This is a genomic window from Caballeronia sp. NCF2 (assembly GCF_023631205.1).
Taxonomy (GTDB): domain Bacteria; phylum Pseudomonadota; class Gammaproteobacteria; order Burkholderiales; family Burkholderiaceae; genus Caballeronia; species Caballeronia zhejiangensis.
Map to the genome: position 1 here is coordinate 1 of NZ_JALQDN010000069.1, position 55,573 is coordinate 55,573.

At 62.6% G+C, this 55,573-nt stretch carries 57 protein-coding genes and 3 pseudogenes; 32 read left to right on the forward strand and 28 right to left on the reverse strand.

Annotation, left to right across the window (positions count from 1 at the left end; translation table 11 throughout):
- The first annotated feature begins 460 nt into the window (after positions 1-460).
- Positions 461-949 (forward strand): DUF2165 family protein, encoded by a 489-nt coding sequence (locus NCS02_RS27265; protein WP_250523380.1) that lies wholly within the window; start codon positions 461-463, stop codon positions 947-949.
- 7 nt (positions 950-956) lie between these two features.
- Here the strand turns inward: NCS02_RS27265 and NCS02_RS27270 are convergent, their stop codons facing one another.
- From NCS02_RS27270 to NCS02_RS27295, 6 genes are all read right to left on the reverse strand, one after another.
- Positions 957-1,904: a TauD/TfdA dioxygenase family protein gene (locus NCS02_RS27270; RefSeq protein ID WP_250520147.1), complete on the reverse strand. Its 948-nt coding sequence runs from the start codon at positions 1,902-1,904 to the stop codon at positions 957-959.
- 38 nt (positions 1,905-1,942) lie between these two features.
- On the reverse strand, positions 1,943-2,959 hold the full coding sequence (locus tag NCS02_RS27275; RefSeq protein WP_008345925.1) for an ABC transporter substrate-binding protein: 1,017 nt from the start codon (positions 2,957-2,959) through the stop codon (positions 1,943-1,945).
- Positions 2,960-3,128: 169 nt separating this feature from the next.
- Positions 3,129-5,324 (reverse strand): TonB-dependent siderophore receptor, encoded by a 2,196-nt coding sequence (locus NCS02_RS27280; RefSeq protein ID WP_239295451.1) that lies wholly within the window; start codon positions 5,322-5,324, stop codon positions 3,129-3,131.
- Positions 5,325-5,552: 228 nt separating this feature from the next.
- The gene (locus NCS02_RS27285; RefSeq protein WP_239295450.1) at positions 5,553-5,936 is read right to left on the reverse strand and encodes a DUF1801 domain-containing protein; all 384 of its coding nucleotides are present in this window, start codon (positions 5,934-5,936) and stop codon (positions 5,553-5,555) included.
- A 31-nt stretch (positions 5,937-5,967) separates the two neighbouring features.
- Positions 5,968-6,507 (reverse strand): DUF4142 domain-containing protein, encoded by a 540-nt coding sequence (locus NCS02_RS27290; protein ID WP_008345928.1) that lies wholly within the window; start codon positions 6,505-6,507, stop codon positions 5,968-5,970.
- Positions 6,504-6,848 carry a hypothetical protein gene (locus NCS02_RS27295; RefSeq protein ID WP_162483417.1) on the reverse strand — a complete coding sequence of 115 codons (345 nt, stop codon included), beginning with the start codon at positions 6,846-6,848 and terminating at the stop codon, positions 6,504-6,506. The genes NCS02_RS27290 and NCS02_RS27295 overlap by 4 nt, the downstream gene beginning before the upstream one ends.
- Between NCS02_RS27295 and NCS02_RS27300 the strand changes: the two genes are divergently transcribed.
- The gene (locus tag NCS02_RS27300) at positions 6,745-8,460 is read left to right on the forward strand and encodes an ATP-binding protein (RefSeq protein WP_372492626.1); all 1,716 of its coding nucleotides are present in this window, start codon (positions 6,745-6,747) and stop codon (positions 8,458-8,460) included. The two genes, NCS02_RS27295 and NCS02_RS27300, sit on opposite strands and share 104 nt — an antisense overlap.
- 3 nt (positions 8,461-8,463) lie before the next feature.
- Here the strand turns inward: NCS02_RS27300 and NCS02_RS27305 are convergent, their stop codons facing one another.
- Positions 8,464-9,372, reverse strand: a complete 909-nt coding sequence (locus tag NCS02_RS27305; RefSeq protein WP_250520148.1) for a LysR family transcriptional regulator — start codon at positions 9,370-9,372, stop codon at positions 8,464-8,466.
- 114 nt (positions 9,373-9,486) lie between these two features.
- Between NCS02_RS27305 and metE the strand changes: the two genes are divergently transcribed.
- The 3 genes from metE to NCS02_RS27320 all read left to right on the forward strand — a co-directional run bounded on the left by metE (position 9,487) and on the right by NCS02_RS27320 (position 12,910).
- Positions 9,487-11,778, forward strand: a complete 2,292-nt coding sequence (metE, locus tag NCS02_RS27310) for a 5-methyltetrahydropteroyltriglutamate--homocysteine S-methyltransferase (RefSeq protein ID WP_250520149.1) — start codon at positions 9,487-9,489, stop codon at positions 11,776-11,778.
- Positions 11,779-11,909: 131 nt separating this feature from the next.
- Complete coding sequence (locus NCS02_RS27315) at positions 11,910-12,494, forward strand: glutathione binding-like protein (RefSeq protein WP_250520150.1); 585 nt, start codon at positions 11,910-11,912, stop codon at positions 12,492-12,494.
- A 119-nt stretch (positions 12,495-12,613) separates the two neighbouring features.
- Positions 12,614-12,910, forward strand: a complete 297-nt coding sequence (locus NCS02_RS27320) for a hypothetical protein (RefSeq protein WP_250523370.1) — start codon at positions 12,614-12,616, stop codon at positions 12,908-12,910.
- Positions 12,911-12,914: 4 nt separating this feature from the next.
- Here the strand turns inward: NCS02_RS27320 and NCS02_RS27325 are convergent, their stop codons facing one another.
- A complete protein-coding gene (locus NCS02_RS27325) occupies positions 12,915-13,292 on the reverse strand; it encodes a DUF3022 domain-containing protein (protein ID WP_250520151.1) in 378 nt (125 codons plus the stop codon).
- Positions 13,293-13,431: 139 nt separating this feature from the next.
- Between NCS02_RS27325 and NCS02_RS27330 the strand changes: the two genes are divergently transcribed.
- Both NCS02_RS27330 and NCS02_RS27335 read left to right on the forward strand, forming a co-directional pair.
- Positions 13,432-13,611, forward strand: coding sequence for a hypothetical protein (locus NCS02_RS27330; RefSeq protein WP_250520152.1), 180 nt, complete (start codon positions 13,432-13,434; stop codon positions 13,609-13,611).
- 39 nt (positions 13,612-13,650) lie between these two features.
- Positions 13,651-13,872 (forward strand): hypothetical protein, encoded by a 222-nt coding sequence (locus tag NCS02_RS27335; RefSeq protein WP_008345935.1) that lies wholly within the window; start codon positions 13,651-13,653, stop codon positions 13,870-13,872.
- Positions 13,873-14,089: 217 nt separating this feature from the next.
- On the opposite strand, the gene NCS02_RS27340 is transcribed toward NCS02_RS27335, so the two are convergent.
- Entirely contained in the window at positions 14,090-15,361 is a 1,272-nt protein-coding gene (locus NCS02_RS27340; protein ID WP_250437469.1) for an MFS transporter, read from the reverse strand.
- Positions 15,362-15,370: 9 nt separating this feature from the next.
- Positions 15,371-15,577, reverse strand: a complete 207-nt coding sequence (locus tag NCS02_RS27345) for a hypothetical protein (RefSeq protein WP_033536882.1) — start codon at positions 15,575-15,577, stop codon at positions 15,371-15,373.
- Between the two features lie 131 nt (positions 15,578-15,708).
- Here NCS02_RS27345 and NCS02_RS27350 point away from each other — a divergent pair, with 131 nt between their 5' ends.
- The gene (locus NCS02_RS27350; protein WP_250479302.1) at positions 15,709-17,703 is read left to right on the forward strand and encodes a protein-L-isoaspartate(D-aspartate) O-methyltransferase; all 1,995 of its coding nucleotides are present in this window, start codon (positions 15,709-15,711) and stop codon (positions 17,701-17,703) included.
- 132 nt (positions 17,704-17,835) lie between these two features.
- Entirely contained in the window at positions 17,836-18,258 is a 423-nt protein-coding gene (locus NCS02_RS27355) for an RcnB family protein (RefSeq protein ID WP_239295448.1), read from the forward strand.
- A 480-nt stretch (positions 18,259-18,738) separates the two neighbouring features.
- Here NCS02_RS27355 and NCS02_RS27360 read toward each other — a convergent pair whose 3' ends face one another.
- The gene (locus NCS02_RS27360; RefSeq protein WP_008345940.1) at positions 18,739-19,443 is read right to left on the reverse strand and encodes an MgtC/SapB family protein; all 705 of its coding nucleotides are present in this window, start codon (positions 19,441-19,443) and stop codon (positions 18,739-18,741) included.
- A 178-nt stretch (positions 19,444-19,621) separates the two neighbouring features.
- On the opposite strand from NCS02_RS27360, the gene NCS02_RS27365 reads away from it, so the two are divergent.
- The 3 genes and pseudogenes from NCS02_RS27365 (at position 19,622) to NCS02_RS27375 (ending at position 22,551) form a co-directional block, all read left to right on the forward strand.
- Positions 19,622-21,418 (forward strand): thiamine pyrophosphate-requiring protein, encoded by a 1,797-nt coding sequence (locus NCS02_RS27365; protein ID WP_250520153.1) that lies wholly within the window; start codon positions 19,622-19,624, stop codon positions 21,416-21,418.
- Positions 21,419-21,427: 9 nt separating this feature from the next.
- A pseudogene (locus tag NCS02_RS27370) lies at positions 21,428-21,562 on the forward strand (GMC oxidoreductase); the annotation flags it as partial.
- On the forward strand, positions 21,559-22,551 hold the full coding sequence (locus tag NCS02_RS27375; RefSeq protein WP_250520154.1) for an SDR family oxidoreductase: 993 nt from the start codon (positions 21,559-21,561) through the stop codon (positions 22,549-22,551). The pseudogene NCS02_RS27370 and the gene NCS02_RS27375, both read left to right, overlap by 4 nt.
- A gap of 21 nt (positions 22,552-22,572) precedes the next feature.
- Here NCS02_RS27375 and NCS02_RS27380 read toward each other — a convergent pair whose 3' ends face one another.
- The 3 genes from NCS02_RS27380 to NCS02_RS27390 are packed head-to-tail and all read right to left on the reverse strand — an operon-like array spanning position 22,573 to position 26,062.
- Complete coding sequence (locus NCS02_RS27380; RefSeq protein ID WP_250520155.1) at positions 22,573-23,964, reverse strand: hypothetical protein; 1,392 nt, start codon at positions 23,962-23,964, stop codon at positions 22,573-22,575.
- The gene (locus tag NCS02_RS27385) at positions 23,961-24,887 is read right to left on the reverse strand and encodes an alpha/beta fold hydrolase (protein ID WP_250520156.1); all 927 of its coding nucleotides are present in this window, start codon (positions 24,885-24,887) and stop codon (positions 23,961-23,963) included. The genes NCS02_RS27380 and NCS02_RS27385 overlap by 4 nt, the downstream gene beginning before the upstream one ends.
- Positions 24,854-26,062: a zinc-dependent alcohol dehydrogenase gene (locus NCS02_RS27390; RefSeq protein ID WP_250523371.1), complete on the reverse strand. Its 1,209-nt coding sequence runs from the start codon at positions 26,060-26,062 to the stop codon at positions 24,854-24,856. Before NCS02_RS27390 ends, NCS02_RS27385 begins: the two co-directional genes overlap by 34 nt.
- 154 nt (positions 26,063-26,216) lie before the next feature.
- Between NCS02_RS27390 and NCS02_RS27395 the strand changes: the two genes are divergently transcribed.
- Entirely contained in the window at positions 26,217-26,801 is a 585-nt protein-coding gene (locus NCS02_RS27395) for a ParB-like protein (protein WP_250459959.1), read from the forward strand.
- A gap of 3 nt (positions 26,802-26,804) precedes the next feature.
- On the opposite strand, the gene NCS02_RS27400 is transcribed toward NCS02_RS27395, so the two are convergent.
- Together NCS02_RS27400 and NCS02_RS27405 are read right to left on the reverse strand one after the other, a co-directional pair.
- The gene (locus NCS02_RS27400) at positions 26,805-27,170 is read right to left on the reverse strand and encodes a hypothetical protein (RefSeq protein WP_250523372.1); all 366 of its coding nucleotides are present in this window, start codon (positions 27,168-27,170) and stop codon (positions 26,805-26,807) included.
- Positions 27,092-28,057, reverse strand: coding sequence for a hypothetical protein (locus NCS02_RS27405; RefSeq protein ID WP_250523373.1), 966 nt, complete (start codon positions 28,055-28,057; stop codon positions 27,092-27,094). The genes NCS02_RS27400 and NCS02_RS27405 overlap by 79 nt, the downstream gene beginning before the upstream one ends.
- Before the next feature lie 608 nt (positions 28,058-28,665).
- On the opposite strand from NCS02_RS27405, the gene coxB reads away from it, so the two are divergent.
- The 7 genes from coxB (at position 28,666) to NCS02_RS27440 (ending at position 35,427) form a co-directional block, all read left to right on the forward strand.
- A complete protein-coding gene (gene coxB / locus NCS02_RS27410) occupies positions 28,666-29,643 on the forward strand; it encodes a cytochrome c oxidase subunit II (protein ID WP_250520158.1) in 978 nt (325 codons plus the stop codon).
- Complete coding sequence (gene ctaD, locus NCS02_RS27415; protein ID WP_008345951.1) at positions 29,640-31,625, forward strand: cytochrome c oxidase subunit I; 1,986 nt, start codon at positions 29,640-29,642, stop codon at positions 31,623-31,625. Before coxB ends, ctaD begins: the two co-directional genes overlap by 4 nt.
- On the forward strand, positions 31,622-32,236 hold the full coding sequence (locus tag NCS02_RS27420; RefSeq protein WP_250520159.1) for a cytochrome c oxidase subunit 3: 615 nt from the start codon (positions 31,622-31,624) through the stop codon (positions 32,234-32,236). The genes ctaD and NCS02_RS27420 overlap by 4 nt, the downstream gene beginning before the upstream one ends.
- A gap of 1 nt (position 32,237) precedes the next feature.
- A complete protein-coding gene (locus NCS02_RS27425; RefSeq protein ID WP_250520160.1) occupies positions 32,238-32,675 on the forward strand; it encodes a hypothetical protein in 438 nt (145 codons plus the stop codon).
- Entirely contained in the window at positions 32,660-33,982 is a 1,323-nt protein-coding gene (locus tag NCS02_RS27430) for a c-type cytochrome (RefSeq protein ID WP_409014132.1), read from the forward strand. The genes NCS02_RS27425 and NCS02_RS27430 overlap by 16 nt, the downstream gene beginning before the upstream one ends.
- Before the next feature lie 104 nt (positions 33,983-34,086).
- Positions 34,087-34,311 (forward strand): hypothetical protein, encoded by a 225-nt coding sequence (locus NCS02_RS27435; protein ID WP_008345955.1) that lies wholly within the window; start codon positions 34,087-34,089, stop codon positions 34,309-34,311.
- Between the two features lie 240 nt (positions 34,312-34,551).
- Entirely contained in the window at positions 34,552-35,427 is an 876-nt protein-coding gene (locus tag NCS02_RS27440; protein ID WP_175981939.1) for a glucose 1-dehydrogenase, read from the forward strand.
- Positions 35,428-35,822: 395 nt separating this feature from the next.
- On the opposite strand, the gene NCS02_RS27445 is transcribed toward NCS02_RS27440, so the two are convergent.
- From NCS02_RS27445 to NCS02_RS27470, 6 genes are all read right to left on the reverse strand, one after another.
- On the reverse strand, positions 35,823-36,059 hold the full coding sequence (locus tag NCS02_RS27445; protein WP_008345957.1) for a hypothetical protein: 237 nt from the start codon (positions 36,057-36,059) through the stop codon (positions 35,823-35,825).
- Positions 36,060-36,085: 26 nt separating this feature from the next.
- Positions 36,086-37,090 (reverse strand): chemotaxis protein CheB, encoded by a 1,005-nt coding sequence (locus tag NCS02_RS27450; protein ID WP_250520161.1) that lies wholly within the window; start codon positions 37,088-37,090, stop codon positions 36,086-36,088.
- Between the two features lie 50 nt (positions 37,091-37,140).
- Positions 37,141-41,304, reverse strand: coding sequence for a CheR family methyltransferase (locus NCS02_RS27455; RefSeq protein WP_250523374.1), 4,164 nt, complete (start codon positions 41,302-41,304; stop codon positions 37,141-37,143).
- 276 nt (positions 41,305-41,580) lie between these two features.
- Entirely contained in the window at positions 41,581-42,240 is a 660-nt protein-coding gene (locus NCS02_RS27460; protein WP_051078960.1) for a recombinase family protein, read from the reverse strand.
- Positions 42,241-42,429: 189 nt separating this feature from the next.
- Positions 42,430-42,657 carry a hypothetical protein gene (locus NCS02_RS27465; protein ID WP_034470053.1) on the reverse strand — a complete coding sequence of 76 codons (228 nt, stop codon included), beginning with the start codon at positions 42,655-42,657 and terminating at the stop codon, positions 42,430-42,432.
- Between the two features lie 167 nt (positions 42,658-42,824).
- Positions 42,825-43,067 (reverse strand): DUF6723 family protein, encoded by a 243-nt coding sequence (locus tag NCS02_RS27470; RefSeq protein ID WP_033536913.1) that lies wholly within the window; start codon positions 43,065-43,067, stop codon positions 42,825-42,827.
- 268 nt (positions 43,068-43,335) lie between these two features.
- Here NCS02_RS27470 and NCS02_RS27475 point away from each other — a divergent pair, with 268 nt between their 5' ends.
- Positions 43,336-43,590, forward strand: a complete 255-nt coding sequence (locus NCS02_RS27475; protein WP_250520164.1) for a hypothetical protein — start codon at positions 43,336-43,338, stop codon at positions 43,588-43,590.
- 5 nt (positions 43,591-43,595) lie between these two features.
- Here NCS02_RS27475 and NCS02_RS27480 read toward each other — a convergent pair whose 3' ends face one another.
- Both NCS02_RS27480 and NCS02_RS27485 read right to left on the reverse strand, forming a co-directional pair.
- Positions 43,596-44,228, reverse strand: a complete 633-nt coding sequence (locus tag NCS02_RS27480; protein ID WP_250520165.1) for a LysE family translocator — start codon at positions 44,226-44,228, stop codon at positions 43,596-43,598.
- 98 nt (positions 44,229-44,326) lie between these two features.
- Positions 44,327-45,073, reverse strand: a complete 747-nt coding sequence (locus NCS02_RS27485; protein ID WP_008345970.1) for a glucose 1-dehydrogenase — start codon at positions 45,071-45,073, stop codon at positions 44,327-44,329.
- Positions 45,074-45,233: 160 nt separating this feature from the next.
- Here NCS02_RS27485 and NCS02_RS27490 point away from each other — a divergent pair, with 160 nt between their 5' ends.
- Positions 45,234-46,058, forward strand: a complete 825-nt coding sequence (locus tag NCS02_RS27490; protein WP_250520166.1) for a class I SAM-dependent methyltransferase — start codon at positions 45,234-45,236, stop codon at positions 46,056-46,058.
- On the opposite strand, the gene NCS02_RS27495 is transcribed toward NCS02_RS27490, so the two are convergent.
- The 3 genes from NCS02_RS27495 to NCS02_RS27505 form a co-directional block, all read right to left on the reverse strand.
- Positions 46,055-47,668, reverse strand: a complete 1,614-nt coding sequence (locus NCS02_RS27495; protein ID WP_250520167.1) for an FAD-dependent monooxygenase — start codon at positions 47,666-47,668, stop codon at positions 46,055-46,057. The genes NCS02_RS27490 and NCS02_RS27495 overlap by 4 nt on opposite strands.
- An 89-nt stretch (positions 47,669-47,757) precedes the next feature.
- Entirely contained in the window at positions 47,758-48,045 is a 288-nt protein-coding gene (locus NCS02_RS27500; protein ID WP_250520168.1) for a DUF1634 domain-containing protein, read from the reverse strand.
- Entirely contained in the window at positions 48,042-48,896 is an 855-nt protein-coding gene (locus NCS02_RS27505) for a sulfite exporter TauE/SafE family protein (RefSeq protein ID WP_250437487.1), read from the reverse strand. Before NCS02_RS27505 ends, NCS02_RS27500 begins: the two co-directional genes overlap by 4 nt.
- A 123-nt stretch (positions 48,897-49,019) precedes the next feature.
- On the opposite strand from NCS02_RS27505, the gene NCS02_RS27510 reads away from it, so the two are divergent.
- The 10 genes and pseudogenes from NCS02_RS27510 (at position 49,020) to NCS02_RS27545 (ending at position 54,867) form a co-directional block, all read left to right on the forward strand.
- Positions 49,020-49,910, forward strand: coding sequence for an IclR family transcriptional regulator (locus tag NCS02_RS27510; RefSeq protein ID WP_008345979.1), 891 nt, complete (start codon positions 49,020-49,022; stop codon positions 49,908-49,910).
- Between the two features lie 963 nt (positions 49,911-50,873).
- Positions 50,874-51,305, forward strand: a complete 432-nt coding sequence (locus tag NCS02_RS27515) for a contractile injection system protein, VgrG/Pvc8 family (protein WP_250520169.1) — start codon at positions 50,874-50,876, stop codon at positions 51,303-51,305.
- Between the two features lie 283 nt (positions 51,306-51,588).
- Positions 51,589-52,269: pseudogene (locus NCS02_RS36350) on the forward strand (RHS repeat-associated core domain-containing protein); the annotation flags it as partial.
- Positions 52,270-52,281: 12 nt separating this feature from the next.
- Positions 52,282-52,509 carry a hypothetical protein gene (locus NCS02_RS27525; RefSeq protein ID WP_250520170.1) on the forward strand — a complete coding sequence of 76 codons (228 nt, stop codon included), beginning with the start codon at positions 52,282-52,284 and terminating at the stop codon, positions 52,507-52,509.
- Positions 52,510-52,560: 51 nt separating this feature from the next.
- A pseudogene (locus NCS02_RS36625) lies at positions 52,561-52,696 on the forward strand (RHS repeat-associated core domain-containing protein); the annotation flags it as partial.
- A complete protein-coding gene (locus NCS02_RS27530; RefSeq protein WP_502800906.1) occupies positions 52,675-53,058 on the forward strand; it encodes a polymorphic toxin type 8 domain-containing protein in 384 nt (127 codons plus the stop codon). The pseudogene NCS02_RS36625 and the gene NCS02_RS27530, both read left to right, overlap by 22 nt.
- A 7-nt stretch (positions 53,059-53,065) precedes the next feature.
- The gene (locus tag NCS02_RS27535) at positions 53,066-53,497 is read left to right on the forward strand and encodes an SMI1/KNR4 family protein (RefSeq protein WP_250520172.1); all 432 of its coding nucleotides are present in this window, start codon (positions 53,066-53,068) and stop codon (positions 53,495-53,497) included.
- A gap of 368 nt (positions 53,498-53,865) precedes the next feature.
- Positions 53,866-54,204: a hypothetical protein gene (locus tag NCS02_RS36630; protein WP_488225988.1), complete on the forward strand. Its 339-nt coding sequence runs from the start codon at positions 53,866-53,868 to the stop codon at positions 54,202-54,204.
- Positions 54,201-54,572 carry a hypothetical protein gene (locus tag NCS02_RS27540; RefSeq protein WP_175980348.1) on the forward strand — a complete coding sequence of 124 codons (372 nt, stop codon included), beginning with the start codon at positions 54,201-54,203 and terminating at the stop codon, positions 54,570-54,572. Before NCS02_RS36630 ends, NCS02_RS27540 begins: the two co-directional genes overlap by 4 nt.
- Positions 54,573-54,606: 34 nt before the next feature.
- Complete coding sequence (locus NCS02_RS27545) at positions 54,607-54,867, forward strand: PAAR domain-containing protein (RefSeq protein ID WP_175980347.1); 261 nt, start codon at positions 54,607-54,609, stop codon at positions 54,865-54,867.
- A gap of 78 nt (positions 54,868-54,945) precedes the next feature.
- On the opposite strand, the gene NCS02_RS27550 is transcribed toward NCS02_RS27545, so the two are convergent.
- On the reverse strand, positions 54,946-55,092 hold the full coding sequence (locus tag NCS02_RS27550) for a hypothetical protein (RefSeq protein ID WP_175980346.1): 147 nt from the start codon (positions 55,090-55,092) through the stop codon (positions 54,946-54,948).
- Positions 55,093-55,573: the final 481 nt, after the last annotated feature.

Sequence of the window (55,573 nt, forward strand, 5' to 3'; positions counted from 1 at the left end):
ACAGCCCGGCGCTCCGTTTACAACCACTTCTCGCTCCACAAACAAAAATGCCGTTCAGCGCTAACTGAACGGCATTAGCCCGAGCACGGGGATTTGTGAATAAGCCTTGAAATTCGTGGGGAAATCCCACAAGAAATCCGAGACAGGCGCAATGCAGGCAAACAATGCATTCACGGATTGGAAGAGACTTTCCACGCTTGGGCGTTCCTTTCTTGCTTCGGCCTGTCTGAGACAGGGGTTCGGGATGTTGATAAACGAGTCGTCGCGCGTGCCGCAATGGACGCGCAAACGTGTGCGAGGCCGCGATTATACGGGTCGGCGTCGTACATTCATCCGACGATCGTTTCGTGCAGAAAGGCGCTGGCGCAACGAGACAGTTAGTTGCAGCGAGAAATCAAGCTCATCTCATTCTTCTCTCGCACAATCACGTTCCCAACGCTGCTGGAGAATGAAGATGAAGATGACCGAACGCCTCGCGAAACTTCTCGTCGTGGCTTCGATGGCCCTGCTCGCGTCGCTCGTCAGCTTTGGCAATCTGACGGACTACGGCAGCAACCTGCAGTTCGTCGAGCACGTCATGCGAATGGACACGACGTTTCCCGGCAACGCGAACATGTATCGCGCGATCACGTCGCCGGTGCTTCAGCATCTCGGCTATGACGCGATCATTTTTCTCGAAACGCTCACCGCGCTTCTTTTCTGGACAGGCGTCATCGCGATGGCCCGCGCACTGCGCCAGGAGAGCGCGGCCTTCGCGCGAGCCAAACGCTGGGCGATCGCGGGCCTCACGCTCGGCTATCTCACCTGGCAAGTCTGCTTCATGTCGATCGGCGGCGAATGGTTCGGCATGTGGCAATCGCAGCAATGGAACGGCACCGAAAGCGCGTTTCGCTTCTTCATCACGTTTCTTCTGATATTGATCTTCGTGACGCGTAGCGAATCAGGTTGAACGCCGATCAGTTCAACGCGACCGCAGCCGCCGCGCCAACGGGCGTGCCTTCGATCGCCACCGACTCCTGCCCGTCCGGCCCCACGGGCACATCGCCGACGAGCGTCGTGCGATACAACTGGCGATCGAAGTCGAGATCGAAGATATCCGTCGGCGCGAGATGCGCGGTCGTGCGGTTGTCCCAGAACGCGATGCTGCCCGGCTCCCACTTGAATCTCACCGTGAATTCCGGCCGCGTCACATGCTCCCATAGCAGTTCGAGCAACACCTGACTTTCGCGCGGCGCGAGCCCCGCGATGTGCTTGAGAAAACCCGGACTGACATACAGCGCGCGTTCGCCGGTCTCCGGATGCACGCGCACCAACGGATGCTCGGCGACGAGCGTGTGATCCGTCACGGCCTTCGTGAACGCATCGGTGCCGCTTGCGCCTTGCGGCGGCGCGAAACGATGCACGCCGCGCAGACCATCGACGAACGCGCGCAGCGGCGCCGACAGCTTCTCGTATGCGATCACGAGATTGGTCCATTGCGTATCGCCGCCATAGGGCGGAATCGTGACGCCGCGCAGGATCGATGCGAACGGCGGATTCACCGCGGCAGTCACATCCGTATGCCAGCCCGTCCACGGACGCAGCACCGATTGCCCTTCGAAGCGCGTGGCCTTGCGAAACTTCGAAATCGAGTAAATCTCCGGATGCCCGTCGACGTGGCCGAACACCGGATGCCCCACCGTGAGCTCGCCGAAGTGCGCCGAGAACGCGATGTGTTGTTCGTGACTCAGGAACTGCTCGCGGAAGAAGACCACGCGCCATTTGAGCAACGCGGCGCGAATTGCTTCGACCTGTGCGGAAGACAAGGGACGCGTAAGGTCGACGCCGCCGATCTCCGCGCCGATATGCGCCGACAGCGGGCTGACAGTCACTTCCGTTTCATTCCCGATGGCCACTGCATTCATTTCGGATTCCTTTCGATAATGGATAAATGAAAGACGTGTCAACTGCCTTGCGCGCTCGAATCGTCAGCGAAGAAATAGTCGCGCCATGATTTCGGCTCGTGACGAATCACGCCGACCTTATGCAGGAACGTGCCCAGTTGGAGCGTGTTTTGCGGCGTCGTCGCGAAGCTCGCTTCCTTGTCGCTGAGAATGCGCTCGACGAACGCAGGCGAGAGCTTCGACCCGTCCTGACGAATATAGATGGCCGCCGCTTGAGCCTTGTCCTTCTCGACGAGCTTCGCCGCATCGTCGAGCGCCGCGCGCACGGCGGCGTAGGTCTTCGGATTGTCCTTGCGCCATTTGTCGGAAGTCACGACAACACTGCCCGTCGACGGTCCGCCGAGGATTTCGGTGGAACTCGTGACCTTGTGGATCTTCGGATCTTCGAGTTCCTGATACTGATAGGGCGCGTTGGAGAAATGCAGATTGACGACCGAGTTGCCCGATAACATCGCGGTCGTCGCATCGGCGTGCGGCATGTTGACTTCGAAACGGTCGAGCCGCGCATACTCGGCATCGCCGAACGCCCTGGCCGACGCCATTTGCAGCAGACGTCCCTGCTGCGACACTGCGACGGACACCACCGCGATGCGATCCTTCTCGCCAATATCCCTGATGCTGCGAATGCGCGGATCGTTCGTCACGAGATACACCGGCACCGCGCTTTGCGCCGCAATGGCCCGAAAATCCTGATGCCCGCGCGTGCGATCCCAGATCGTCATCAACGGCCCGATGCCGATAGTCGCGATATCCGCCGCGCCCGAGAGCAGCGCTTCGTTCACGGCCGCGCCGCCGGAAAGCGTGTTCCACTGCACGTCGATATCGAGGCCCGCGCGCGCGCCGGCCTTCTCGATGAGCTTCTGGTCCTTCGCGACCTTGAGCAGCAACGAGCCGATGCCATATTGATCGACGATCTTCACCTTGCCTTCGGCGTGCGCGCGATGCATCGGTAAAGCACATGCCGCCATCAACGCGAGCATGGCGAAGAGGCGATGCAATGAAGTCGTCGGGATCATGCGGGGATATCGTGGATGAGCGGCGAGCGATCAATGTACTAGCCGCTTCCTCACACGCGAACGAAGAAATCCCGATACGGATAGCTTCGTTCGCGATAAGCGCCAGGGCGGCGCTCACGACGATTCGATGCACTGCGCCGTTCGAAAGACGCAGTGCGGTGCAACATGCTTACCAGTGATAGTTCATGCCGGCGAACACCTGACGTCCGTAACCGAACGCACACCAGCTGCCGTAGTAGCACGACGCGACGTATTCCTTGTTGAACAGGTTCTGCGCGTTCACATACAGCTCGACGCCCTTGAACTGCGGCATGGCGCGGCCGAGATCGTAGTTCAGCGTGGCATCGACGAGGAAGAAGCTCGACACCTTGAAGCTGTTGTCGCTGCTATACGTCGTGCCGGTGTAGCGTCCGCCCGCGCCCATCGAGAGACCGGCGAGCGGTCCGCGATTGACCGTGTAATACGCCCACAACGAAGCCTGATTCTGCGGAATCGCGGGCAGGAACTTGCCTTCGAGACCGCTGTTGTCCTTCGTGTACTTCGTGCTGAGATACGTGTAGCTCGCCGTGACGTTCAACGAATCCGTGAGGCTCGCCTTCGCTTCGAGTTCGACGCCGAGCGAGCGCGCTTCGCCGACCGCCGACTGGAAGTTCGGGTTGTCCGCATTGACCGTCAGCAGATTCTTGCGCGTCAGGTCGAACAGCGCGGCCGAGAAGAACGCGTTGTAGCCCTTCGGCTGGAACTTCACGCCGACTTCATACTGACGTCCCTTCTCCGGCGAAAACTGCTGACCGTTGATGTCCGTGCCCGCTTGCGGCGTGAACGATTCGGTGTAGCTGACATACGGCGCGATGCCGTTATCGAACACATACGTGAGGCCCGCGCGACCCGTGAACGCGCGATCGAACTGATGCGACACGACGCCGTACGTCGTGTTGTTCGAATCGCTGCTCGCCCAGTCCTCGCGTCCGCCGAGCGTGAGAATCACGTTGCCCCAGCGCGCCTGATCCTGCGCATACACGCCGTATTGTGTGCCGCTCAGGATCTGGTGATAGCGGTCCGGCGGCGTGATCGCCTGGTTGTAGTTCGGCGCGAACATGTCGAGCGACGGCGCGGTGCCGAAGCCCGCATCGAAGTTGCTCGCATAGTGCTGGTAATCGAAGCCGAACAGCAGTGTATGGTCGATCGGGCCGGTCGAGACGTTGCCTTCGAGCTGATTGTCGAGCTGAATCGTGTTCAGGTTGTCCTTCGATGCAGCCGTGCCGCGATCGAGCGTGCGCAAGTCGTCTTCGAGCGCGCTCGCATAGACGCTCTTGTAGTCCTGCGCGAGATGCAGCAGACGTCCGTTCGAGCGGAACGACCACGCGTTGTTGAGCTTGCGGTCGAACTTGTAGCCGATCGATTCCTGCACGCGATTGAAGCTCTCGAAGTTGTGATCGCCGTCGTAGAAGTCGCTCGGCAGCTTGCCGTTCGGGTTGTAGAGCACCGTGCCTTGCGGCGGCACGCTGCCGTAGGACGTGCTGTCCGGATCGTGCTGATAGAGGCCGTACAGCGTGAGCGAAGTCTTGTTGTCCGGACGCCACGTGAACGACGGCGCGATCGCGATGCGCTTGTTGTACGTCGATTGCACTTGCCCGTCTTCCGAACGCGCGATGCCGGTGATGCGGTACAGATAGCGATCGTCGCCCGCGATCGGCCCGGAGAAATCGAACTTGGCCGACTTGTGCGCGTAGTTGCCGAACTCGATGCCCACTTCATGCAGCGGCACGACCGTCGGCATCTTGCTTTCCTGATCCAGCAGGCCGCCCGCCGCCGCCTGACCGTACAGCACCGAGACCGGGCCCTTCAGCACTTCGACGCGCTCCATCAAATACGGATCGATCTGCGGCACCGCGTACCAGCCGTTGTCGAGCAGCTTGAGACCGTTCCAGTACTTGTCGGCGTCGAAGCCGCGCACTTTGAGCATGTCGTAACGCGTCGCGATGCCGCCGCGCGTTTCGGGCGTCACACCCGACACATAGCGCACGGCCGCATTGAGCGTCTGCGCGTTCTGCTGATCCATCTGCTCGCGCGTGACGACCGAGACGGACTGCGGCGTCTCGAGGAGCGACGTGCCCGTCTTGAGCGCCGTCGATTCTTTCGCGACGTAGCCTTTCGTCGGACCATACGGTTCATCGACGTTCTGCGCCGTGACCTTCACCGCGGGCAGCGTGCTTTCGGCCGGCGCGTTCGACGCCGCAGCCGCCGATGCACCCGACGGCGCATCCGCGGACTGTGCGTGGGCGAGCGGCGCTGCCGCGAACAGCAGCAAGGCGGCCAGTTTCAAAGGCCGCATCGCGACCGGGCTCGTCGTTCCTGTCTTCATGCTCATTTCTTTTGGAGGTCCATTGCGTGTGAATGCGAATCGTTATTATTTGCGTCCGCATTGTGACAAGATGTTTTGTCTTTGTAAAGAATCGATTGGAAATCTTTAGTCCAAAAACGACACTCTCGATCTGCCCGAGCCGCGCCAGGCACGCATGGCCTGGACTGGATTCGTTAATGCGGATGCGGCCGACATCGCCGCCTTCATCGGCGCATGGACGCGCGCAGGTCAACGAGCCGCTTTCTTCTTCGCTTTCGTCTGATTCAACGAGATCGCCGCGCGCACGAGATTCTTAAGCGCGTGTGCATCGATCTTGTCGCCTTCGAAAAAATCGATGGCACGCCGCGCATTGCCTTCGAGGCTCGCGTTGAAGAGCTTGTCGGGGTCCGGCAGGCTCGCCCCGTGCGCGAAGGTGAGCTTCACTTTGTCCTTGTGCGCGTTGCCCACCGCGATCATGCCGTCGCGATACCAGACCGGGCTGCCCATGTACTTCCACTCCTCGACGATCCCTTCGTCCGCCGCGAGGATGATCTTGCGCACATTGGCGAAGGTCTCGCCGCGCCAATCCGCGATGCCCGCGATCAGTTCGTCGATACGTTCCGATGCATTCATGCATTTCTCCTGTTTTTATTCGTGAGCGACATCAGCGGATGAGGCCCGGACTGCCTATGGTGATTTGCAGCCTTTGCGCCTGATCGAGATGAAAGATGAATGAAGGACGCGAGCGGATCAGCAAGGTTCGCGCGTCCGCGCTGCGCGCCGTGCGGATATAGCCTTCGACGGTACGCACCAGCTTCTGCAACGAGACGATCTCGTGTTCGAGATACGCTTCGTCGAAATCGTAGGTGCTGGTTTCATCGAGCTCGGCGATCTCGCTGTTGCTTTGCTTCGTCAATGCGTCGCTCGTCGCGCTGCGTTGCGGCTCCGTGCCGAAGCGCTGCGTCAGCGTCATGATCTCCTGATTGACCTGCGCGTGTTCCGACACGATCCGTTTCGCGTAGACCTGCAGGCTGTTGGAGCGCGTCTTGCGCAACGCGAGATTGGCCGCCGCGATCTCGGCCTGATTCGCGACGAAGACGACGCCGAGCATCTGTTCATCCGTAAGCGAAGGCTCTTGCGCGTACACACGAGCCGTCCAAAAGAGCAACACGAGCAACGCCGCGACGATGCGCTTGCCGTTCATGCGCGCCTCCCGATCATGTCGACGGCGATGACTTTACCTTGAAACATGTGCTTCACCTGTCCGAAACGGTGGCCTTTCGTGTTCGATATGCGAGCCTTCAGGTCGCCCACTCCTCGCAAAGCAGCGTCCAGTATGGAGTGCAGGCCGATGCGTGGACTAAGATGTAGCCTTTGATCCAAACCAAGCTCCTGCCGCTTTTTACGAAGACGGCGGCACATCAACTTTCCCTTCAACTCTATGAACGCCGAAACGGTTTGGCCCGAGCAATCCTTCGACTGTGAAGGCTGGCGCGGCGAGATGGCTTCGCGCATCGCCAGCTTCGACTGGTCGGACACGGCCATGGGCCCGATCGATCGATGGTCGAAGAGTCTGCGGGCAGCCGTGCAACTTCTGCTTGCTTCGCCTGTGCCGCTCGTCATGCTCTGGGGCCGGCGCGGCACGATGATCTACAACGACGCCTATGCGGGCTTCGCCGGTGGACGTCATCCGTTTCTGCTCGGCAAGCCTGTCGAAGACGGCTGGCCCGAGATCGCCGCGTTCAATCGCAATGTCGTGGACACCTGTTTGTCCGGCGCAACGCTGTCCTACGCCGACAAGCGTCTCACGCTGCATCGCAATGGCCGGCCCGAAGACGTGTGGATGGATCTGCACTACAGTCCTGTCGCAGAAGACGACGGTCATCCGGCAGGCGTGATTGCCGTCGTCGTCGAAACGACTCGCAAGGTGCTTGCCGAAGACAAGCTGCTCAAGCTCATGCAGACGCTGGAAGAACGCGTCGCGGAAGCGGTCACGGCGCGCGTCGAGGCCGAGGAGCGGTTTCGTCAGGTGCAGAAGCTGGAAGCCATCGGCAATCTGACGGGCGGCGTCGCGCACGACTTCAACAACGTCTTGCAGATCATCTCCGCGAACCTGCAGTTGATCGAACTCGCGACGCGCGACAAACCCGATCTCACACGCAGGCTGCGCGTGATGAGCGAAGCCGTCGCGCGCGGCGGCAAGCTCGCCTCGCAGATGCTCGCCTTCGCGCGACGTCAGCCGCTCAATCCCGCCGTCGTCGATCCGGCGAAGCTCGTCGCGGACATGTGCGAGTTCCTGCAACGCGCGCTGCCCGAATCGATCAAGCTGAAGACCACGGTATCGTGCGATGCCTGGAATCTCTTCGTCGATCGCCATCAACTGGAAAACGCGCTGCTCAATCTCGTCATCAATTCGCGGGACGCGATTCATGAAGGCGGCAACATTCAGCTCGAAGTCTCGAACGCGACTCTCGGCGATCAGATGACGACCGGTCTCGCGTTGCCCGCGGGCGATTACGTGAAGCTCGTTGTTACCGACGACGGCGATGGCATGCCCGACAGCGTAAAAGCACGCATGTTCGAGCCTTTCTATTCGACGAAAGCCGAAGGCCAAGGCACCGGTCTCGGCCTGAGCATGGTGTTCGGCTTCGTGTCGCAAAGCGCGGGCTGCGTGGATGTCGAAACGCAGGTGGGCGAAGGCACATCCGTCGCGTTGTACTTCCCACGCTGCACGCAAGTCGAATCGACGAATGCGCACGGCGCGCGCCCGCGTGCATCGAGCGGCGGCGAAGTGGTGCTCGTCGTCGAGGACGATGCCGACGTGCGCCTCGCGACCATCGACATGGTTGCGCAGCTCGGCTACAAGGTGCTGTCGGCGCCGAGCGCGGAATCGGCGCTTGCCGTCCTGCAGAAGCATGGCCACGTCGATCTTCTTTTCAGCGATGTCGTGATGCCCGGCACGCTGCGCGCGAACGAGCTCGCGAAGATCGCGAGCGCGCCGCCGTATAACGCGACCGTGGTGTTCGCATCGGGCTATACGCGCGACATCATCTTTCACGAAGGGCGGCTCGACAAAGGCGTCGTGCTGCTGAAAAAGCCCTTCACGTTCGATGACCTCGCACGCACGATCCGCCATGCGCTCGATGCGCGGCGCTGAACGTCAACGCGACACGCGCGCCTTCGCCCAGTCGGCCTTCTTCGCAAGCGCGATGAACGCCGCGAGATATTCGACGCTGACATCGGCTTCGCGCGTGCCGAGATAAATCTTCTTCGCAATGCCCTTCCTCCCTAGCTTGAGCACGGCGAGCGGCATGCGGTCCGCGTATTCTTCCGCGAGCCAGCGTGGCAGCGCCGCGACGCCACGCGCACTCGCGACCATCTGCATCATGATGTCGGTCGTCTCGATCGTCTTGTGCCTTCTCGGCACGACATTCGCGGGCGTGAGGAACTGGGTGTAGATATCGAGGCGATCGGTTTCGACCGGATACGTGATCAGCACTTCCTGCGCGACCTGCTCCGGCGTGACATGAGCGGCATCGGCGAGCGTGTGCGCTTCGGGAACGACGAGCACCTGCTCGTAATCGAAGACGGGCGTGAAGCGCAAGCCCGGTTTCTTCAGCGGATCGGGTGTCACGAGCACGTCGATGTCGTAACCGAACAGCGCGCCGATGCCGCCGAACTGAAAGCGCTGCTTCACGTCTACATCGACATCGGGCCAGCGCGCGAGATACGGCGACACGACCTTGAGCAGCCACTGATAGCACGGATGACACTCCATGCCGATGCGCAAGGTGCCGCGCTCGCCTTCGGCATATTGCCTCACGCGCGCTTCGGCGAGTTCGAACTGCGGCAGCATGCGATTGGCGAGGCCAAGCAGATACTGGCCCGCCTGCGTGAGCCGCATGCTGCGCCCTTCGCGCGTCCACACCGCCGTGCCCAACTGCTGCTCCAGCTTCTTCACCGTATGGCTCAGCGCGGATTGCGTGAGGTTGAGCACGGCGGCGGCGGCGGTCAGCGAGCCTTGGCGCTCGACTTCTCGCACGACCATCAGATGCGCGCGTTCGAGCATAGGCGTCTCCATGAACGAATTTAATCGATGCATGAAATTAAACCATTTTTATTCATGCATGGGAAATTCTATCATCGTCGCCATTCACTCTCTTTCCGACGAGAACACGCAACGATGGCCACGACACACAACCTCGGTTTCCCGCGCATCGGCGCAAACCGCGAGCTGAAGTTCGCGCTCGAAAAGTACTGGAAAAAAAAGTCATCGCGCGACGAGTTGAAGGCGGTCGGCGCTCACTTGCGCGAGCGCCACTGGAAGCATCAGTCGCGTCTCGATCTCGTGCCGGCCGGCGATTTCGCGTTCTACGATCAGGTGCTCGACATGAGCTTCACGCTCGGCAATCTGCCCGAACGCGTGCGCGGCTTTCACGGCGATGCGCTCGACAACGCCTTCCGCGTCGCTCGCGGACGCTCTTCCGAAAGCGCTGAGGAACATGCAGCGTGCAGCGAGGGCGTGGCTGCGGGTGAGATGACGAAATGGTTCGATACCAACTATCACTACATCGTCCCCGAGTTCGATGCGGCGACGCAGTTCACGCTCGATACGTCGCGTCTCGTCGAGCAGCTCGGCGAAGCGCGCGCGCTCGGCGTGAACGCGAAGCCCGTCATCATCGGGCCGGTGACGTATCTCTGGCTCGGCAAGGCGAAGGACGACTCCGACAAGCTCGCGCTTCTCCCGCGCCTGTTGCCCGTCTATGCGGCGCTGCTCGATCACTTCGCGGCGCTCGGTATCGAATGGGTGCAGATCGATGAACCCGCGCTCGTCACCGAACTCGATACGCAATGGCGCGACGCTTTCGTCACCGCTTACGATGCGCTCTCACAACGACGCGTGCGCCTTCTGCTTGCGACCTACTTCGGCCAGTTGCAGGAGAATCTCGATCTCGCGTGCAAGCTGCCGATCGACGGCCTGCATATCGATGCGATCAACGCGCGCGATGACGTCGGCGCCGCTGCAAAGCTGTTGCCGGATTCGTCGGTGCTATCGGTCGGCGCGATCAATGGCCGCAACATCTGGAAAACCGATCTGAACGCCACGCTCGACTGGCTCGAACCGCTGCATGCATCGCTCGGCGACAGGCTGTGGATCGCGCCATCGTGCTCGCTGTTGCATACGCCCGTCGATCTTGCGAGCGAAATGAAGCTCGATGCCGAAATCAGATCGTGGCTCGCATTCGCGCTACAAAAGCTCGATGAACTCGATGTGCTCGCACGCGCCTTGAACGACGGTCGCGCCAGCGTCGCCGATGCGCTCGCGTGCAACGCGGCCGCGATCGCGAGCCGCCGCGCATCATCGCGCGTGCATAACCCGGCGGTGAAAGAAGCGCTCACAAAGATCGACGCGACGCTCGGCCAGCGCGCGAGCGCATACGAAACGCGCGCGCAGAAGCAGGCCGCGATGCTCGCGCTGCCCGCCTATCCGACGACGACCATCGGCTCGTTTCCGCAAACGAACGAAATCCGTCATGCGCGTCGTCAGTTCAGGAGCGGACAGCTCGATACAGCCACCTATCGCGCCGCGATGGAACGCGAAATCACGCGCGCCGTGAAGGAACAGGAGGCGCTCGGGCTCGACGTGCTCGTGCACGGCGAAGCCGAGCGCAACGACATGGTCGAGTACTTCGGCGAGCGGCTCGACGGCTATGCGTTCAGCGAGTTCGGCTGGGTGCAGTCGTATGGATCGCGCTGCGTGAAGCCGCCGATTCTGTTCGGCGATATCAGCCGTCCGAAGCCGATGACCGTCGAATGGACCCGCTATGCGCAAGCGCAAACCCAGAAGCCGATGAAAGGCATGCTGACCGGTCCGGTCACGATCCTGAACTGGTCGTTCGTGCGCGACGATCAACCGCGTTCCGAATCGTGCCGGCAACTCGCGCTCGCGATCCGCGCTGAAGTGCTCGATCTGGAGGAGGCCGGCGTTCGCGTGATCCAGATCGATGAGGCCGCGTTGCGCGAAGGCCTGCCGCTGCGCCGCGCGCAATGGGATGGCTATCTGCGCTGGGCGGTGGAAGCGTTTCGCATCGCCGCGAACGGCGTGCGCGACGAAACGCAGATACACACGCACATGTGCTATTCGGAGTTCAACGACATCATCGCATCGATCGCCGATATGGATGCCGATGTCATCACCATCGAAACGTCGCGCTCCGACATGGAACTGCTCGAAGCCTTCGACCATTTCAAGTATCCGAATCAGATCGGGCCGGGCGTGTACGACATCCACTCGCCGAATATCCCGAGCGAAGCGCAAATCGTCGCGTTGATGACGAAGGCAGCGGAGCGGATTCCGCGCGAGCGTCTGTGGGTGAATCCTGACTGCGGACTCAAGACGCGTCAATGGGACGAAGTGATTCCCGCGCTGCGCAACATGGTCGCGGCCGCGCATACGCTGCGTGCATCGGCCTAAATCGCTTCCTACGGTCAGCATGTTGCGGCCTGCGAGCTTCGTACGATATAGCGCGACGTCCGCATGGCGGCATTGCGGCATGGCCCTTGCTCGCCGAATACACATATCCTCGTCCAAAGGAGACGCGCATCATGAAACTCTATTACGCGCTCGGCGCATGCAGTCTCGCCGATCACATCGCGATGCACGAAGCCGGCCTGACCTTCGACCGCGTGAAGGTCGATCTGAAGACCAAGGTGACGGAAGACGGCACGCCCTTCGGCGAAATCAACCCGAAGAGTTATGTGCCCGTCGTCGAGTTCGACGATGGCAAGCGTCTCACCGAAAACGTCGCGATTCTTTCGTGGGTCGCGCAAAAAGCGCCATCGCTCGCGCCTTCCGGCGACGACGGCCATCTGCGTCTGCTGGAAATGCTTGCGTTCATTTCGACCGAGATCCACAAGCAGTTCGGACGCGTGTTCCGGCCGACATCCGATGCGGAAGCGTCGGCGGCGCGCGAGAAAATCGGCCAGCGCTTTGCGTATGTCGCGAAGACGAAGCGCGGCGATTATCTCTTCGGCAACGATGTAAGCGTCGCGGATGCCTATCTCTTCACGATGCTGACGTGGGCGCAGAAAATGGGCGTCGATATGCCCGCCGAGCTCCGGGCGTTCTACAAGCGCATGCGCGAGCGCCCCGCAGTGAAACTTGCGTTCGAGCACGAAGGGCTTGAATGAGGGAAACGCGTTGCTGGCCGCAAAGCCCGGAACGCGCCTTGCGCCATGCTTCGTACCAACATCGACTGACGGAGGCAGGTCATGCAAGCGAACAGAACCATCGCGTTTCGGCTTTACTGATGGCGCTCTCGGGCGGCGCATTCGCCGCAGCCGATCAGACGCAGCCGGGCGCAAGCCACGGACCGTCGAGCGCGAAGAACGCGCAGGATGCGGCCGGCATCACGCCGAACTCCGGCCACAGCAGCGCGCCGTCGACGGGGCCGTCCGGCGTGGGCGGCTCATCGAATGGAACGAGCGGCGCGGGTGCGGGCACACGCCAAGGATCGGGCGGCATGCAGCCGCGTCTGAACGGCAGCGGCGGCACGAACGGCCAAACGAGCCCGTCGACGACCGGCGGCGGCGCGCAAGGCTGGTAATGCGTCAGGGCGTGTCGGGTGTGTCGAACCAGTCGTCGGCGGCGCGAAGTTCGAGCGAGCATTCGTTCGCGTTCGCCTGACCCGAGCGCGACTGGTCGAACGCACACCGCACGTGCGCGATCACGCGATCCTGCACGATGAGGCGCTGCGCGGTATCCATCGCGCCATATCGCTCGAACTGACGCGCCGCGATGCGCAACACGACGCTGCAACGCGCATCGAGCGTCGTGTCGCGGCCCGTCTCGATGGCCCACGATACGTTGATGACGATGTCGTCGCCTTCGTCCACCACGCCTACGAACGGCGTCTTCCGCGCATCGAACGCACGCGACAACGCCACCTGCAATTCCTCCACGCGCTGATCCTGATCGGTGTATTTCATTCCTCGCTCTCCTGGATGCCTGTTCGATAATCGCCCAGCAAGCCGCGCTCCTGTCTGTAACGCGAACGGGTCCGTTGCTTGCTGCGCCCGATACGAAGGCGCGCGCCGCGTGCCGCATCACGATTCCGGGAGGCACATCATGACGCCAGACAAGCCCGTGCCGCATGCCACCGCCGACGATATGGACGAACCCGTAGGCGAAGACACGATGCAGCATCAACTCGACGAACGCGAAAAGCGCACGCACGACGCATCGGAAAACGAATTGCCGTCGACGCAGGAAAAGAATCCCGTTCCGCCCAATTCCAACGCAACGTAGCCGATGCATCGCGCAGGTCATTCAACGAGGGATCACATCATGTCTACCGAGACTTACGTTCGCAACGGACATCGCGTCGAGATCACGATCGATCACGATCCAACGGGTCAATGCACCTGGTCCTACACGATCGATGCGGACGGCTTCACCGAAATGCGCGATCGGCCGTTGGAAAGCGCGGACGCCGCGAGGGAAGCGGCCACGACGCACGCGAACGCCAAGGCCGACGCACTACCCCCCGGCGACGAGGCCGGGGCCTAAGCGCTCCGGCGGTCTTTGATTCGGCGGATCGCCGATGGGATGCGGCGCGCCATCGGGCGGCACGGGATCGTCATCCGGTACGGAAGGATCGGGATCGACGTCGGGCGGCGGGATTTGCATGCGTTGGTCGGCGTCTGCGGGAAAGCGCGGTGAGTTCATCCTCATCTCCGGTTTGTCGGTCAGATGAACTTCCGCATTCCCCATGCCGCGGCCCTTGTCATGGCAACAACGTCGATGAATCCAGATCGGCGAGCTTGCCGAGTTCTTCGCGCCGCGTATCGCATGCATCGCGCACGCGCTGCCCAAAGCCGATCCAGATCGCGAACGCGACGACAGACAAACTTCCAAGCGTGATGAACGCCGCCGGATAACCATAGTGATGCGCGATCCAGCCGCCGAGCATCGGGCTCAGGCACGCGCCCGCCGCCTGGACGCCAAGCACCGCGCCCTGCCCCAGATTCACTCGTCCGCTTCCGTGCAGCAGATGCACGACGAGCGCGGGCACCGCGACGGTCTGCAAGCCCGCGCCGATGCCATCGAGCACCTGCACCGGCACGATGCCCCATGAAGGCGCGATCCACGCGGCCGTCATCGCGCGCAGCGGCAGCGTCGCGAGCGTGACGAGGATGATCCACCAGAAGCCCCATCGGCGAATCAGGCGGCTCGCATAGGCCGCCGCGACGAGCATCACGATCTGCGAGATCACGATATTGGCGGCCGTCACATGGCTGGGATCGGCAGTATGCGCCGACGCGACCGCGAGACTGTAGAGCGGCAGCATCGCGGAATTGCCGAGGTTGAACGCCGCGAGCGCGGCCGCCAGCACGAGCAGCGAGCGGTTGCGCAGCAGAACCTGTATGGCATCGGCGCGCGTGTCGGAGGGATCGTCGTTGTCGTCCTTTGCAATGCCGCGCGCGAAATGCCGATGCACCGAGCGCGGCGGAATCCACAGCGCCGCGAAGATGCAGCCCGCACCGAACGCCGCGCTCAACGCGAAGATGTACGGCATGCCGAGCCACGCGCCGAGCCAGCCCGAAAGCGCCGCGGCCGCAATATTGCCCGCGTGATTCGCCACCTGATTGCGTCCGAACTGGCGATCGAAATTCTGCCGTCCGACGATGCCGAGCGTGAGGCCCGCGAGCGCGGGTCCCATCGTCGCGCCTGCGATCGCCGTGGCCACTTGCGACAGTGTGACGGGCCAGAAGCCTTGCCACATCCAGATGATGATCGCCGCGACGATGGACAGCGCGCTCGCGACCGCGACGATGGCGCGCCGGTGCGGCGTGGCATCGACGAGCGCGCCGGCGGGCGTCGTCACGAGCATGCCGACGATGCCGCCGATGGTCAGCACCGTGCCGATGCGGTCCGGCGTCCAGCCGTGCGCTTGCAGATAGATACCGAGAAACGGGCCGACGCCCGCCTGGACGTCCGCCGCGAAGAAGCTCACGGCGATGAGCGGACGGGTTGGCTTCACATTGTGTATTGGCATGTTTTGGATTCAGAGCACGACCTGCACGCTAGGTTCGACGACACCTTCGCTTCGAAGTCCGTAGTATTCCGCGCTCGATGCCGAATGGATCTTAGCGCGCAGCATGAGGCCCGTTAACGCTTGCTTCGGCGCTGGCGTCGATCGACGATCGCTGCCGTCATCGCGCGCGGGGCGCAAGGCGCGATGCTCGCGTGCATCGTTCGATGTGAGTGTCATCCGAGGTATGCGTCTCCTTTATGCCGTGCCGAACGCACAGCAAATCGCATTCCGCGTGCTCGCGAGCAGTGGCGAACTGGGACTGTCGCTTGCTGCCGTTTCAACGTTCTGACCTTTTTCGGGAAATGTTCATGAACACCTTTGAAGAAGCGCGGGAACGCATGGTCGAACGTCAGTTGAAGGGGCGCGGCATCAGGAACGCGCGCGTGCTCGAATGCATGAGCGCCATCGCCCGCGATGCCTTCGTTCCCCCAGCCCTTGCCGAATTCGCCTACGAGGACAGCCCGTTGCCGATCGCCGCGGGTCAGACCATCTCGCAACCGTACATCGTCGCGCTGATGCTCGAAGCCGCCGACCTGCAACCTGGCGATCATGTCCTCGACATCGGCACCGGCTCGGGTTATGCGGCGGCGATCGCGGCGTGTATCGCGGCGCGCGTCGATACGATCGAGCGACATCGAGAACTCGCCGACGATGCCGCCGCCTTGCTCAAGGCGCTCGGGCTCACGAACGTCAGCGTGCATCATGCGGACGGCACGCTCGGCATGCCGCAGCACGCGCCCTTCGACGCGATCATCGCGGCGGCGGGCGGTCCATCCGTGCCCGACGCATGGCGCGCGCAACTCAAGATTGGCGGACGGCTCGTGATGCCCGTCGGCGACGCGCGCGAATCCCAGCGTCTGATGAAATACACGCGCACGGACGACGATGTGTGGCGCGACGAAGACCTCGGCGGCGTGATGTTCGTGCCGTTGATCGGCGCGCAAGGCTGGAGCGACGAACCCGACATTCGCACGGACAAACCCACGCTCGAGGAGCCCGTTGCGCGCACGTTGCCCGATCTGATCCGCGCATCGGCGGTGCGTCTGCCCGCGCTCGATGCGCCCGACTTCGCACATGCGTTCGATCGTTTCGCGGACAAGCGCGTCGTGTTGCTCGGCGAAGCGAGCCACGGCACCGCCGAGTTCTATGTAGCGCGCGCCGCCATCACGCGGCGTCTCATCGAACGGCACGGCTTCAGTTTCGTCGCGGTGGAAGCGGACTGGCCCGATGCCGCGATCATCGACGAGCACGTTCGCGGCCGTCCGCGCGCGCGACCCGAAGCACGACCGTTCACGCGTTTCCCTACGTGGATGTGGCGCAATACCGAGTTCGCCGCGTTCGTCGCGTGGCTGCGGCAGCACAACGCCGCGTTGCCCGACGAGCGCCGCGCCGCGTTCTATGGACTCGACCTGTATAGCCTTTCCGAATCCGTCGCCGCCGTGCTCGCGTATCTCGACGCACAGGACCCGGGCGCGGCGCGCATTGCCCGCGTGCGCTATGGATGCCTCACGCCCTGGCAGAAAAACCCCGCTGTCTATGGACGCGCCGCGTGGCAGGCGGGCTTCGGCACATGCGAGGAAGCCGTCGTCGCGCAATTGCGCGATCTGCTGGACAGAAGGCTCGCCACGTCCGCGAGCGATCACGGACTGCTCGACGCGACGCATAACGCGCGGCTCGTCGCATCGGCGGAGCAGTACTATCGCGCGATGTACGGGGCATCGGCGGAAAGCTGGAATCTGCGCGACACGCACATGTTCGACACGCTCGACAGCCTGCTCGATGCATGGGGACCGGACGCGCGCGCGGTCGTATGGGCGCACAACTCGCATCTCGGTGATGCATCCGCGACCGAGATGGGCCGCATGCGCGACGAGTTGAACGTCGGTCAGCTATGCCGCGAGCGCTTCGGCGACGACGCCGCGCTCATCGGCTTCGGCACGCACGCGGGCACGGTCGCGGCGGCATCGGACTGGGAGGAGCCGATGCAGATCATGCAGGTGCGGCCATCGCGCGCCGATAGTTACGAGCATCAGTTTCATCTTGCGGGCGCGAGTCCGTGCCTCGTCGATCTTCGTGCCGGCGTGAACGATGCACTGCGCGACGCATTGGGCGAGGAGCGGCTCGAACGCTTCATCGGCGTGGTCTATCGGCCCGATACCGAGTTGTACAGCCATTACGCGCAAGCCGAGCTGTCGGCGCAATTCGATGCGTTCGTGTGGTTCGATACGACGCGCGCGGTCAGCGCGATCGAGCCTTCACAAGTCACGCACGAGACGCCAGAAACCTTTCCGTTCGGCGTCTGACGCGCGTTTGCGCGTAATGGAACGCGTAATGGAACGTAAGCGTTGCTTACACATGCTCACGTCATTTTCGTTGCCCATTGCGTACAGTCCGGGCATCCAGAACATCCCTTTGCCACTTCGAGAGGAACGAACATGAAGAAGAGTCGAATCGTCGCCGCACTGGTTTGCGCGAGCATCGGACTGACGACGGGCGCCGTTTTCGCACAGCCCGCACCCGGCGGTCCGGACGGCTATCACGATGCGCATCGCGCACCGGGCGGTCCGGGCGGTCCCGCTGCCAAGGGCGGTCCCGGCGCGCCGGGTCATGGTCCGGAGATGAATGGCCGCGACGCGCCCCGCCCGCCGCAGCATGCCAACGATGAGCCGCGTCGCGACTGGCGCAAGGGCGAGCGTCTTGATAACGATTACCGAAGCCGTCAGTACGTCGTCGACGACTGGCGCGGACAAGGCCTGCGTCAGCCGCCGCGCGGTTATCAGTGGGTCGGCGTCGGTGCGGACTATCTGCTGGTTGCGGTCGCGTCGGGCGTCATCGCGCAGGTCGTGTTGTCGCATTGATCTGCGTTGAATGCGCATAAAGAAAAGCCCGCCTGTCGAGGCGGGCAAGATGCGCTTAAACGAGAGGGGGTCGAAGCGCACATCCAACGCGGTACGTTACGAATCGATTCGTGCGACTACAGCTTCCTGCGAATCGTGCCGGGCGAATCGGCGCTTTCCGTGGTCCTTGCCGGCGGGTCCGGCACAGCGACCGTCTGATCGAAAACGAAGCCCATTGCGATGTGCTCGGTGTTCGTGGATCCACATGCGGGGCACGTATCGTCTTCGAGAGCATCGTCTGAATATATGAGCTTGTTGCATGCTGCACAGCGTATAAGCATCTGTACTCCCGAAGTTCCAAGAAGATCGTCTCTCATTTATATGTCAAAACGAACGCACAGCCAATTGTTCTTTATGGGTGCCTTATGGGTCGCGTGTTGGGTCCCCTCTTGGGTCGCCTCGAGCACGCTTTAACCACCACGTTAATTCGCTGTACACCGTTCAGCGGATGATGCTCCACTCGGACTCGATCGCGCCCGCAGCCATCGCGCACTCGCTGAACGGCGGCACCGGCTGCGCATCGGGCGCGCCGTGCCAGCGCACTTCGAAGCGCTCTTCCATCCGTTCCGGTCCCTTCGCCGCGCCCGCAATCGAGGCGAGCCTGCAACCCGCGGCCTGCATCGATTCAGCCAGCGTGTCCCGCGAAAAGACGCCTCTTTCATAAGTTATCCGGAGCTCCGCATGATTCTCGCGCGGTATGCGTCTTTCGACTTCCTTCAGAAACCAGAGCACGACGATCCCGAGCCCGAGTCCCGCCGCGCCGAGTCCGAGCTGACCGCCGCCGAAGCACAGTCCGACCACGGTCACGAACCATAACGTCGCCGCTGTCGTCACGCCTTTGACGAGGCCATCCTTGCGAAGAATCGCACCCGCGCCGATGAAGCCCACGCCCGACAGTATCCCGAGCGGCAGGCGCATCAGATCGATCTGCACGAACGAACCGGGCGTCTTGCCCGCCTGAGCAAGCAATGCGTTGACTTGCAGCATCGCGAGACACGCCGCGAGGCATACGAGCAGCGTGGTTCTCAATCCGGCGACCTTGCCCGATTCGCCGCGATTCAATCCGATGAGAATGCCGGCAAGCACCGCCAGCGATATTCGAATGCAGACATCCGGCCATTCGAGGGTGAGAGGCATGAGCGCCATCGTATGTGTCCTGAAGCAATCGTCCGCGTAAAGCGCTCTAGCAATCATCACGCCCGCATGGATTCATCGCACCTTGCAGCGATTGAAAGACAGCGGCATGGCCATTGCGCGCAAGCCAAACAAGGCGTGCATGCAATGCGGCGCATTCTTTCGATCGTGTTTTCCGGAGACTTCAATCATGGCTATTACCGTCGGCGATTTTCTGGTCGATCGCCTGCATGCATGGGGCGTGCGCCGCATTTACGGTTATCCCGGCGACGGCATCAACGGCGTATTCGGCGCGCTCAGTCGCGCCAAGGGCAAGATCGAATTCATTCAGGCGCGTCATGAAGAGATGGCTGCGTTCATGGCATCGGCACATGCGAAGTTCACCGGCGAGTTGGGCGTATGCATCGCGACATCGGGTCCGGGCGCGGCGCATCTCGTCACCGGTCTCTACGATGCGCGCCTCGATCACATGCCCGTTCTCGCCATTGCGGGCCAGCAGGCACGCGCCGCATTGGGCGGACACTATCAGCAGGAAGTCGATCTGCCCGCGATGTTCAAGGACGTCGCCGGCGCCTTCGTTCAACAGGCGAGCGTGCCCTCGCAGATTCGTCATCTCGTCGATCGCGCGGTGCGTATTGCGCTATCGGAGCGCAAGGTGACGGCGCTCGTGCTGCCCAACGATCTGCAGGATCTGGAATACGAGCCGCCGGGCCGCAAGCACGGCACACTGCATTCGGGCGTGGGCTATCGCGCACCGAAGACGGTGCCTTATGCCGACGATCTGCAACGCGCCGCCGATGTGCTCAACGCCGGCAAGAAGGTCGCGATTCTCGTCGGCGCGGGCGCGCTGGAAGCCACGGACGAAGTCATCGCTGTCGCGGACAAACTCGGCGCGGGCGTCGCGAAGGCGCTGCTTGGCAAGGCCGCATTGCCGGACGATCTGCCCTTCGTCACCGGATCGATCGGCCTGCTCGGCACCGAGCCGAGCTACAAGCTGATGACCGAATGCGACACGCTCTTGATGATCGGCTCGGGCTTTCCCTACGCCGAGTTCCTGCCGAAGGAAGGCGAGGCGCGCGGCGTGCAGATCGACTTCAAGGCGGACATGCTTTCGATCCGCTATCCGATGGAAGTGAATCTCGTCGGCGACAGCGCCGAGACCTTGCGCGCGTTGCTGCCGCTTCTGGAACAGAAGACGGATGGCGCGTGGCGCAAGGACATCGAAGGCTGGATGGACGACTGGTGGAAGAAACTCGAAAAGCGCGCGATAGAGCCTGCGAAAGCCGGCGTGAATCCGCAGCGCACGATCTGGGAGCTGTCGCCGCGCGTGCCCGCGAACGCCATCGTCACGAGCGATTCCGGTTCGGTCGCGAACTGGTACGCGCGCGATCTCAAGGTCAAGCGCGGCATGAAGTGCTCGCTCTCGGGCGGCCTCGCCTCGATGGGCGCGGCCGTGCCCTACGCGATCGCGGCGAAATTCGCGTATCCGGAGCGTCCGGTGATCGCGCTCGTCGGCGATGGCGCGATGCAGATGAACAACATGGCCGAGCTCATCACGGTCGCGAAGTACTGGAAGCAATGGTCGGATCCGCGCTGGATCTGCATGGTACTCAACAACGAAGACTTGAATCAGGTGACGTGGGAACAGCGCGTGATGGAAGGCGATCCGAAGTTCGAGGCATCGCAGGACATTCCTTCGGTGCCTTATCACAAGTTCGCGGAATTGATCGGGCTGAAGGGCTTTTATGTCGACGATGCCGAGCGCATGGCCGCCGTGTGGGACGAAGCGCTCGCGGCGGATCGTCCCGTCGTGATCGAAGTGAAGGCCGATCCGAACGTGCCGCCGCTGCCGCCGCACATCACAATCGCGCAGGCGAAGGCTTTCGCGACCACGCTCATGAAGGGCGATCCGAACCAGAGCCATGTGATCGTCGATACGGCGAAGCAAGTGCTGGGCGCAGTGCTGCCGGGCCACAAGGACAAGTGATCATCCATGCATCTGAGGATTCACGACGGCTCGGCATATCCGACCGTCGGCGGCGTGAATCCTTCTCTCACCATTCAGGCGATCGCGCGTTGCACGGCGGACAAAATCGAAGCGGTTGCCGCACGCGGGGAGTTATCGCGATGAGAAAGCCTCGGGTCGTGGTCATCGCCGGAGCGAGCGCGGGCGTGGGCCGCGCGACGGCGCTCGAATTCGCCCGACGCGGCGTGGACGTCGCGATGATCGCGCGCGATCCGCAAGCTCTCGAAGACGCCGCCGCCGACGTGCGCGCGCTCGGCGTGCGTGCGCTGAGCATCGCGCTCGACGTGAGCGAAAGCGGCGCGCTCGACAGTGCCGCCGCGCGCGTCGAAGCCGAGCTCGGTCCCATCGACGTATGGGTCAACAACGCGATGCTGACCTCGTTCGCGCGCTTCGCCGATATGCCCGAACGCGATTTCAGGCGCATCACGGACGTCACGTATCTCGGCTTCGTGTGGGGCACGATGGCCGCGTTGAAACGCATGACGCCGCGCAATCGCGGCGTCATCGTGCAGGTCGGTTCGGCGCTCGCGTATCGATCGATTCCGCTGCAATCGGCCTATTGCGGCGCGAAGCACGCGATACGCGGGTTCACCGATTCGCTGCGTTGCGAGTTGCATCATGCCAAGAGCCGCATCCATCTGACGATGGTGCAGATGCCCGCGCTCAACACGCCGCAATTCGACTGGGCCAGGAGCGCGATGCCGCACGCGCCGCGTCCCGTCGCGCCGATCTACGAACCCGAAGTCGCAGCGCGCGCGATATGGTGGGCGGCCACGCATCGGCGGCGCGAGCTGTGGGTCGGCATATCGTCGGTCAAGGCGATAGTTGCGAATGCAATCATCCCCGGTTTGCTCGATGTCTATCTCGGACGCACGGGCTTTCGCGCGCAGCAGGACCCCGCTCTCTCCAGCGGCGAACGTCCGGGCAATCTCTCGGAACCGGTCACTGAACTGCATCGTGTGCATGGGCGCTTCACAGACGAGGCGAAGCGCGCGAGCGCGTCGTTTTGGGTGGACACGCATCGCGGCCTGCTGCTTTGCGCGGGGCTCGGGCTGGGCGCCATCATCGCGCGCTTGATGCGTCGGCGCGCGTAATGACGATGACCGGCATTCGCTTCATGCGTTGTGATCGTGCGCGGTGATGCCATGACGCGCGCCATGCTTGCGCAGCGCGTCTTCGAAGAACGCGGGCGGCATCGGCTCCGGCAAGCCGTATTGCGGCTTCAGTTCGGCAAGCGCACGATCGAAGCGCACGAAGGTCGCGAAGTCGCGCGGATAACGCCGTGCATCGACACCGAGAAAGCGCCCTTCGCGTTTCGCCTTGGCGGTCAACGCGCCCCATTCGTCGATGCTCGTCACGCCGACGCCTTCGGTGCCATGCGAGAACAGCATCATGTCGATCTCGTCGAAGGACTCGCGTTCGAGAAAGCGGCGCAGCGTCTCTGCCGAAGGGTCGGTGCAGAAGACGAGCCAGAATGGGATCGCGCGCAATCGCAGCGTCGTGTACGGGTCCATCAGAAGGAATGAATCGACGACGAGCCGCTTCGACTCGATCCCCACCTCGCGATACCACGCGCGATACAACTCGGCCGTCGCGAAGCTGAACGCTTCCGGCTCTTCGAAGCGCCATTCGACGACGCGCCAGTTCTTCTGCTTCGCCAGCGCGACGATGGATTCGGTGAGCGCCACGTCATAGCCCCATTCGGCTTCGGGCGCGCGCAGGGTCGGCGCGGGCGCGTCCCATCGCGTGCGCTTCACGCCATAACGCGCGAGATAGCGCGCGACACGCGGCCCGCCTTCGAAGTACTCGCGCTCGGTCGCGCCGCCCAGCGCGCCGAACTGATAGAACGATCGGTCGCCGGTGCGCGTAACGGGCCAGTCGCGCGTGCATCGGACGATATGAAGCGTCGCGTCCGGCGCGAGACTGCGCAGCAGAAACTCGCGATACGCCAGCGGCAGCGCGCGCAGCTTCAACCGGAAGTAGCTCATCGCGGAGAGCATCAGCCGGTCCTGATTCGGATCCTGCATATGATGAACTGCGATGCGCGGATCGGCGCGAAGCAACGCATCGACGGCGGCGAGGCCGTCATCGAAGCCGCTTTGCGCATCGTCGGGATCGCTGAAGGGCGCGCGCACCGGGCACAGAAACGTCTGCGGCAGCCAGGGCACGCCGAGCGCCGCCGCAACGTGCATGAGCGCGCCATTCGACGAACCGATGAAAGCGGCATCGTAGGTGCGCTGCGGGTAAAGCCCCGCGATCCATTCGCCGATGCCTTCCACATCGAGACGCCGCGCCTGCCGCGCCGTGATGCCCTCCGACATGCCGCCCACGGTGTACACCCATTCGCGGGCGCGCTTCGGCAGCAGGTTGATCGGCGGCATCAGGCTATCGAGCAGCGGCGACTGGCTCGGGCTGCTGAAGCGTTCGCCATGCAGACACGCGGCGAGCGCCTGCACCATGCCCGCGGCCGAATCGAAGCGGGCAATGCCGCGCGGTGGCTTCGTCATCTCGATGCGCCGCCCTGGAGAAGAAACGCGCGGATCGCGAGCGCGAAGCTATGCGGATAGACATAGTTGAGCGTGTGCGTGCCGCCGTCTATCGTCAGCAACGCGCCGTTCGGCACGCGCGCCGCGACTTCGCTCGCCCACGCGAGCGGCGCGACGGGATCGCGCGATCCGGCGACGACGAGCGTCGGCGCAACGATGCGCGACAGCTTGCGCTCGATGCGATCGCGCATGAGTTCGCGCATCGTCGCGAGCGCGCGCAACACGCCCGCTTTCGCATAATCGATGCGCCCGATCGGCGCCGACGATCTCGCCTGTTCGAGCCGTCCATTGCGCCAGTCGCGACAAACTTGCGTGAAGAGCGAGCGCGCATCGCGATCGACGGTCGGTCCTTGCAGCACGAGCCGGTCGACCGACTCGGGATAGCGCGCGGCGAAATCCGCGAGAATCTGGCAGCCGAAGGAATTGCCGATGAACATCGCCCGCTCGATGCCGCGCGCGCCGAGCCAGAGGCGCAACGCATCGGCGAGTTCGGGCACCGACAGCGCGCCGCCGCGCAGTTTGCTTTCGCCGAAGCCGGGCAGATCGGGCGCGTACACGTCGAAGTCGGTGCGCAACGCGAGCGCGAGCGGCTCCATGTAGCGGCTCGATATCACGAGACCATGCACGAGCACCACAGGCAGGCGCTTCGCGTGGCCACCTTCGCATGCCGCGTGACGCGAGAACATGCGATACGGTCCGGCCTGCGTGTAGCGCGCCGTGATGCCCTTGCGGGCGCTTTCATCGGAAAGTGCGGGCGTGCGCTTGAGGCGCGTCCATTCGATCGCCGCCCAGGCCACGAACGCGCACGCGCCGACGCCCGCGACGATGCGCCATGATGGCCGCGCGGCCGTCACGCGGCGGGATCGAGCGCGACCTTGATCCATCCCGGTTGCCTTTGATCGAATGCCTTGTATGCGTCGATGACGTTCATCATCGGCTCGCGTGTCGACAGCACGCGCAGCGGATCGAACGATCCGTTCCTCACGCGCTCGACGAGTCCGGGCGTCACCGCGCGATGATTGCAGTTGCCCATCTTGATGGTGAGATTCTTGTTCATCGCCACACCGAGCGGAAAGAAGCGGTCGTTCGGCGGATACACGCCGATCACGCCGAGCGTGCCCGCCTTCGCCAATGCAGCCACGCCCCAGTCGAGCGCCTGCGTGGGCGCATCGCCGGGAATCCAGTTGCCGTCGTGTTCGTTGCGCTGCGCCGTGACGGTCCTGCTTTCCGCTTCGCCCTGCTTGACGGCATCCTGCGATGCAGCCGGCCCGCCCTGCGCGTGCACTGCATCGACGCCCACGGCATCGATCACACGATCCACGCCGATGCCGCCCGTCAACGCGAGAATCGTTGCGACGGCATCCTCCTCGTCGAAGTTCACCGCTTCCGCGCCTTGCGCGCGCGCCATCGCGAGACGATCCGTCAGGCGATCCACGACGATCACGCGTCCCGCGCCGAGCATGAACGCACTCGCGACGGCGAACTGGCCGACCGGTCCCGCGCCGAAGACCGCGACGGTATCGCCGTCACGCACCTCGGCAAGTTGCGCCCCGAAAAAGCCCGTCGGAAAGATATCGGACAGCAGGATCGCGCGTTCGTCGTCGATATTCTCCGGCAATTTGATGAGGCTCGCATGGGCTAGCGGCGTGCGCGCGTATTCGGCCTGCAATCCGTCGATCGGCCCTGTCGACTTCGGTCCGCCAAAGAACGCCGTGCCCGCGGCCGCGCCATTGGGATTCGCCGAGTCGCACTGCGCCGTGTAGCCCGTGCGGCAATACGAACAGCAGCCACACGAAATCGTCGATGGAATCAGCACGCGGTCTCCCGGCTTCAGGTTGCGCACGCCGCGACCGACCTGCTCGATCACGCCGACGCCCTCGTGGCCGAGTATCGTGCCCGGCACCATCCCTGGCAGCGTGCCGCGCACCATGTGCAGATCGGTGCCGCAGATCGCGCTCGCGGTCAGGCGCACGATGGCGTCCTGATCGTGACGAATCGAAGGGTCGGGCACGTTATCGAGCGAGATATCGCCTATTCCATGAAACACTACCGCTTTCATGCACACTCCTTGAATGGCTAGGTCCGTGTGCGATTTCAGCAATGGATGCGCCCGCGCACCGCATTAGGGACTTTCGTTTCAGCGAGAAGCAACAGCGGGTCCAGACCGGGTACGGCGCTTGCCCGCACGTTCGACACACATCGAGGAATGCGCCATGAATACGCTGCGCATCGACGATCTGCATCCGACGCAGGCGACGCACGGAGAACGGCAGGTCCGCCGCAAAGCCGAGGAATATCGCGCGCTGAGCGCACATGAACTGGCAATGTCGATAGCCGCGAAGCCGATTGCCGTCGTGCTCGGGCCGGGAGGCGAGCCGTATGTCATCGACCATCATCATGTGGCTTGCGCGCTGGCCCGCATCGGCGTGCAGGACGTGCCGTTCGTGCTGGTGCGGGACTTGTCGTCGTTATCGCGCGCGGCGTTCTGGCTGACGATGGAGAACGAGGCGTGGGTGCATCCCTACGACGCGGACGGCCGCCGCATCGCTTTCAAGGACATGCCGGTGCATATGCGGGACGCCATCGACGACGATTTTCGCAGCCTTGCGGCCTTCGTGCGCAGCGCGGGCGGCTACGAAAAAACCGACGTGCCGCTTGCCGATTTTCGCTGGGCGGACTTCTTTCGCGCGCACTTCCCGCGACCGCGCGCCGATGCGCAATTCGACGCGCTGCTCGAACGCGCCGCCGGTCTGGCCCGCAGCGACGCGGCTCTCGGCCTTCCCGGTTTCATCGGATGATCTTCAACGCGGATTCGCCGCAATGAAATTCTTGAGCGCGGTATAGACGGGTTTCTTCGTCACGCCGTCGTTGAGCATGATGCCGTAAGGGCCCTGACCGGTGGGCGGATCGTCGTAAAGCTCGTAGACCTGTATCGACTGAATGTTGTATTGCGGCGCGATTGAGAGAAGCCTGCCCATCATGTCGTTGGCCATGTAAGTGGCCGCCTGATCGACGGTGCCGGGAAAGTCCGGACGCATGCCCACTTCGTTGATCCAGATCGGCTTGCCGAACGACAGCAGCGTGCCGACTACGTTGTAGCAGCGGATTCCGCATGCGTGCGTGATATCGCCCTGCTCCGAGTACCAGTGCCGGCGGTGATGTCCCACGTCACGATGGGATGTCCGCTCGTGCCGTCGGGTTGCGTGCCGTTGGCGAGCATCGTATCGAGGCCGAGGTGCATCCACGTATTGCCGCCGATGATGATCTTGCCGACAGCATCCACCGACTTGATGCCCGCGATCAATCCGCGAATCACGCCGCGCGCGATCCGATAACAATCGTTGTGGTAATCGGCCGGATTCACGCCGTCGACCGCACCGACGAGACATGTCGGCGCAAGTTCGTTGGTGACTTCGTAATAGGCATATTGCTGCACGCTGACGATTTGCTGAGCGAGCGTGAAGCTCGCCTGATAAGCCGAATTCTCATCGGCGAAGTTGAGGTCTTGCAGGATCACCGGATAAACCATCACGCCGGATTGCGCCATGATCTTCGCGAACTTCGCGAGATTTTTCGCGCCGGCTACGTTGGAAATGTCGTTGCGGTACATCGTCATGTTGAGGTCTTTCAGTTGCGCGGCTTGTTGCTCCGGCGTCGACGTCTGATATGGACCGACCCAGTTGGCATGACCGTTCATGCCATAAAACACGCTGCCCGCAGGCGCAATCACAGGCTTTGCGGTGCTGCTCGCGCCGCCGGGCCTGCTCGCCGCCGACGGGGCCGATGCAACCGCTGGCGCCGATGCAACCGCAGGCACCGACGCTCCGCCGTCCGAAGGGCTCGACGCCGCTATGGGACTCGATGCACCCGAAGGACTCGATTGCGCGCCACCGGTCGTGCTCGCGCCGCCAGTTTCACCGCCGCCACCGCCGCCGCATGCGGCCAACAGAAGCGCGATCGCGAAACCCGGCCATATCGAAAGCCGCCCCGCTGAAATAATGCGCCGCGATTTGAAGATATGAGCAACGGATCGAATGAAGGTAATGGCTTTCATGGCGCGTTCGGAATATTCAAAATGAATATCGAGCGGCCGGTTCATTGCCGGAATTGAAACGCCCGCGTCGCGAGGCGAAATGCGAGCGCGAACAGGCACAGCCGCGTTCGACGAATGACGAACGCGGCCCCGCTTCGATACGAGAGATAAGACGACGCCCCACTGACCGATGCGCGCAAACGCGATGGCGCGAGCGTGGCAATCGCCGGACGCAACAAAGGGCCTTCGCGCTGCGTTTCAATCGAGCGCGCGAAGGAAAATCGGAAACCATCGAAAGACACGAACATGCATGGACATGCATGTCGCAAATACGTTAGTACATCATAACGTCGGTGCGCGCTTATTCAAGCATTGCGAGTGAATCGGCGAAGAATACTTATCGAATCGATAAGATCCATTGGACTGATGAAAACGCTTCGCGAAATAAAGCGCATTACATGCGTTGCGCCGTAAGGCTATCGTTGGGATCGTGGATTGCTCGGGGAACGAAGCCCCGCGCGCCCGTCTGGCGTGCCGGAACCTCACTGCTAGCCAATCTTTCAAGGAGATACATGCGGATGCCTGCTACGCACAAAGCGATCCATTGTGCCAGCCGGAGCACCCGCGCCATGATCGCTTTTCTCGTCGCATTCGTTTGTCACGCGAGCGCGCGCGCCGACGCGCCGCTCAATTACTTCCTCCACGCCGACGGTCCCGCCGCCACGCCGACGATGCGTCTCGGCTGGGCGCTCGCGGCACTGGCCGTCGCCGTCGCGCTGATCGTGAGCGTATTGCTCGTCGGCGCGATCATCCGCAAGCGTCCGCCGCCCACGAAGCGCGATGCATCGCACGTGCAGGGCGAAGGCGGCGGCATGCGCTGGGTCTGGATCGGCACGGGCATCTCGTCGGTCGCGCTTTTCGTCGCGCTCGCCTATGTGCTCGTGACGCTCGAATCGGTCGCGTCGCCGAGAAAGGAGCCTGCGCTGACCATCGCGATCACGGCCTACGACTGGTGGTGGAAGATCGACTATGCGGGCGTGACCACGGCCAACGAGATTCACATACCGGTCGGCGAGCCTGTGAAAATCGAATTGCGCAGCGCCGATGTCATTCATGCGTTCTGGGTGCCGCGTCTCGCGGGCAAGACGCAGACGATACCGGGTGTCGTCAACGAGCAATGGATTCAGGCGGATCGCGCGGGCGTGTATCGCGGGCAATGCTCGCAGTTTTGCGGCGCGCAACACGCGCATATGGCCTTCGAAGTGATCGCGGAACCGCGTGCCCAATTCGATGCGTGGTACGCGGCGCAAGCGCGCCCGCATGCCGCCGACGCCACCGCGAGCGCCGGGCAGCGACTCTTTCTCGATCGCTGCGCGGGCTGTCACGCCGTGCGCGGCAGCGATGCGAACGGCACGCAAGCGCCCGATCTCACGCATCTGAATTCGCGCAGGCTCATCGCCGCCGGCACGTTGCCGAACACCGAATCGAATCAGCTCGACTGGATACGCCATGCACAGCGCATCAAACCGGATTCGCTGATGCCATCGATCGCGCTCACAGCGGCCGAAGCCGCCGCGCTCTCCGCTTATCTTCGGACACTGCAATGACCGAACACGCCACGTCCCCGCCGCCGCTGCAACGCACGCTCGCGATCGGCCGCATCGAACCCGGCAGCGCCGAAGAACGCAAGCTGCGCGAGACATGGGAAACGCCACCGGGATGGCGCGGCTGGCTTTCGACCGTCGATCACAAAAGCATCGGCTTGCGCTATCTCCTCACCGCGTTTGCGTTTCTGATCGCGGGCGGCATCGAGGCGCTCATCATGCGCGTGCAGCTTGCGCGCCCGGACTCGACGCTGCTCACGCCCGAGCAATACAACCAGCTCTTCACGATGCACGGCGTGACGATGATCTTCCTTTACGCGTTGCCCGTGCTCTCCGGCTTCTCCAACTATCTGTGGCCGCTGATACTCGGCGCGCGCGACATGGCGTTTCCGCGCCTGAATGCGCTGTCGTACTGGATCTTTCTTTTCGCCGGACTCTTTCTGTATGCGAGCTTTCCGTTCGGCGAAGCGCCCAACGCCGGCTGGTTCAACTATGCGCCGCTTGCCGGTCTCACTTACAACACCGGTCCCAACATCGATGTCTATGCGCTCGGCATGGTGCTGCTCGGCATCTCGACGACAGTCGGCTCGATGAACTTCGTGGTCACGTTCCTGCGCATGCGCGCGCCGGGCATGTCGCTCGATCGCGTGCCGGTGCTCGTGTGGGGCACGCTCACCGCATCGGGCGGCAACCTGCTTGCAGTGCCATCGGTGAGTCTCGCGTTCTTTCTGTTGTGGCTCGACCGGCGCATCGGCACGCATTTCTTCGACGTCGTCAACGGCGGCCGCGCGCTGCTCTGGCAGCATCTCTTCTGGATCTTCGCGCATCCGTGGGTGTATGCCGTGGTGCTGCCCGCGATGGGCATCGTCTCCGATGCGCTCCCGGTCTTCTGCCGCAGGCCGCTGGTCGGCTATCTGCCGGTCGCGCTGTCGACTGTCGCGACGATGGTCATAGGCTTCGTCGTATGGATCCATCACATGTTCGCGACGGGCATTCCCGCGCTCGCGCTGTCGTTCTTCGGCGCGGCGAGCATGGTGATCGCGATACCGAGCGCGGTCGCGACGTTCGCATGGATCGCGACGATATGGACGGGACGTCCCGTGTTTCGCGTGCCTTTTCTGTATTTCGCGGGCTTCGTGTTTCTCTTCGTGATCGGCGGATTGTCGGGCGTGCTCACCGCAGCGGTGCCTTTCGACTGGCAACTCACGGATACCTATTTCGTCGTCGCGCATCTGCATTACGTGCTACTCGGCATCAACGTGTTTCCCGTTATCGGCGGCATCTACTTCTGGTTCCCGAAATTCACCGGGCGCATGATGAGCGAGAGGATCGGGCGCATCGGCTTCTGGATTCTGTTCACGGGCTTCAATATCGCGTTCTTTCCGATGCATATCGCGGGCTTGCTCGGCATGCCGCGACGCATCTATACCTACGCGCCGGACATGGGCTGGAACACGGTCAACATGATTACGTCGATCGGCGCGTTCCTGTTCGCGTTCGGCGTGCTGATCTTCATGTGGGACTTCGTGTACAGCCTGCGGCGCGGTCCCGTTGCGGGCGATAACCCCTGGGATGCGCCCACGCTCGAATGGGCGACTTCATCGCCGCCGCCGCCGTATAACTTCGCGATCGCGCCGCGCATCGCGAGCCGTCATCCGCTATGGGAGGAACGCATTTCCGGCAAGATGCGTTCGCGGCTCGACGAAGGCTACATCCTCGACAAGGGACGCGAGGCGCTCGGCACCACCGCGCTCGACGGCGATCCCGACGTGATTCTCAAGATGCCGGAAGACTCGTATGCGCCTTTCTGGCTCGGCGTCGCGTCGCTGGTGTTCTTCTCGGGCCTCGCATTGACCGCATGGTGGCTCGCGGCGCTCGGGTTGATCGGATGCGGCGCGGCCATCGTCGTATGGTTGTGGCCGCGCCGCGAACTCGGCCAGCGCGACGATACGCCCGAGCCGCACGAAACCGGAGCGACACCATGAGCGATTTCGCGGAAGCGTTGCCCGAACGCGCGCGTCTGTCCATCGGCAGTCCGGGCGAACGGTCGGGCGGATGGTGGGGATGTCTCACGCTCGTCGCGACCGAAGCGGCGCTCTTCGGCTATCTGATCTTCTCGTATCTGTATCTCGCTTCGCAGACGACACAACACTGGCCGCCCGAAGGCATGCCGAAGCTCGGCCTCGGCATTGCGAACACCTGCATTCTGTTGTCGAGCAGCGTGTTCGTATGGGCAAGCGAGCGCTTCGTGCGGCGCGGAAAACGCGGCATGGGCGTGCTGATGCTCGCGATCGCGCTTGCGCTCGGGGCGATCTTCGTCGGCATACAACTCAAGGAATGGGCCGATCATGCCTACGGCCTGACGACGCATCTCTACGGCTCGCTCTACTTCACGATCACCGGCTTTCACATGATGCATGTGCTCGTCGGCCTCGTCGTGCTCGCGTTCCTGCTGCTATGGACCGCGCTCGGCTACTTCGACCGGGCGCGTTCGGCGGCGCTTACCATCGGCGGCTTGTATTGGCATTTCGTCGATGTCGTATGGCTCTTCATCTTCGCGACGCTGTATCTGTCGCCCTACGTGCTGGCGAAATGAAATGAACGATGCATCGCCCATCGACGAAAAGCGGCATCCCGTGCGTCCGGGCGGCATGGCGCTCGCGATCGGTCTCCTGCTCGCACCCGCCGCGTGGATGACGCAGACGACGCTCGCGCAGACCATCGCCGCGTGGGGCTGCTTCCCGCATGAGCGTCCGGTGAACGCGTCCGCGATGCCTTGGCTCGAGCACGGCATCGTGCTGCTGGCGCTCGTCGCGTTGCTGCTGGGCGTCGCGGGCGGCGTCGTCGCGTGGCGCAATTGGCGGCGTACGGGCGAGCTTGCATCGACGCTGAAAGAGCATGGAACGATCGACAGACATGCGGCCCGCGATGCGTTCATCGCGCGGGCGGGGGCGCTCGCGAGCGCGCTCTTCGTGTTCGCGCTGATCGCGACGGATCTCGCGTGGCTGCTCGTGTCGCCATGTGGAGGACGCTGATCGTGACGACGTTCCGACGCCGCGCGCTCTTCTGCGCTTTCACGCTGATCGCATCGATGCCACTCGCTCGCGGACAGACGCCCGATCTCGTCACGCGCGGCGCGTATCTCGCGAAGGCCGCCGATTGCGCCGGCTGTCACACCGCGCCGCCCGCGCCCGGCAAACCGCAGCCGCATCCGTTCGCGGGCGGCCTGCCGATGGGCTCGCCCTTCGGCACGATCTGGTCGAGCAACATCACGCCGGACCCGCAACATGGCATCGGGCGTTATAGCTACGAGGACTTCGCGCGCGCGTTGCGTGAAGGCGTCGCGCCGGGCGGCAAGCATCTTTATCCGGCGATGCCTTATCCATCGTTCTCGAAGATCAGCGACGGCGACATGCGCGCGCTCTATGCCTATTTCATGCACGGCGTGGAACCCGTCGCGCAAGCCGCGCCCGAAACGCATCTGCCGTTTCCGTTCAGCCAGCGCTGGGCGCTCGTCTTCTGGAATCTCGCCTTCAGGCCGACGGAACCGTTCACGCCCGATCCGAAGCGCGAAGCGCAATGGAATCGCGGCGCCTATCTCGTGCAATCGCTCGGGCACTGCGGCGCGTGCCATACGCCGCGCGGACCTGCCTATAACGAACGCGGCTATACCGAATCGTCGCGGACGTATCTCACGGGCGGCACCAACGATCACTGGTACGCGCCGAACCTGACCGGCGTATCGGGCGCGGGACTGGGCCGCATTGCACCCGACGACATCGCCGCGTTTCTCAAGACGGGGCACGGCGCGGGTCTCGCCACCTTCGGCAGCATGGTGCAGGTGGTCGAAGACAGCACGCAATATCTCGACGATCAGGATCTGCTCGCGATCGCGTCGTATCTGAAGAGCCTGCCGGCGAACGGAAACGGCGGCACCTACGATGCGCGCTCGCGCGCGGCGCAACAGAGCGTGGCCGCATTGCGCACCGGCGACGACGAGCGTCCCGGCGCGGGTCTCTATCAAAGCGCATGCGCGCGCTGTCACAAGAGCGACGGCGCGGGTGAAGCGTTCAAGTATCCGCGGCTTGCGGGCAATCCGGCCGTGCTGTCGGAGAAGCCCGATTCGCTCGTGCGGATGGTGCTGCAGGGCGGCAACGCGCCATCCACGGAACATGGGCCGCAGCCGAAGAAGATGCCCGCGTTCGCCGACAAGCTCACCGATACGGAAATCGCCCGCGTGCTGACCTTCGTTCGCTCGGCATGGGGCAACGATGCTTCGCCTGTCACGACGCGCGACGTGCGCAGCATGCGCGATGCGGTCTCGAAGCGCGCGCAACCTTGAATTGACGAAGCGAAAGTGACCGATTCACTGCGCCGCATCGGCGATTCGCGGCGCGTTGTACCATGGTTGACTGGACAAAATTTCCTACTACGCGAACGTCCGCCATGGCCAACACCAAAGCTTTAGAGGAACTCGCACGTCTTGACCTGCATATCGAGAATTGCGGGCGGCGCATCGTCGAGCAGACGGAACGCCTCGAATCGCTCCGACAGTGCGGATGGAACACCGACGACTCGGAAAGCCTGTTGCGCAATCTCATCACCAGCCTGCGCGCGCTCGATCAGCTTCGCAAGACCGTGGTCAAGGAAGTCGACGAAGCGGACCACTGATCGCCATTACCGCTCTTCGCGCGTCGTAAGGCGCGGATTCCGCACGCCGTGTTTCGATTCCTGGAACGCTCGATGCTGACACGACCGCATGACCGCGCATGCGGTCGTCTTTCTAACCAGCACCGGAGTCGTGAATGAAAACACTCGTCAATGAAAGAGCGCGCAGCGCCGCTCGTACAGGCGCCCTCAGGGAAAGCCGGGCCACGGTCGTTCTTGAAGCGGCAGCGTAAGGAGCACGACATGAGCAATACCACCGATAGCGGATACCCACGCCCGCCGATGCCGGCGCAACAGCAGGACAATCGCCCGGGACTCACCGGCCCGATGGACCCGCCGCCCGATCACGGCGAATCGAGCTACAAGGGCAGCAACCGGCTCGCCGGCAAAGTCGCGCTCATCACGGGCGCGGACAGCGGCATCGGCCGCGCGGTGGCGATCGCCTATGCGCGCGAAGGCGCGGACGTCGCCATCTCCTATCTCAACGAGCATGACGACGCCGAGGAAACGAAGCGCTGGGTCGAGAAAGCCGGACGCCGCGCGCTGCTTCTGCCCGGCGATATCACGGATCGCGAGCATTGCAAGCAGATCGTCGCGAAGACGGCCGAAACGTTCGGGCGCATCGACGTGCTCGTGAACAACGCGGCGTATCAGGCGACTTACGACAAGCTCGAAGACATCAGCGACGACGAATGGGACAAGACCTATTCGACGAATATCGGCGCGATGTTCCGCATCACGAAGGCCGCGCTCGCGCATATGAAAGAAGGCAGTTCGATCGTCAACACGACGTCCGTCAATGCCGATGCGCCGAATCCCGGACTGATCGCGTATGCGAGCACGAAGGGCGCGATCCAGAACTTCACGGGCGGGCTTGCGCAACTGCTGGCCGAGCGCGGCATACGCGCGAACTGCGTGGCGCCGGGGCCGATCTGGACGCCGCTGATTCCATCGACGATGCCGCCTTCGAGCGTCGAGAACTTCGGCAAGCAGGTGCCGATGAAGCGCCCCGGACAGCCTGCGGAACTCGCGGCGCCTTATGTGATGCTGGCATCGGACGAGGCGAGCTACATATCGGGCGCGACCATCGCGGTAACGGGCGGCAAGCCGATTATTTAGCGCGGCCGGGGCACAGCGAATGCTGTATTGAAAGCATGAAAGGCTTCGCGCAAACCCGCGCGAAGCCAACGACAAGAGCGGGCGATGAGCCCGAACAATCATGCAATCCGACATGTTGAAGCTGGCCCGTGAATCCGGAATGACCGTTCTGCTCGACGGCAGGATCGGACAGCAGGCGTACATGAGCGTCAGCGGATCGGCGGATGCGCTGCAAAAATTCGCTCACGACGTGCACGCTTCGCTATCCAGGGAGCCGCGACGCAAGGCACGCGCGGCACGCTCGCCCAGCCTCAATTCGCTCGTCATGGCGCGTATGCGCGAGTGCATCGCCGCACGCGCGTGTCGCGGCGTCGGCACGCTGCATCGCCGCCGACAGACCCCGCGCGGAGCACGTCCTACGTTAAGATCCCGCTCTTCCACTGCGCGATGCGAGCCACAATGAGCGAGCGATGCTGCATCATGGCCGTCAGCGTGTCTTCGAGCGTGCTGAGCAGCCTGACCGCATCCGTCGTGTCGTGTCCGCCGGAGCGCAGTTGCTCGATGATCTTGCGCTGACGCTCGATGCGTTCCTTGCCTTCGTTGATATCGCGATCAGCCTGGACAAGCGCCAGGCTCTCCGCTTCGAGATCCATTCGATCCTCCGTTTCCCGTCAGTTCGTCAGTTCGCGGATGAAGATGCTGTCTGCACCGCTTCGCGCAACAATTCGACGAGACGTTCCGCTTCGTCGATGCGCGCCTGCTCGATTTTTATCTGATCTTCATTGCCCGACCGCTCCGCCCAGCGCTGCCGCTCTTTCGCGAAGATGACGCGCTCGTGCACCGCGCGCATGGCCGACCAGATCGCCGTCTCCGAACGCGCTTCGATGCCCTCCTCCAGCGACAGCCCGGTGAACGCATGTCCGGTATGGCAGCGATAGCGCATCGGATGATCGTCCTTGATGCGCCACAGCGCGCCGCCGCAATCGGGACATGTCAGCGCCGACCGCTCGCCGACTTCGTCGAGCGAATCGATATCCGCCAGGCGGCTGGCTGCGAGGCGAGCCTCTTTCTCGAACACGTTCTTGTTCATCTGCGCTCCCTCGGAAGCTTCGTCGGACGACATCCCGTGCACCGCCGCCTGAATGCACCGCGAGAGTTCGCGCTCGACACACAGCATGTCGGCGCCGCACGATTCGAGTGCGGCACGCGGCATGCTCGGCGCTTCGCAATCGTCCGGATTCTGCACGATGGCGAAACCGCGTTGGGCGCGGATGTTGGCGAGACCGGCGGCGCCATCGTCGAGATCGCCGCTCATCACGACGCCGACGACACGCGCCCCGTATTCCATCGCGGCACTGCGAAACAGCGGATCGGCGGCGGGCCGCGAGAAGTTTTCCTTCGCACCCTCGCTGAGCCACACGCGCCCTTTCGACAACACGAGATGCCGGTCCGGCGGCGCTACGCGGATGGTTCCATGTTCGACCTTTTCGCCATGCGTTGCATAACGCGCGATCAACCGTCCCCAACTCGTGAGCAGGTCCGGCAGCATGCTGGCGTGACGGCCGATATGCAGCACGACGAACACCGCAGCCGGAAGATCGGCGGGAAGCGCGCTAACGAGCGCCCTGAGTCCCTGAAAACCGCCTCTCGATGCACCGATCACCACGATGTCCCGTTCAGCCATAGCGCCTCCTGTCTGATCTGGGAAGCAATCGGCGGACCGGCGCCGGTGCTTCAGCCGCCGCGCTCCTTCTCGCGCCCCGGCTCGAGCAATACATCGAGTGTATGAAGCAGCTCCGAAAAATCAACCGGCTTGGTCAGATGCGCGTCGAAGCCCGCCTGACGCGCCGCGCGTTTATCCTCGTCGCGGCCGAACCCCGTCAGTGCGATCGCCTTCACATCCGCGAGCGTCGTGTCTGCGCGCACGCGCCTGATGAACGTGTAGCCGTCGATGCCGGGCAACTGGATATCCGATATCACCGCATCCACGGAACCCTTACCGAGCAGTTCGAGACCCTGCTCGGCGCTCGATGCGATCTGCACCGACGCCTGCTCGAGCTCGAGCAGCGCGGCGAACGATGCGGTCGCTTCGACGTCGTTGTCGACGAGCAAAAGGCGCGCGCCGCTGACGGGCCTCGCGCGGTCCTCGCTGCGCGGCGGCACGGCCTGTTGCGTCGCGGCGGCGGGCAGCCAGACCGAGACCGTCGTGCCGCGGCCGAGGCCATCGGAACGCGCCTCGATGCGCCCGCCGTGCATGTCGACGAGCTGCTTCGCGAGTGCAAGGCCGATGCCGAGCCCGGACGATGTCGGATTGCGCCCGCCTTGCCGGTACATGTCGAAGATATGCGGCAGCGCGGACGCCTCGATGCCCTGCCCGGTATCCACGACATCGATACGCACCATGCCGCCGTCGCGCGCGATCCGCAGATCGACGGAACCGCCGCGATCCGTGAACTTCAGCGCATTGGAAACGAGGTTCCAGAGAATCTGCTCGCAACGCACAGAATCGGCGAATGCGTAGATCGGCTCCGCGCGATTGCTCGCGAGCAGCGCGATTCCACGTTGCACGGCTTCCGTTTCGGCGACATCCGCGATGCGCGCGAGTACGCCCGCGACATCCACCGGCGCGATGCTCAGCGCGAACTTGCCGGTGCGAACGCGCGAAAGATCCAGCAGATCGTCGATGATCTGCGCCTGCCCGCGCACCGCGCGGCGGATCGAATCGGCGGTTTCCTGCACCACTTCGATACCGCGCGTTTCCGGCAGGCGCGGCAGGATTTCCGCCTTCATGCCGATGAGATTCAGCGGATGCTTGAGTTCGTGCGACAGCATCGCGATGAAGTCGTCCTTCAACTGGTTCGACAGCGACGCCTTCTCGCGCTCGGCGTGCTCGTGCGCGAGCGCTTCGCGGTTGGCGTCCTCGCGCATCTTGCGCTCGGTCAGATCGCGCGCGATCTTCGCGTAACCCGTGAACGACGGATCCGAGATCGGCGTCACCACGCCGCTGCAATACACGCGGCGTTCGTCGCGCGTGATGTGCCAGCGTTCGTCGTCGGCGCGTCCGTCGCGTTCCGCGAGTTCGCGCTCGTTCGCCGGCACGTTCGCCGCGCGGTCTTCGGGCGAGTAGATGAGCGAGATGTTCCTCCCGACGACTTCCTTCTCCGAGAAGCCGAAGATGCGCTCCGCGCCCGCGTTCCAGGTGACGATCGTGCCGCTCGGATCCTGCACGATGATCGCGTAGTCGGCGGTCGATTGCGCGACGAGCCGCAGACGCTCCTCGCCGATGCGCGCCGTCTCTTCGGCCACATGCCGCGCCGTGACGTCGATGAGCGTGAGCACCGCGCCGTCGATGCGGTCATCGGCCGTGCGGTACGGCAAGAGGCGCATCAGATACCATTTGCCGTCGTGGCTCTCGACTTCGCGCTCGATGAGCTTGAGCGTATCGAAAGCCTGCTTCACGTCGTCCGCGAGCGAGGAATAGCGCAGCGAATGCGTGATGTCGAAGAGCGAGCGGCCGATATCGACGTCGATCAGCTTGAACACGCGCGTCGCGCTCGTCGTAAAGCGCTTGACGCGAATCTGCTTGTCGACGAACACCGTGGCGATTTCCGTCGCCGCGATGATGTTCTGCAGGTCGTCGTTCGCCTTCGCCGTGTCCTCGACGCGCGCCTGCAATTCGGCGTTGACCGTGGTCAGTTCCTCGTTCACCGATTGCAGTTCTTCCTTGCTGCTTTCGAGCTCTTCGGTCGCCGAGCGCAGCTCTTCGTTGATCGCTTGCAATTCCTCGTTCGACGCCTTCAGTTCCTCGACGGTCGTCTCATGCTGCTCGATCGTCGTCGCGAGTTGCTCGCGCGTGTGCTGCAGTTCGCGTTCCAGTTGCAACAAGAGCGGATCCTGGCCGCGTTGCTCGGGCAGTCCTTCGTCGGCCATGTGCTCTTGCACCTCGTCGAACAATACGAGGAAAAAGTCGGCGTTCACGCCGGTGTCATGAAATGGACGCACCGTCATGTTGACCCAGACGGCGCGGCCGTCCTGAGTCAGCTTGACGCGCCGCGCCTCGACGCTGCCGCCCGTCTGATGCGCGCGAAAGAGCGTCGTGCGCAGGTCGAGCCGCAACTCGGGCAGCACGAGCGCCATGACGTTCGAGGACAATTCGCCGCCGCCGTGCCGCAGGAATCGCCCGGCCGTCGTGGACAGATGCACGATGTTCGAATCGCGATCGACAACGACGCTAGGCGGCGCATATTCTTCCAGCACGCGCTGATGCAGCGCCGCGAAGGAGAAGCTGCGGCGCTCCGGCGTTTCGGGCCCGGCGGCCATGCTCACCGGCGCGGCGGTCGTCATCAGCTCTTCGCGCGGCCCGATGTTCGTGGGGCCGAGCGAAGGAAACGAGACCGGCGGCTTCACGCGGTTCAGCACGGTGCGCGCGCGATAGATGCGGCTCTTCTTGTCCACGATGGTGAAAAGATCGTCGGCGGTATCCGCGGATTCGGCCGTGCCGAGAAAGAGATAACCGCCCGCCCGCAGCGCGAAGTGAAAGAGCTCGAGCACTTGCCGCTGCACCGCGCGATCGAGATAGATCAGCACGTTGCGGCAGGAGATCAGATCGAGATGCGAAAACGGCGGATCGCGCAGCAGGCTGTGCGCGGCGAACAGAATGCGCTCGCGCACCGATTTGACGATCTGGTAGCGTCCGCCTTCGTGCTTGAAATAGCGGCGCAGAAGCTCAGACGGGATATCGGTCGCGATCGAGCCGAGATAGGAGCCGCTGCGCGCCTGCGCGATGGCGGGCTCGTCGATATCGGTGGCGAAGATCTGATAGGTCGCCTCGAAACCGGCGGTTTCGCGCGCCTGCGCGAGCATGATCGCGAGCGAATAGGCTTCCTCGCCGGTCGAGCAGCCGGGCACCCACACGCGTATCTGCGACTCGCCCTTGGTCGCGTCGAGCAACTGCGGCACGACATCGCGCCGCAGCGCGTCGAACGCCTCGCGATCGCGAAAGAACTGCGTCACGCCGATCAGCATGTCGGCGAGCAGCGACGTGGTCTCGTCCGGATTCGAGCGCAGATGATCGCGGTATGCGCCGATATCGCGCAGCCCGTTCACCTGCATGCGCCGCTCGATGCGCCGCAGGATGGTCGCGCGCTTGTAATGACGGAAATCGTGTCCGGTGCGAACGCGCAGCTGCATGAGGATATCGCCCAGCGCGCGCTCGGCGCTGCCCGCCGTGGGCGGCGTTTCCTTCTCGGCCGCTTCGTTGGCCTCGGCGATCGGCAGGTGGATTTTCTTGGCGTTGTTCCAGAGATCCAGCAGCTTCTCGGGCATCTCCGCCGCCGGCAGGATGAAATCGACCTGGCGCGTGGTGATCGCGTGTTGCGGCATTTCGGCGAAATGCGCGTCTTCCGGTTTCTGCGCGACGGTGATGCCGCCCATCTCCTTGATGCGCGAGAGTCCCGCCGCGCCATCGGAGCCCGAGCCGGACATCACAATGCCGATCGAACGCGTGCCGTGCGCCGACGCGAGCGTGGCGAAGAAGTGGTCGATGGTCGTGGGCGCGCCGTTGGCCGCGCGATCCACCGCACGAAGATGACCCTCCGACATTTCCAGATGCTTGTCGGGCGCGTTGATATAGATATGATTCTTCTCGATGGCCGTGGTCGCGGAGACCTGCTTGACCGGCATGTCCGTCACGCGTTGCAGGACTTCATCGGCGCGGCTCAGGCGATCCGCCGGCAAATGCACGATGACCACGAACGCCATGTCCATTTCGGCCGGCGCGTTATCGAAGAAATTGAGCAATGCTTCGATGCCGCCCGCGGACGCGCCCATGCCGACTACGGCGAAAGGCAAGGGTTCGAAGTTCTCGGATGCCGCCGCCTTTGATCGACTGCTGGTCATGTCTCCGAATCCTCCGGGTTCATCCCTTGTTTCCGATCACCGCGCATATTGTTTGAGTTCACTCGTGAGCCATGTCGTTGTAATGAAAACGCGGCGCGGGACGCGCGTCGCGCCTCTTGAGGCATCGATTGTAGTGTACGCAACGCGACCATTCGGCGCGCGGGTTTCAATTCGACGCGTTTGGCACGCGTCGTCAGACATGGAAGCATAAAACCGGCCGCTGCGTCAGGACACGCAGGGAGAGAAACGTCGCCCGGAGACGAACCGTGCGTCGCGCTACTTCGCGTCGTTGGCGGCGAGCGGCTCGGGTCCGTCCGGAGCCTCGATGACCGCGTGCACCGCCCGCTCTTGCGGCGGAGCGGCGTGCGCGTTGCGCAAGCGCATGATGGTCTGCCGCGACGTGTTGAGCGAGCGGGCGATCTCGGTCACGGTGAGGCCGGCGTCGAGACCGAGCATCGCCTGACGTTGCTGCGCTTCAGAAAGCGAACTCGGGCGGCCCTGCGCGACGCCACGCTCCTTGGCGGCGCTCGCCGCCTCGCGCGCGCGGCTGCGGCGCGTGACGCGTTCGAGCTCTTCCGCGAGCCGCAGCGTCTCGACGAACGCGAGACCTTCCTTCGAGCACAGATCGCTCTTGCCGTACGCGAGACAGATCGTGGCGATGCCGCGCCGCTCCAGCAGGCCGATCGTCGCGACGACGTCCTGCACGCTGTTGCCGAGACACCAGAGTCTCGTCGTGATCATCGTGTCGCCCGCCTGCAGCCGTCGCAACGCGCGCTGGAACGCGGGGCGCGCAGCCGCGGCGATCGTGCAGCTGCAGCGCTCGACGAAGACCGCGCTCATATCGACGAGAAAACCTGCGGAGTCTATCTCCAGCAAGTCGCGCTCGTGGGTCGGTACACCTCTGCTTTCCTCGAAAACGTATACGACGGTTGCCATCGGTTCGGCCTTTTTCCGGTGCAAAGATCGTGCGCGAGCCATAACGGACAGACGCACGGATGCCTGCAGTATGACAGTCCGAAACGCGCGTTCAAGGTACGAAACCCGTTATTTTCGGACTTTCGGACGCAGTCGAAGGAACGAGCGGGATCCCGCTCGACTTGTTTCGAAACGATGCGAACGATCGTTTCAGGCGGCGGCTGCCGAATGCCACAGACGGCGGTCCACCTCGTCCTTGCCCGCGACGAGCGCGAACGCACGGGCTTCCTCGACGGACGCGAAATGTCCAAGCACGCCCGTCGCGCGCTGGAGCCCTCCGGTGTCGGAGATGATCGTCATCGCGGCGTAGAGACCGCCGTCGAATGCGGCCATCGGCATGATGACGAAGCCGCGATAGGTGACCTGAGGCTGGTTCATGGCGTGCCCTCTCTCTTTATCTAATGACCGTCCCTTGCTCTTTCGGGCAGTGTGAATGCCCGTAGGCTGTGCGCAGATTGTCCATCAGAAGAATGAGCCGACGATCAGGGGAAACCATAATCAAATATCGTACGAAAGTAATCCCTTTAGGCGGCACGACCGTACGTTCACAACTCCGGGCGCGCCAGGTCGGCCTTCACGAGCTCGTCGCCCCGGTCGAGCGCGGCGGCGACCGCGGCCGCCTTCGACGGAAACGGACCGATGCTGTCGGCGCCGTCGAATGGAAACAGCAGCTTGCCGTCGGTCTTGCGCACGACCTTGAGCGTGCCGAAAAAACCGCTTGCGCTGCTGCCCCGGTACGAGGCGTAAATTTGAAAGTCGTCCTCGCTGGTTCCGGGCGTAGGCGTCATCGTGCGCGTCGGATACAGGACCAGCTTAGGGCGTCGGCCGCTCGATTGATTCACTGGAATCACCGCTTCTCATGTCGATGATTCATTGTGGGACACCGCACATGCGCTCATCGTGTACTTAACGCATCCCTTCGCGCCGCTGTTGCGAAGGGGGTCGACGGCATGTCCATTGCTGCATGCCAAGACCCGAAAACCGGGCGACTTGCGCATAAACCGCGCGAAGTCCCGATGCCCGAGACCGATAACAAGAACGATGAAGGAAGCGCAAATGCGGGCCACCATCCTCTCCCACGAAGTACCGTCGGAAGTATCGTCCGTGGAGGTGCATCGCTTCAGCTTCAGGATCGACGACGAGCCGTCGCGACCCGCGACCGAATTCATATCGCTGCGCACGGCGCGCGTGCTCGTGCAGCACTTCGAGGATGGCAACGCGTTCATCCGGATGCTGCGGGCGATCGTCGCCGCGCGTCGCGACGAATACGACGACCTGCTCGGACGCGTGTATACGGATCATCCCGGCTGAAAGGATCAGCGGCGCGCTTCGGTCGCCATTCTCAACGCGAGGCCGGCGAGCACGGTGCCCATCAGCCAGCGTTGGATCAGCAGCCATGCGGGCTTGCGCGCGAGAAAGAGCGCGATGGTTCCGGCGGTCATCGCGACGATCGAATTGACGGTGATGCTGAGGATGATCTGCACGACGCCGAGCACGAGCGACTGGCCGAGCACGCCGCCGTGCGAAGGATCGATGAACTGCGGCAACAGCGACAGATACAGCACCGCGATCTTCGGATTCAGCAGGTTGGTGACGAAGCCCATCGTGAAGAGCTTGCGCGGGCTGTCGATCGGCAGATCGCGCACCTGAAACGGCGAGCGTCCGCCGGGCTTCACGGCCTGCCACGCGAGATAGAGCAGATAGAGCGCGCCGCCGAAGCGCAACCCGTCATAGGCGAACGGGATTGCGATGAGGAGCGCGGTGATGCCGAACGCCGCGAATAGCATGTAGACCACGAAGCCGAGCGCGACGCCGCCGAGCGAGATGAGTCCTGCGCTGCGGCCCTGACAGATCGAGCGCGAGATCAGATAGACCATGTTCGGCCCTGGCGTGAGCGCCATGCCGAGCGCGACCAGGGCGAAAGCGAACAGTTGCGGCGCATGAGGCATCGACGGACTCCGGCGGAAATAATGTCGATGCATTCTGCCGCGCGGTTTTCCACGACGCCAGATACGGAACCGGCGTCGCCCGTCGATACACTTCGTGTTTAACGCATGCCGCCGCTTGCAATGAGACTTTCGCCGGTCATCCAGCGCGCGTCGTCGGATGCGAGGAACACCGCGATCGATGCGATATCGTCCGGCTGACCGAGACGTCCGAGCGGCGTTTGCGCGAGCGCGGCCTTGTCGAAGTCGGAATCGATGATGCCCGCGCTATGCGTGCCTTCGGTCACGACGACACCCGGATTGATCGAGTTCACGCGAATCTTGCGCGCGCCCAGCTCGCGTGCGAGCACGCCCGTGATCGCATCGACGGCGCCTTTGGTGCCGCTGTAGACCGCGCTCGTCGGCGGCGTGATACGCGTCACGACCGAACTCACGTTGATGATGCTCGCGCCTTCGCCGAGGTGTTTCGCGGCGGCTTGCGTCGTCAGCAGCGTGCCGAGGACGTTGATATTGAACTGTCTATGAAAGTGCTCTTCGGTGATCTCTTCGAGCGCGGCGAATTCATAGACGCCCGAGTTGTTCACGAGGATATCGAGGCGTCCGTAGGTCTCGATCGCCGCATTCACGATGCCCTGCGCATCGGCCGCTTTCGACACGTCGCCGCCGACGGCGATCGCCTTGCCGTTCGATGCCGTGATCTCCGCGACGACTGCATCCGCGCCCGCCTTGCTGCTCGCATAATTGACGACGACCGACGCGCCTTCTGCCGCGAGCGCCTTTGCAATCCCGGCTCCGATACCTTTCGATGCGCCCGTGACGACCGCGACCTTGCCTGCGAGTTTGCTCATGATGGAATCCTTGAAGAGGTTATTTAATGCCCGGATGCGCCGTTGCGTTTTGCAAGAGCGGCGCGACAGGATGAAATGTAGCCATCTCCGCCAAGGCGATAAAGCAGCGTAGAGTGAAAAGACTTGAGGCCTCACGCGAATAATCGATCGGAGACGGCGCATGAATACGACTATGCCTCGCACGGACGTTCAGTTCGCCGGTCAGATTCCCGAGCTTTACGAGCGGCTTCTCGTGCCGATGCTCTTTGCGCCCTACGCCGCAGATCTTGCAGCGCGCGCGGCGGCGCTCGCTCCATCGCGCGTGCTGGAAACGGCAGCGGGCACCGGCGCCGTCACGCGCGCGATGGCGCTTGCATTGCCCGCTCATGTCGATATCGTCGCGACCGATTTGAATCAGGCGATGCTCGATCGCGCCGCGACGACGCCCATCGGACGCACCGTGACATGGCGGCAGGCGAACGCGTTGCAGTTGCCTTTCGACGATGCAAGCTTCGATATCGTCGTCTGTCAGTTCGGCGCGATGTTCTTTCCCGACAAGCCCGCGGCTTTCGCAGAAGCGCGTCGCGTGCTGCGGCCGGGCGGCGCGCTGCTCTTTAACATATGGGATCGCATCGAAGAGAACGCGTTTGCCAATACGATCACCGATGCACTCGGCCATCTCTTTCCCGATGATCCGCCGCTTTTCATGAAGCGCACGCCGCACGGCTACTTCGATCGCGGAGCGATTTCACGCGATCTCGCATCGGCGGGCTTCGACGCGATGCCGCGTTTCGAAACCGTCACGCGACGCAGCCGCGCATCGTCGGCGCAAGAGGTCGCGCTCGCCTATTGCCAGGGCACACCGTTGCGCAACGAGATCGAATCGCGTGCGGGCGCGAGTCTGGACGAAGCGACATCGATATGCGCGCAAGCCATCGCCGCGCGCTTCGGCTCCGACTATCCGGACGGGAAGATTCAGGCGCACGTCATCGAAATCCGGCGCTAACCGAGCACGCGTCCGAGCCATGCAATCAACGCATCCGGCGAGCAACGCGCGCTTCTATAACCGATATGTCCGTCCGGCCGCACGACCCACGCCATGCCGTTCTTCGCGCCGACGGCATCGGCGAATTCGCGCGCTTCGTCGCTCAACGTCCGATACGCTTCACACGCAGGCACGAACGACGCCGCCTTCGCAACGTCCGGCGACACGATCAGCACCGCGCTCGCCGCCGTGCCGAGTGCGGCGCGCCATGCTTCGACCGTTGCAGCGAACGCGGCGACGCGTGCGCCATCGGCATCGTCATCGATATAGCCGATGAGCGTGTGACGTCCGCGTCCGAGATGATCGTGCAAGCGCTGCGCATGACCGATGAACGCCTCCACGAGACCGCCGGCTTGCGGTGCACGATCCCCGGGCGCGGGCAATGCGGGCGTCATGTCGATGGTTTCGTCTGCAACTATCGAGCTGCTGCCGCGATAACTCACCAGCAATTGCGTCTCGCGCATCGCGGGCTTGATCTCGCCGTGCGCGAGAACCGTGTTCAGCGCGCGGCTCGTCGATTCGACGACATCGAGCCCGACTGGCCGCCGCTCCGCTTCGTAACTGTCGAGCAGCGTCTGACTCGCGAGACCGCACGACGCGAGCGTGAGTTTCCACGCGAGATTGTGGACGTCCTGCAAGCCCGTGTTCATGCCCTGCCCGCCGACGGGCGGATGAATATGCGCCGCATCGCCTGCGAGAAACACGCGGCCGCGCGAATACTGCTGCGCGATCCGGTGACTCACGCGATACACCGACGACCAGCGCATCGACGAAAGCCGCGTGCCCTTCGGCAGGACCGGCAGCATGATGCGCTCGATCTCGTCGAAAGCGGGCGTGGCGTTCGGCGCGTGTCTGGCGGCATCGTCGGGAAGCAGGACCATCGACAGACGATAGCGACGCACCGAACCGCGCACCGGCAACGCGGCGAGCGTCGTCGATGCGGCCCTGTCCTCACCCGACACATTGAAGCGATACATCCTTCCGCGCGGCAGATTCCAGTCGACATCGACATCGGCGAGCATGAAGGTCTGCGGATACTGATCTCCTTCGAACGCGACGTTCAGATGACGACGCACCGTGCTGCGCGCGCCGTCGCAGCCGACGAGCCAGCGGCATCGAACCGTGCGGCTCTCGCCACATGCGTCCTGTACGCATGCGTCGATGGCATCGGCCGATTCGGTTAAATCGATGAGCGTCGCCCCGTATTCGACGTGCCCGCCGTTGCGCGCGAGCGCCGCTTCGAGAATGCGTTCCGTCTCGAACTGCGCGAGCGAGAGCGCGCCGTACGGCAGCCCGGCGCGCGGCACTTCGGCGCTGAACGCGGGCGCGCCGTCCTGATACGTGTCGGCGCCGGTCAGCCACACGCCCGCATCGATCGCGTCGCGCGCGATGCCGATATCCTCGAAAATCTCAAGCGTGCGCGCCGTGACGCCCAGCGCCTTCACGAAAAACGCGCGCTCGTCGTGTGCATCGATGATGCGCACGTTCACGCCATCGCGGCGCAGTTCGGCAGCCAGCATGAGGCCGACGGGCCCCGCACCGGCGATCAGCACATCGGTCGAATCGAACATGATGCGTGTTTCTCCTGAGGAAACCGGCGAATGTCATCGACTGCCGTCAGGGAGAATAACCGCTGGATGCGCGCTCGTGGCGATGTGCATCAACCGGCGAGCGGCCCGAGACGCATACCGATCGCGCAGCCCGCCGCGATCACGAGAAGCACGGTCGCGGCGATCGTCGCGTAGAGGAAATCGCGTTGCCGCGCGAACACGGCGAGCATCAGCACGACGCGCAGCACCGGCAGCAAGATGAAGAGCGCGACGCCCGCCGTCAGAAGTTTCGTGCCGGCGAAGAGACCCGCGCCGATCAGCGCGCACGCGGCCCACGTGCCGCACTGTAGAAAACCGGCGAGCAGGCGATCGAGCGTTTTCGGCGTGAGGTCTTTCATCGCAGCAGATCGATACCGATGCCTTGCATGAACATCTGACAGGCGACGAGCAGCAGCATCGACAGAAACAGCAGGCGCAGGCGCTCGCCGCGCACTTTCATCAGCACGCGCGCGCCCGCGATCGCGCCGATCACCGAGCCGAGCGCGACCGGTCCCGCGATCGCGCTCACGATCTCCCCGCGCAGAAAATACGCGCTCGCGCTCGCGGCGGCCGTGACGCCGATCATGAAGTTCGACGTCGCCGTCGATACCTTGATCGGCAGACGCAATGCGTTGTCCATCGCCGGAATCTTCAGGATGCCGCTGCCGATGCCGAGCAGCGCGGAAACGAGTCCTGCCGCGTACATCAACGTGAGGCCGACGGGCACGCGGCGCACTTCGTAAGGGATGTCGCGACGCGAGGTTCTGTCGGGGTAGCTGGAATGAAGGCCGAGCGCGGCGGCGAGTCCGTTCGATGGAATCGGCCTCGACGTGCCCGCCGGATCTTCGCGGCGGATGAACATCTGCCACGCCGACACCAGCAGCACGCCCGCGAAGAGGAAATCGAGCGCGGCCACCGGTACGACGCCCGCGACGAACACGCCCGTCAGCGCGCCGAGCGTCGTGCCGGTTTCGAGTACGACGGCGAGCCGCACGTTCGTCAGACCGCCGCGCAGAAACGCGGCTGCGCCGCCGCAGGAACACGCGATCACCGACACGATGCTCGTGCCGATGGCGGCGTGCATGTCGATATGGAAGAACATCGTCAGGATGGGCACGATGAACAGGCCGCTCGCCATGCCCAGCATGCCGCCCGCCGCGCTCGCGCCCAGGCCCGTGCAAAAGAGCCAGAATGTGGCTTCGAAACTCATCGTCAAAGCATCGGTGAGGTATCGCCAAAGAATCAATATAACATGTTATAACGAGCGGCAAAAGCCGACGATGCATGGTCTCGCGCTATGATTGCCCATTGCACGACGACAACGACAGCCAACATGGCCCGACGAAGCAAACAGGAAGACATTCAGGCGGAGACTCTCGACACGACGGATGAGGACGCGTCATCTGGCGGCGGTTCCAGCTATCTCGTGCCGGGCCTCGAACGCGGCTTGCGCATCCTCGCCGAATTCTCGGCGCGCGAGCCGGTGCTGGCCGCGCCGGAGCTCTCGCGGCGCATCGGCATTCCGCGCACGACGACGTTCCGTCTGCTGCAAACGCTCGAAGCGCTGGGCTTTCTCGAACGCGTGAACGGCGATCGTAGTTTCCGGCTCGGCGTCGCCGTGCTGCGGCTTGGGTTTGAGTACGTCAACTCGCTGGAGCTGACCGATTTCGGCACGCCGATTCTCGAACGTCTGCGCGATGCGACCGGGCTTTCGACACATCTGCTGATCCGCGATCAGCGCGATGTCGTGTTCGTCGCGAAAGCGCAGAGTCATGAGCCGCTGTTCAGCTCGGTGAAGGTGCATGTCGGTACGCGTCTTCCTGCTCATGCGACCGTGCATGGTCATGTGCTGATGGGCGATTTGTCGATGGCCGCGCTGAAGGCGCTTTATCCCGAGGCTCAACTGGAGAAGTATACGGAGCGGACGCCCGCGACTATCGAGGAGCTTTACGAACGCGTGGAAGAATGTGCTTCGCTCGGGTATGGGCTCAGTGAAGCATCGTTCGAGCGGGGGATTTCGGTCGTTACTGCGCCCGTACGGGATCATTCCGGCGCGATCGTCGCGGCGGTGGCGGCGACCGTGCCGCGGTCGGATATCGGCGCCGATGATGAGAAAGCGCGGCTTGTCGCGAAGGTATGTGGCGCTGCGGTCGAGCTTTCCATGCGGCTGAATTATCGGCCTTCTGAGGGGGATCGTACTGTGGGGCGCGCTGCGAGTGCTTGAGGTTTTCTCTCGCCGGATCCCGTTTTCTTTTTGGTCTATTAGCACTGCCCCTGTGCGGGGCGGCGGTCACTTTCTTTGCTGCAAAGAAAGTAAGTTTTCTTGTCTACGAGTTTAATATTAGAAGAATTTCTCGACCGTCGAATACCGCGAGCGTGCACATTGGTAGACACTAGGAGTGTCGAGCAAAAACGCCGCATCGACGCTTTCGCGCATTCCGCCAAGTTCGGTCCTGACAAGCCGCACTTGTTACGTCGCGCATTTCATAAAGACTGTCTTCATGGTTGCGCATCGTGTCGACGGTTCTTTTAAGCGTGCGAAATAGCAGTCGCATGGCAGCGATACGTGGATCGAGTGTAGAACGCTCGGAATACGCTGAGGAAGGTTGTCGCCGTGAGGATGCGTGTGAGACTGCCGATTGTTTTTGATGTAGCACCGGTCAAGCTCCTCTTTTGGACAAACCCGGAGCCGCCCCCTTTCTCTCAGTTGGGGGCGGGCGGGAACAATGACAGGGTTGGAAGACCGGGACGCTACACCATTGCCAGCAACCCTCGCGGGTTCCCTGCCACGTCCCGCTCTTAGGCCCGACAAAGCATCGAGCGCCGTTGGTCAGATGGCGCACGTGGTCTAGCTGCGCTCCATGTCGAAAGAGCGCGACGAACGTCAGCCGGCATTGCGCGGGCTCACGGGTGCAGAGTGTCTTCAAAACCGCCGAGTCCTGGCTGGCGCTACCACGCGCCAGCGATGTAATTATGCGTCGCACCTGCGCGAAATCATTTTAAGAGAAATCCGACCTTGTATTGCTGCTTCTTGGCAGTGTCTTTGGCCTAAGGGTTTTTTTTTGCTTCCTCTCGAAATAATTCCCGCCTACGTTTCGCCGGTCGTGCGCTGAATCCGTATGCGCCCGATTAGATAGGAATGTTTATCAGGCCATGGCCTGGCAGCATCTCGATGCAGGGAATCTGAATGGAAGCACAAACAAAGCGATCCACCGCGCTCGCGCGCTGGATCACGGGCAGGCAGAACTACTATCTCAAGGTGCGAGGCGCACCGCCGAGCGATGGCCTCTCGATCATCTCCGTCAAGGCGATCGAACGGCTAGGCAGTCCGTATCACATCACGCTTGAACTGACCGCCAATGTGGAACTGGCGCGCGCCGACTATCTCGGGCACAACGCGACGTTCAGCATCGAGCCGTTACCCGGCGACGGCACGCCGCGCGAGTGGAACGGCAACATCACGCGCTTCACACGAACTCGCAAGACGCGCGACTTCTGCGCGTATCGCGTCGTCGTCGAATCGCCGCTTGCGCGTTTGCGCATCACCAAGCGATCGCGCATCTATCAGAACAAGACCGTGCCCGAGATCATCGAGGCGATCTTGCGCGATCACGATTGACGAGCTGCCGCGCGAGTATGGACGCGAGCGCAAGTCCGCGAATGCCCGCTATGAGACGGTGCGAGAGGACGCGCAAGACGCGTATTCGCTGCCGGTCGCGCAGCGCATGCATACGTTGGACGCGAGCCATCAATGGACGCGGGCGTCGCTCTATCTGCACGAACCGGGGACGTTCCTGCCGCTCGCTCGTCTCGATGAGAAGCTGGTCGAACCCGCGTTTCTCGCGACGGGTACGGATGGCGGTTTCGTTCAGGTTCCGGCGAAGAGCCGCCATGCGACGGTGTTCTATCAGAATGACCACCTTGGCACGCCGCAGGAGTTGCTCGACGAGTCGGGTAAGGTTGTGTGGCTGGCGCGGTATAAGGCGTGGGGCGGAAGGAAACCAACGCCCTATGGCAAGACGGATGCGGCAGAAGCGGATAACGCGATTCGGTTCCAAGGCCAATACGCGGACGACGAGACGGGGCTGACGTACAACCGGCATCGGTATTATGATCCGCAGACGGGACGGTTCATCTCGAAAGACCCCATCGGGCTTGCGGGCGGCATCAACGTCTATCAATATGCGCCTAACCCGGTGCAGTGGATTGATCCGCTTGGACTTAGATGCGACAGTCCAGCAAACAAACTCGCACGTAAGTTGCGCGCGCTCCAAAAAGCACAGGGAAGTGCCGCTAATACACGGCGACTCCCGGACGGGAGAATTAGGTATTACGATGCTGAAGTCCCCGCTCTAAATCCGGGTCCCACTCGTGGACGTTCGCACGTAACTGAATGGAATCCTGGAACGGGGCAAGTTCGGTCGTGGGAAGAGACATATAACCAAGCTGGAGAGGTCAACCGAGTTCATCCCAAGATGGACAATGGTGAGGTACTAGACTTGCCGCACTACCCACCGACAAAAGCGGACCTTGATCAAGGCAAAGCTACAGCTTCTGGCAGAGCCACGTCGAGATGCCCATAAGGAGAAACGATCGTGTCTGACATGAAAGCTCAATTTCTCAATGGTCTGCATTTCCTTATCACGGTGGAGGGTTACGCTCCAGACAAGGTCGCGCGCTATGCGTACGAGTTTTATTTGGACCACTCCTTTGATGATCCTCGCTTAGAACGCGTAGTGAATTATCTTAAAGGAATGGACGCGGGGCCTGAGTTTGAATTCTCGGAGGTGGAGCTGAAAGAATTTCTGAGAAAAGAGTTATGAACAAAGGGCCGCATACGCGGCCCTTTGTATGTCTACTCGGCGGTAATGATCTACAATCGGCATCGGTACTATGATCCGGCGACGGGACGGTTCATCACGCAAGACCCTATCGGTCTTGCAGGCGGAACAAACCTATATCAGTACGCGCCGAACCCGACACAGTGGATCGATCCGCTAGGGTTGGCAAAGGTTTGTTGCTGTGGGGAGCCGTACGTAGATCCGGATGCTCGCTGGCGAGATGTCATGAACGATCCGAATACGCCAAGTTCAATGCGTGGTTGGTTCCAAAATCAGGCACGTAGAGTTGATGCTGGCCAGCAAGCCAATATCAAGGCACCACCGGGGTATGAACTTGCACACAGACCTCGTTTCGAAAATGACTCCGGTTACGATTATTCGCATGCTGACCCGATGTTGGCGGCAGACCATCGAGGCATTCAGCATCGCTATTGGCGCAAGCGGAATGGGTGCTGGTCGGCAAAGATGCCGAGTTCTGGGTCGCCTGGGACCGGCAAGTTGAGTCTCCCGAAGGCGGGCTCTTTACCCTAAGCGAGAAATGATGGCTAAAGCGCGAGTGATAGGCACAACAGTAGATGCGATCCATGCAGCTGAGACGGAATTGGCGCGACGCTTGCCTAAGTCGTTCTCGGATTGGCTTCTGGACAACAACGGCAAAGCATTGGGTGCTTTGGTTGTGTTTCCTGTATTCGATGCACGCGATCCCCGCAAAACGTGGGAGTCGATAGTTCGTCACTTCAAAGAAGATTGGCAAGAGTGGCGAGACAACTTCTCAGGTAGCTCTATCGACCTCTCTCAGTTGCTACCGTTTGCGGAATTCGGAACGGGGGATTACTACTGCTTCGACTATGGAACGCTTGGCGATGCCGGAGAGCCTGTTGTAGTTCTTTGGTCGCACGAGACAGGGCAAGCGTCAGCGATTGCTGATAGCTTCGCAGCCTTTCTGACTACGCCCGGTCGACCGGGATAACGATGAGGGAAGCATCTTGGGGCCGCGTGAGCGGCCCTTGTTGTTTCTGGCCTCTAAAGCTCGGAATCGACCAACGCGCGGCTACCCGTTTCTCCCCGATCGGGGAGAAACGCAGCGGCGGCTGTCAGTCTGCCGGCAGCTAGAAAAGCCGTTCCGCGACCACCCGGCGCGCGTCGTCGTTGAGGTGCATTTGCTGAATTCCAGCGATCGCACGGTGCAGCCAGGTATATCAATACGCGCCGAACCCGGTTCGATGGATCGAGCCTCTTGGCTTAACGACATGTCCGTGTCCCGATGATTGCGAGAAGATACTTGAGAACGAGGGTGTCCAAACGGGGCGTCACGGAGATCTCAGAAGGGTTGGCGGGTTGCAAGACTCGCATCACATCTATCAGGACGCCGCAGTCAATGGCATGTCGGGCTACAACTATAACGACGCCCCCGCGATCAGTCTGCAGGGGCGAAATCAAGACGGAACGACCCGGGGGACACCGCACTACAACGCGAACCGCGCGCAAGACCGGGCATCGCTAGGCGGTACACTTGGAAGCGAGACTGTAGTTGCCTTCAATTCATTGAAAGCCGCCGGGCTAAGTTCCAAAGCCGCAAAATGCGCGGTCTTGAAAGCGAGAAGTTACTTCTCCGGGATAGGTGCCAGCGCGGGAGCCAGAACAACCACACCATCAAAGCGAGGTAGATCTAAATGACCAAGTTGAACAACGATGAAGCTTACTTACTTATCACCGAATTCATCGAGGCCATCAATGCTCAAGATGCTCAAACACTTCAAGCAAAGTTCGACGTAACGATGCCCATTCTTGAGGAAATCAAGGAAACGTTGGCAGAGTACTTCTTGGATAACCCACGGATCGGTGTAGCACCACTCGACCGAGCATTTATAGAGCAGCGAGGCTCCCGGCGCTTCATTGATGTTTTTGAGATGAATGGTGGTGAAGCATGGGGAGTGGAAGCAGTGCTCTGGTCAGATGGCAAGCCCCAAGAACCAATTCTCCAAGTCGAAATCCAACGAGACCACGCTCAGATGCGCTTGAGATACAAATATATTGGGTCGTAGCGGTTTGAGAATCGACTAACTTCTAGTTTCTGAAATGACCTCAATTGCATGCGTAGGCGACGCAACCACCCACGGCGGGCGCATCATCACGGGCTCCGACACGATGGACATCAAGGGGCGCGGGGTGGCTCGCATGGGTGATTTGGTGACGTGCCCGGAACACGGCACCAACCCTATTATTCAATGCTCGGACAGGTTGACCGACACGAACGGCAATGGCGTCGCACTCGACGGACATTTGACCGCGTGTGGCAGCCGTCTGATCGCTTACGAGGATCACGGCTCGGTGGGGTAAGGGAAATGGTCGAGCGTCGATGCGCGGCTCGACCTTCGCGACGAGCACCCATAAGGCCCGCCTGGCGCGGGCCTCTACTTATGCGCGCTCGACGTCCTCGCTCGCTTCGTCTTGCGCCTCGCCACCGCCCAACTCGCGCAACTGAACGACGCCTTCAGGTTCCGTCGCGTAGACTTCCGCCTCTCCCGGCGTGAGCGTCGAATCGTTCAGCGTGTCACCGTCCACGATGACCCGAATATCTGAAACTGCCCTGGTTCTCGATATGCACCTTCATTGCTTTGTGTCCTTGGGGTTAGCGTTGCTGCGGGTGGATGAGCCGATCGATCGAGTTCGAGCCGCTTTCATGCTCAGGTAACTGCACGCCGCCGTGTCCGCCCGTATTGGCGATGGTGTTGTGATCGCTTCTATGTAGACGAGCGTGCACCTGTGAAAAATAAGCGCGGCTAGCAGAGCTGCGGCGTAGCGGATGCACATAGCAGAGCGACGCTTTACGAGAGCGCTCCGAAAGCCTTCCACGTTCCCGGCGTGCCTGCTGCGGTGCAGGTTCACCCGGCGACGGCTGTTCCGGCTGGGTTGCTATTGGTCATGGTGTCACCGATGACCCACGTTCCGGAGGTCGGCGGAGCCGTGCCTCGCAATACGCGCTGCCCGGGCAGCCGGTTCCCGCTGTCGAAGGACTGAAATGGCGCTACCGCTGTCGTACTGT

Coding starts and splice junctions, on each gene's coding strand:
- NCS02_RS27280 (WP_239295451.1), bottom strand. CDS start 5,324: ATGAAGACAGGAACGACGAGCCCGGTCGCGATGCGGCCTTTGAAACTG.
- NCS02_RS27480 (WP_250520165.1), bottom strand. CDS start 44,228: ATGCCTCATGCGCCGCAACTGTTCGCTTTCGCCCTGGTCGCGCTCGGC.
- metE (WP_250520149.1), top strand. CDS start 9,487: ATGGCCACGACACACAACCTCGGTTTCCCGCGCATCGGCGCAAACCGC.
- NCS02_RS27335 (WP_008345935.1), top strand. CDS start 13,651: ATGTCTACCGAGACTTACGTTCGCAACGGACATCGCGTCGAGATCACG.
- NCS02_RS27345 (WP_033536882.1), bottom strand. CDS start 15,577: ATGACACTCACATCGAACGATGCACGCGAGCATCGCGCCTTGCGCCCC.
- NCS02_RS27440 (WP_175981939.1), top strand. CDS start 34,552: ATGAGCAATACCACCGATAGCGGATACCCACGCCCGCCGATGCCGGCG.
- NCS02_RS27325 (WP_250520151.1), bottom strand. CDS start 13,292: ATGAAATACACCGATCAGGATCAGCGCGTGGAGGAATTGCAGGTGGCG.
- NCS02_RS27515 (WP_250520169.1), top strand. CDS start 50,874: ATGGAAGCACAAACAAAGCGATCCACCGCGCTCGCGCGCTGGATCACG.
- NCS02_RS27405 (WP_250523373.1), bottom strand. CDS start 28,057: ATGAAAGCCATTACCTTCATTCGATCCGTTGCTCATATCTTCAAATCG.
- NCS02_RS27545 (WP_175980347.1), top strand. CDS start 54,607: ATGACCTCAATTGCATGCGTAGGCGACGCAACCACCCACGGCGGGCGC.
- NCS02_RS27380 (WP_250520155.1), bottom strand. CDS start 23,964: ATGACGAAGCCACCGCGCGGCATTGCCCGCTTCGATTCGGCCGCGGGC.
- NCS02_RS27350 (WP_250479302.1), top strand. CDS start 15,709: ATGAACACCTTTGAAGAAGCGCGGGAACGCATGGTCGAACGTCAGTTG.
- NCS02_RS27315 (WP_250520150.1), top strand. CDS start 11,910: ATGAAACTCTATTACGCGCTCGGCGCATGCAGTCTCGCCGATCACATC.
- NCS02_RS27265 (WP_250523380.1), top strand. CDS start 461: ATGACCGAACGCCTCGCGAAACTTCTCGTCGTGGCTTCGATGGCCCTG.
- NCS02_RS27290 (WP_008345928.1), bottom strand. CDS start 6,507: ATGAACGGCAAGCGCATCGTCGCGGCGTTGCTCGTGTTGCTCTTTTGG.
- NCS02_RS27500 (WP_250520168.1), bottom strand. CDS start 48,045: ATGAAAGACCTCACGCCGAAAACGCTCGATCGCCTGCTCGCCGGTTTT.
- NCS02_RS27450 (WP_250520161.1), bottom strand. CDS start 37,090: ATGGCTGAACGGGACATCGTGGTGATCGGTGCATCGAGAGGCGGTTTT.
- NCS02_RS27355 (WP_239295448.1), top strand. CDS start 17,836: ATGAAGAAGAGTCGAATCGTCGCCGCACTGGTTTGCGCGAGCATCGGA.
- NCS02_RS27465 (WP_034470053.1), bottom strand. CDS start 42,657: ATGAACCAGCCTCAGGTCACCTATCGCGGCTTCGTCATCATGCCGATG.
- NCS02_RS27425 (WP_250520160.1), top strand. CDS start 32,238: ATGAACGATGCATCGCCCATCGACGAAAAGCGGCATCCCGTGCGTCCG.
- NCS02_RS27475 (WP_250520164.1), top strand. CDS start 43,336: ATGCGGGCCACCATCCTCTCCCACGAAGTACCGTCGGAAGTATCGTCC.
- NCS02_RS27510 (WP_008345979.1), top strand. CDS start 49,020: ATGGCCCGACGAAGCAAACAGGAAGACATTCAGGCGGAGACTCTCGAC.
- NCS02_RS27390 (WP_250523371.1), bottom strand. CDS start 26,062: ATGAAAGCGGTAGTGTTTCATGGAATAGGCGATATCTCGCTCGATAAC.
- NCS02_RS27385 (WP_250520156.1), bottom strand. CDS start 24,887: ATGGATCAAGGTCGCGCTCGATCCCGCCGCGTGACGGCCGCGCGGCCA.
- NCS02_RS27395 (WP_250459959.1), top strand. CDS start 26,217: ATGAATACGCTGCGCATCGACGATCTGCATCCGACGCAGGCGACGCAC.
- NCS02_RS27330 (WP_250520152.1), top strand. CDS start 13,432: ATGACGCCAGACAAGCCCGTGCCGCATGCCACCGCCGACGATATGGAC.
- NCS02_RS27540 (WP_175980348.1), top strand. CDS start 54,201: ATGACCAAGTTGAACAACGATGAAGCTTACTTACTTATCACCGAATTC.
- NCS02_RS27320 (WP_250523370.1), top strand. CDS start 12,614: ATGGCGCTCTCGGGCGGCGCATTCGCCGCAGCCGATCAGACGCAGCCG.
- NCS02_RS27295 (WP_162483417.1), bottom strand. CDS start 6,848: ATGGCCGTGTCCGACCAGTCGAAGCTGGCGATGCGCGAAGCCATCTCG.
- NCS02_RS27340 (WP_250437469.1), bottom strand. CDS start 15,361: ATGCCAATACACAATGTGAAGCCAACCCGTCCGCTCATCGCCGTGAGC.
- NCS02_RS27490 (WP_250520166.1), top strand. CDS start 45,234: ATGAATACGACTATGCCTCGCACGGACGTTCAGTTCGCCGGTCAGATT.
- NCS02_RS27275 (WP_008345925.1), bottom strand. CDS start 2,959: ATGATCCCGACGACTTCATTGCATCGCCTCTTCGCCATGCTCGCGTTG.
- NCS02_RS27305 (WP_250520148.1), bottom strand. CDS start 9,372: ATGCTCGAACGCGCGCATCTGATGGTCGTGCGAGAAGTCGAGCGCCAA.
- NCS02_RS27270 (WP_250520147.1), bottom strand. CDS start 1,904: ATGAATGCAGTGGCCATCGGGAATGAAACGGAAGTGACTGTCAGCCCG.
- coxB (WP_250520158.1), top strand. CDS start 28,666: ATGATCGCTTTTCTCGTCGCATTCGTTTGTCACGCGAGCGCGCGCGCC.
- NCS02_RS27420 (WP_250520159.1), top strand. CDS start 31,622: ATGAGCGATTTCGCGGAAGCGTTGCCCGAACGCGCGCGTCTGTCCATC.
- ctaD (WP_008345951.1), top strand. CDS start 29,640: ATGACCGAACACGCCACGTCCCCGCCGCCGCTGCAACGCACGCTCGCG.
- NCS02_RS27505 (WP_250437487.1), bottom strand. CDS start 48,896: ATGAGTTTCGAAGCCACATTCTGGCTCTTTTGCACGGGCCTGGGCGCG.
- NCS02_RS27535 (WP_250520172.1), top strand. CDS start 53,066: ATGATGGCTAAAGCGCGAGTGATAGGCACAACAGTAGATGCGATCCAT.
- NCS02_RS27445 (WP_008345957.1), bottom strand. CDS start 36,059: ATGGATCTCGAAGCGGAGAGCCTGGCGCTTGTCCAGGCTGATCGCGAT.
- NCS02_RS27460 (WP_051078960.1), bottom strand. CDS start 42,240: ATGGCAACCGTCGTATACGTTTTCGAGGAAAGCAGAGGTGTACCGACC.
- NCS02_RS27485 (WP_008345970.1), bottom strand. CDS start 45,073: ATGAGCAAACTCGCAGGCAAGGTCGCGGTCGTCACGGGCGCATCGAAA.
- NCS02_RS27430 (WP_409014132.1), top strand. CDS start 32,660: ATGTGGAGGACGCTGATCGTGACGACGTTCCGACGCCGCGCGCTCTTC.
- NCS02_RS27455 (WP_250523374.1), bottom strand. CDS start 41,304: ATGACCAGCAGTCGATCAAAGGCGGCGGCATCCGAGAACTTCGAACCC.
- NCS02_RS27300 (WP_372492626.1), top strand. CDS start 6,745: ATGAACGCCGAAACGGTTTGGCCCGAGCAATCCTTCGACTGTGAAGGC.
- NCS02_RS27285 (WP_239295450.1), bottom strand. CDS start 5,936: ATGAATGCATCGGAACGTATCGACGAACTGATCGCGGGCATCGCGGAT.
- NCS02_RS27435 (WP_008345955.1), top strand. CDS start 34,087: ATGGCCAACACCAAAGCTTTAGAGGAACTCGCACGTCTTGACCTGCAT.
- NCS02_RS27495 (WP_250520167.1), bottom strand. CDS start 47,668: ATGTTCGATTCGACCGATGTGCTGATCGCCGGTGCGGGGCCCGTCGGC.
- NCS02_RS27365 (WP_250520153.1), top strand. CDS start 19,622: ATGGCTATTACCGTCGGCGATTTTCTGGTCGATCGCCTGCATGCATGG.
- NCS02_RS27470 (WP_033536913.1), bottom strand. CDS start 43,067: ATGACGCCTACGCCCGGAACCAGCGAGGACGACTTTCAAATTTACGCC.
- NCS02_RS27360 (WP_008345940.1), bottom strand. CDS start 19,443: ATGGCGCTCATGCCTCTCACCCTCGAATGGCCGGATGTCTGCATTCGA.
- NCS02_RS27375 (WP_250520154.1), top strand. CDS start 21,559: ATGAGAAAGCCTCGGGTCGTGGTCATCGCCGGAGCGAGCGCGGGCGTG.